The organism is Enterobacter sp. MGH120 (assembly GCF_001037725.1).
GTDB lineage: Bacteria > Pseudomonadota > Gammaproteobacteria > Enterobacterales > Enterobacteriaceae > Enterobacter > Enterobacter hormaechei_C.
In genome coordinates this window covers 649,059-706,729 of the sequence record NZ_KQ089940.1, presented here as the reverse complement: position 1 = coordinate 706,729, position 57,671 = coordinate 649,059, and the positions used below count along the sequence as shown (strand labels likewise).

Genomic DNA, 57,671 nt, shown 5'->3' with positions numbered 1-57,671 from the left:
GGCTCATGCCAGACGATTTTTGCCGCCAGCGTTACCCAGACAAAGTTAAGGCTCAGCATGGGGTACGCCACCCCGACGGGCAGATGCTGCAATACCACCAGCCAGGCAACCATCCCGCCACCCAGCATCAGCAGGGCCAGCCCAAGCCACAGGGCGACCTGCTGACCGCCGCCTGCCCGGGTCGCCTGTTTCTGGCACAGTTGACCTGCGCAGCTCAACAGGCTTGCCAGCACCAGCCAGATCCAGGCCATCACTGCGGCAGATATTGCAGGTAAGCCAGACGCCCCTGAATCGTCAGGTTGTCCGGTTTTGGCAGCCCGGCGCGGGCCAGGTCGTCGTTTTTCGACAGCAGGATCACCAGCGACACCGGTCCCTGCTGACGATGCGCTTCAAGCCAGTGCGCGATATCATCTTTGCTCACAAAACGCCCCTTAGCGTCCGGATAATCCAGGCCGTATTTCAGCTCACCGCTCTGCCCATACAAAATGATGTCATTACGCTGAAGCTCCCACGCCAGCCCGGAGGCTATACCAACGTTGTTCGCCAGGACGAATTTACTCATCTGTAATGGCTCGCGAACGGAATCCACCAGCGACTGCGGCTGTTTGGAATCCACTACCCGGTCCGGGATCGCAAAACCCACCAGCAGCGCCAGCCCGGCAGGGCAAAGCGCCGCCAGCCACCAGCGCTGCGGATTTTTAAGGGTAAACCAGCCCACCGAGGCCCAGACCAGAAACGCCACCACGGCACAGAAGACTTTGTACAATTCGACCGGTGTCCAGACCGGATGTTTAGCAAGCCCCCATGGCGATACCACCAGCGCCGCCAGCATGCCAAGCACGCCAAACGCGATATTGATCCCACCGTTAATACGTAACGCTTTTTCGGCGACGGTGCAGGCGTAGCGCGCCATCAGGATCGCCAGCGGCGCAAAGCACGGCAGGATATAGGTCGGCAGCTTGCCTTTGGCGATGCTGAAGAACAGCAGCGGCATCACTATCCAGCCCAGCAGATAAAGCCCCGCCCTCTCGTTTTCTCTGTCTCGCCATCCCAGGCGCAGCGAGCCCGGCAGCATCGCCAGCCACGGCAGACTTCCCGCGATGAGGAACGGCAGATAGTACCAGAACGGCGCTTTATGCTGGGCATCGCTCCGGGCAAAGCGCTGGATATGCTCCACCCAGAAGAAGTAACGCCAGAAATCGGGTTCACGCTGAGCGATTGCCAGCCCCCAGGGCAGGACGATAAGTACGCAGCTGAGGATCGCCAGCCAGCCGAAAACCAGCACCTCCTTCCAGCGTCGTTGCGCAATCACCCACGGCAGCACGCCAATCACCGGTACCGCCAGCGCCAGGAAGCCTTTGGTCATGACGCCCATGCCGCAGGCCAGCCCCAGCAGAATGTAGCCCCCCGCTTTTCCGGCTATCGTTTTCGCCTGCGAAGCCAGCCAGAAGCTGCACATAGCCGCCACCAGCCAGAGGGTGATAATGGGATCCAGCACGGCGTAGGTGCCGATGCCATAGACCAGGAACAGGGTTAAGAAGATCAGGCCGGAGAAGATCGCCACCCGCTTATCCTGCCAGAGACGCCAGGCCAGCCAGATCACCAGCAGCGCCGTCAGCCCGGTGCAGAATATCGCCCCCGCGCGAACGGCAAAATTGGTGTGTCCAAATAGCCATTGCCCGATGCTGTTCACCCAGTAACCGGCAATGGGTTTTTCAAAGTAACGCAGCCCGAGGAAATGCGGGACCACCCAATCGCCGGAGGCCAGCATTTCGCGGCTGATTTCCGCATAGCGCGTTTCATCAGGCTGCCATAACAGGCGAAGGTTGACCGGAAGGAGGTAGTAAACGACAAACAGGGCGAGAAGCGTCAGGCCATAGCGGGCTGTTTTCATAGTGCCGGGCTCACGGTTTGTTGATAGCCAAGCCAGCCTTCCCGGCCAGCCATTTCACGACGGACGATTTTTCCCAGGGGCAGCGTGCCAGGATCCTCCGGCAACAGCTGGCTTAACGGGCAGAACTGAATGCCCTCCTGCGCCGCCAGCGCAAGCAACGCGTCGAAATCCTGCTGATACGCAATGCCTTCCACTTCGGCATGGATGGTATAAACCGGCGTACCGGCATCGCGGTGCATCGCATCCAGAATGTAACGGTTAAACCTGTCGGCACTCACCTCGCGCCCGACCACTTCATCCCACGTCGGAAGGGTGACCGGAATCTGCACCGTGCCGGTTCGGTTTTCCCCCAGCAGCGGTAAAAACGGTCCGGTGCCCCGGCAATCGCTGTTGTAGCGAAAGGCAAAGCGCTCTTTGGCCTTCACCACGCGCTGGTCGGCCCGCCATCCCGCCACGGCGGAACAGCGCACAGGCTGGCCGGTAATGGCTTCCAGCTCCAGCACGCCGCGCTCAACCTCACGCGCCAGGCGGGGGATATCCCACACGCCCGCCCAGGCCTGCCAGGCATGGTGATCCCAGGCGTGCAGCCCCACTTCATGATGCTGCGCGGCCTTGCAGATGATCGCTTCATTTTCCGCGCCGATGCGCCTGCCGGGCCATGCGGTTCCGGCCAGCAGGATATCCCAGCCGTAGAGCGATGCCGCGCGCGAGCGCAGCATTTTGTACAGAAAGGCCGGTTTAACCAGGCGCCACAGATGACGCCCCATGTTGTCTGGCCCGACGCTGAAGAAAAGCGTCGCGCGCACGTCGTGCTTGCTTAGCAGTTCCAGCAGCCGCGGCACACCCTCACGCGTGCCGCGAAAGGTGTCGACGTCAATGCGTAAACCGACCTTTTTCATGATGCCTGTTCCGACAGCTCCACGGTGCGCAGGAAGAAGTCGAGCGTTTCATCAATGGTCTGCTCCATCTTCACCGTCGGCGTCCAGTTCAGGCAGCGCTTCGCATTGCGGATGCTCGGCTTGCGGTGCTCAACGTCCTGATAACCCTTGCCGTAGTAGCTGCTGCTCTCCACTTCGCGGAAACCGGCAAACGGCGGGAACTGGCTGCGCAGCGGGTGACGTTCAAAGCTTGCCAGCAGCATTTCCGCCAGCTCGCGGATGCTCGCTTCGTTGTCCGGGTTACCGATGTTGATGATCTCTCCGTTACAGCGGCCGTCTTTGTTTTCGATGATGCGGAACAGCGCTTCAATACCGTCGCTGATATCGGTGAAGCAACGTTTCTGTTTGCCACCTTCAATCAGCTTAATGGGCGAACCTTCCACCAGGTTGAGGATCAGCTGGGTGATAGCGCGGGAGCTGCCGATACGCGCGGCGTTCAGGTTGTCCAGGCGCGGCCCCATCCAGTTAAACGGGCGGAACAGGGTAAAGCGTAGCCCCTCTTTCTCACCGTATGCCCAGATCACGCGGTCCAGCAGCTGTTTGGAGACGGAGTAGATCCAGCGCTGCTTGTTAATCGGCCCGACCACCAGACTGGAGGTGTCTTCATCGAAGTTATTGTCGGTACACATGCCGTACACTTCCGACGTCGACGGGAAGATGATGCGCTTATCGTATTTCACGCAGTCGCGGATAATCTTCAGGTTCTCTTCGAAATCGAGTTCGAACACGCGCAGCGGGTTACGGGTGTATTCAATCGGGGTGGCAATCGCCACCAGCGGCAGCACCACGTCACATTTTTTGATGTGGTACTCGATCCATTCGGAATGGATGCTGATGTCCCCTTCAACGAAGTGGAAACGGGGATTAGTGAGGAATCGACCGATCGCATCGGATCCGATATCGAGACCGTAGATCTCGTAATTGTCGTCTTCCAGCAGCCGTTCGGTCAGATGGTTACCGATAAACCCGTTCACGCCGAGGATTAAGACGCGCGTGCGGCGTTTGATCGCCACCACCGGCGCGCTGGTGATCAGCGCCCCCGCCACCAGCCCAAGAGACTGCGCCAGCTGCGCCCCCTGCACGTACAGCCCGTTATCCGTTTGTCCGGTGACGATCTCCAGCGCCTGCTCGCCGCAGCTCACAATCAGCGGAGAGACGGAGATGACGGTGCCCGGTTTTGCCGCCGGAATGTCCTCACGCACGCGGGATTTCCAGACGATAAATTTACTGACCCCGGCGAAGCTGTACGCGCCCGGCCACGGGTCGGTCACGGCGCGCACCAGGTTATGCAGCTGACGCGCCGGTTTCGCCCAGTCCAGTCGCCCGTCCTCCGGCGTGCGGCGACCAAAACTGCTTGCCTTGCTTTCGTCCTGCGCGGTTTCGGTAAAAGTCCCCTGACGGATCGTCGGCAGCGCGTCGCGAAGCAGGCTTTGCGCGGCGATGCAGAGCTTGTGGTGCAGCTCCAGCGCCGTTTCATCAGCGCCAATGCCCACTTTCAGCTGTGCCACGATACCGCCCGCATCGGCACGGCGTACCATTTTGTGCAGCGTTACGCCGGTTTCCGTTTCACCGTTAACCAGCGCCCAGTTCAGCGGCGCACGGCCACGGTAGGCAGGCAGCAGCGAGCCGTGCAGGTTAAATGCGCCTTTTGTCGCCACGCTCAGGATGTCGTCGCAAAGCAGATTGCGGTAGTAGAAAGAGAAAATCACGTCCGGCGCGAGTTTCTGAATGCGATCCACCCACAGCGGATGGTTCACATCGTCCGGGGCGTAAACCGGAATACCGTGTTCAGCCGCAATACGCGCCACCGAGCCGAAGAAGTGGTTTTCCCCGGCAACATCCGGATGGGTGAAGATGGCGGTAATGTCGAAGCCTGCGTCCAGCAAGGCTTGCGTGCCCGTGCAACCCATATCGTGATAGGCAAAGACGACGGTTTTCATGGGTGGTTTTCCTCTTGAGATGCCAGGTGCTCCTGACGGACAACACGTTGAATAAAATAGCGCGGACGCGCGCGAACATCGTTGTAAATACGGCCAATGTACTCACCCAGCAGACCCATACCGATGAACTGGGCGCCAATGAACGTGAACAGCACGGCAAACAGCATAAAGACCCCTTCCGCCGCCCACTGGGGACCAAAGACCAGCCGCAGAACGACCAGCAGAACGGAAAGCGCAAACCCGGCCAGCGCGATAACGCTGCCGAACACGCTCAACAGGCGCAGCGGCGTGGTGGTCAGGCAGGTGATCAGGTCGTACATCAGGTTGATCAGACGCATGAAGCTGTATTTTGACTCCCCGTGCTCGCGCTCGGCGTGCAGCACCGGGATCTCCGTCGCTTTACGGGCAAAGGTGTTCGCCAGAATCGGAATGAAGGTGCTGCGCTCGTGGCAGTGCAGCATGGCGTCGACGATGTGGCGGCGATAGGCGCGCAGCATGCAGCCGTAGTCGCCCATCGCTTTACCGGTGGTGCGCTGGATCAGACGGTTGATGGTGCGAGACGCCAGCTTACGGAACAGGCTGTCCTGGCGGTTTTGCCGCACGGTGCCGACCACGTCGTAGCCTTCGTCGGCTTTGGCGACCAGACGCGGGATCTCTTCCGGCGGGTTTTGCAGATCAGCATCCAGGGTGATCACCAGATCGCCCGTAACGTGGCTGAACCCGGCCATAATTGCCGAGTGCTGGCCGTAGTTACGGTTGAGCAGTACGGCAACAATGTGGCTGCCCTCCGCTTGCGCGGCGTCGGTCAGCATCCGCGCGGAGTCGTCGCTGCTGCCGTCGTCCACCAGCAGAATTTCATAAGCTTTGCCGAGCGTCTCGCAGGCGGCAGTCGTGCGGCGGATCAGTTCCGGCAGGCTCTCCTGCTCGTTATAGACCGGGATCACCACGGAAACTTTTTGTACAGGCGGCGCACTGAACATATCAATGTCCTGCAAGCTGATGGAGCGCGGTAATGACGCGGGTTGTGTCGTCATGGGTCATGTCCGGGAAAAGAGGGAGAGAACAAATACGCGCGCTGTTCCATTCAGAGTTCGGAAGCGACACATCAGGGAAACGCTCGCGGTAGTATTTTTGCGTATGTGCCGCACGGAAATGCAGGCCCGTACCGATGCCCTGCTCCTTCAGCGCGGCCATCAGGGCATCACGCGAGAGGCCGCACCGGGCCTCATCCACGCGAATGATAAACAGGTGCCAGGCGTGCAGATGCGGCCAGGACGGAATGCGCAGCGGCTGGAAAGGGGTATCCGAGAGTTCAAGCCGATAGCGGTCGGCAATGTCGCGACGGCGCCTGTTGGCTTCGCCCAGCTTGCCGAGCTGCACCAGCGCCAGCGCGGCGTTGATATCCGCGAGGTTGTATTTAAAACCCGGGGTGATGACCTCGGCCTGCGGCGCGCGGCCATGGGTCTGGCGGTCATAGGCATCAACGCCCAGACCGTGGAACTTCAGGCTACGGATGTTTTGCGCCAGCTGCTCGTCATCCGTCACCACCAGCCCACCTTCGGCGCAGGTCATGTTTTTGATGGCGTGGAAGGAGAAAATTGCGGTGCCCCGCCAGCCCACATGACGGCTGTGGTAGTACGTTCCGGCGGCATGGGCCGCGTCTTCAATGACAGGAATACCGTGACGTTCACCGACGGCGCGGATGGCGTCAATATCGCACGGCGCACCCGCATAATGAACCGGCACAATGGCTTTGGTGCGAGGCGTAACGGCGGCGTCGACCGCTTCAGGCGTCACCATCAGCGTGTCTCTGTCGACGTCGATCATCACCGGTATGGCACCCAGCAGCACGATCATATTCAGCGTCGATACCCAGGTCAGGGAGGGCGTAATCACCTCATCGCCGGGACCAATCCCCATCGCCATCAGGGTGACGTGCATCCCCGCCGTGGCAGAGGAGACGGCAATCGCATGACGGTTTCCCGTCAGCGTACAGAACGCCTCTTCAAGCATCTGATTTTTCGGCCCGGTGGTGATCCAGCCGGAGGTTACTACCTCCTGGACCGCGGCGATTTCCTCCGCGCCCATTGAGGGCCGGGAAAAAGGCAAAAAATCACGCATTATTAATTTCCTTGAGTTATGCATGGCAACTTTTTGATATTAACCAAATGCCGATGCGTTTATTTCAACGAACCATAAACTCATCTCAAGGTAACGTTCATTTCTTAGGGAAAAATTAAGATGGTGATAAAAAGGAGGAATGAATTGATATAAATTTATTATTAAACAATAGGTTAAGTAATTATGAATTATTTATTATGTGATTCCGCTCACCGTATTAAAGTCAATTATCTAAACCAAACATCAACAAATAAAAAAATCCCCGACCATTTCCAATAAATATGAAATGAGTCGGGAACTTTTCTTTTTAGTTAATTGTCGCGCTTATTTTAAATTATCAGGAAAGTTTTTTGGCAACTCGCTGGCCGCGCACGCAATAACGCTGTCGTCATTCGCACCGCAGTCGCGCACGAAGGTGATGGTGGCAAATTCATCAATCACTTCGGTTGGATACGCTGGCCCGGCATCACGGTAGCTATTCATCAGTGGAATGTGATCGTTCTGGAAGCAGACGGTTTTTTCCGGATTATTCATGACCCAGCGCGGGAAGAAGATGGTGCCGTGGAACAGGCTGTCTCCCAGGTTCACGATCAGGCTCACGTCGGTACCGGTTGGCTCCGTCCAGGAAATTTTATAGATGCTCTCCCCAACACGGACAATGTAGGCCTGCTGATCTTTCACCCAACGGTTGCCCACCAGACCACTGTGAATACGGTAGTCCAGGGTGTTTTCGTTTTTAACGTAAATTTCGTAGTTCCAGCCATTATCGTAGGTATATACCAGATGTTTACCGACGAAGCCGCTTAAATCATGTTTATCGAAGGTGCTCATAAGATGTCTCCTTTGTTTTGATGAGACGATCGTACCCCTTCAAAAAATGAATGAATAACGCTATGTTTGAATCAAATTCATCCAAAATTTAGATTAATTATGCACAAGACGACGCTCGAACAATGGGCCTTGCTGGAGAGAGTCATCGAGGCGGGCAGCTTCGCTAAGGCGGCGGAAGAGACCCACCGCAGCCAGTCCTCGGTCAGCTATAACCTGTCGCTTTTGCAGGAACGGCTGGGCGTGGCGCTCCTGATGACAGAGGGACGGCGTGCCGTGCTGACACCGGCGGGTGAGCTGTTGCTGAATCAGGTTAAACCGCTGCTGAAAGCCTTCGCCTATGTTGAAACGCGCGCTGCGACCCTGCGCAGCGGGATGCGAACCCGTATCGACCTGATGGTAGACAGTATTTTTCCGCGCAGCCGGCTGTTCGCGATTTTGCGCCAGTTTCAGCAGCTGTACCCGCAAACGCAGGTGCGGCTTACCGAGGTGCTGGAAAACAGCCGCGCGGATGCGCTCAATGATGAAGCCGACGTGATGGTCTTAACCCGCCGCCAGGACATTACCGGCCTGGGGGAATGGCTGATGAATATCGATTTTGTTGCCGTCGCGCATCACGCTCACCCGCTGTTTGCGCTGGATACACCGCTTAACGACGAGATGCTACGACCGTGGCCGCGCATTCAGATCGCAGACAGCCAGCCCACCGCTCACTCTACCGGGGAGTCGTGGACCTTCTCCACCATCGATGCCGCGATCGAAGCGGTGATGTATCAGGTTGGATACGGCTGGTTACCGGAAGAACGCATTCAGACCCCGCTCCAGCAGGGCATCCTTAAAACGCTGCCGCTCAGCCACGGCGTACGTCGCGCCACGCCGCTGCACCTCATCGTCAAACGCTCCCTCAGCCCGCTGGACGAGCAGGTTGAGACGCTGTTGCGCCTTTTTAAACAGGAGCCGTCATCGTCAACTGCTACGCTTTAAGTTTTGAACCATAAGATGACAAGGAGCGAATGATGAAAATTGATTTAACGGGGAAAGTAGCGCTGGTGACCGCGTCCACCGGCGGTATTGGGTTTGCCATCGCCCGCGGGCTGGCGGAGAGCGGTGCGGAAGTGATCGTGAACGGGCGCAGCGTCGACTCGGTGAACAAAGGCATTCAGGCGCTACAGCAGGTGGTGCCTGGCGTACAGGTCCGTGCCGCCATCGCCGATCTGAGCTCGCAGGAGGGCGTTGACGAACTGCTCAGGGTCGCCTCGCACGTCGATATTCTGGTGAATAACGCCGGGATCTATGGCCAGCAGGATTTTTATTCCACCGACGACGAGACCTGGGAACGCTACTGGCAGACCAACGTGATGTCCGGCGTGCGCCTCTCTCGTGCCCTGCTGCCCGGCATGGTACAAAAGGGCTGGGGTCGGGTAGTGTTTATCTCGTCGGAATCGGCATGCAATATTCCTGCGGATATGATCCACTATGGCGTGACAAAAACCGCCCAGCTCTCGCTGGCGCGCGGTCTGGCGAAGTTCGTGGCAGGCAGTGGCGTGACGGTGAACAGCGTGCTGCCGGGCCCGACAATGTCGGACGGTTTTGCCGCGATGATGAAAGACGAGATCGAAAGAACCGGTAAATCGCTGGAACAGCTGGCGAAAGAGTTCGTGATGGCGAATCGCCCCAGCTCGGTGATCCAGCGCGCTGCCACGGTGGAAGAAGTGGCAAATATGGTGGTATATGTCTGTTCCATGCAGGCCTCCGCGACTTCCGGCGCGGCGCTGCGCGTTGACGGCGGCGTGGTGGATGACATTGTTTGACCCGTCAGGCCACAGGTTCAGGAAAAAATGCGACCTGATATAAGGACTGTGAAGGTAAAGCAGGTAAACTAGTGAACAGAATGTGTATTTCAGCTAAGACGTATTTATGACCAATATGATTGCCGACGAAGCCGTGGCGAAGTCCAGCGTGCTCTCTGTCTTTGACTTTGATGGTACGTTGACGCACCACGACAGTTTTATCCCGTTCCTGCGCTTTGCCTTTGGCAAGCGCTACTTTGCTGGCCGACTGGTGCGCATGGCCCTGCCTACGCTGCACTGTGTGCGCCGCAAGCTGACGCGAGATGAGCTGAAAGAGGTGTTGATCAAAACCTTCCTGACGGGGGTGGATGAGCACTGGTTACGTCAGCAGGCGGAAGCCTTCTGTGAAAAATACTGGAACAAGCTGATGCGCCCGGAAGGTGTGCTGGCCGTCGCCAACGAGGTCAATTCCGGTGCGGAAGTGACGATTTGCTCTGCTTCCCCGGCGCTGGTATTGCAGCCGTGGGCCGATAAGCTCGGCATTAAGCTGATTGGCACGCAGCTGGAAGTGAAAGACGGCAAGCTGACCGGGCGGATCACCGGCCACAACTGCCGTTGTGCCCAGAAGGTGGCGAGGCTGGAGAAGGTGTATGGGGATTTGAACGCGTATCACCTGCGCGCCTGGGGCGACACGCGTGGCGACCACGAGTTGCTGGCGGCGGCGCAGGATCCGCACTGGCGGCATTTTCATCATCCGAGCAAGCGCCGAAATTCACCAATTAAGGGTTAGGTGCGGCCCGGTGCCCTCACCCCGGCCCTCTCCCACAGGGAGAGGGAGAAAAGCGGTACATCAGGCCTCACGTTTTCCCGGGAACATCACGCTCGCAATAATCCCCAGCGCCAGTACCCCCAGCACCACAAACAGGCTTGCCGTGGCGCCGATGTTATAACCGTGATGCCAGAAGTGGTCGGTCGCATTCAGCCCCAGCTTGAACGCCACGAAGAACAGCAGTAACACTACCGCTTTCTCCAGATGCACCAGATACTGCTTCAGCGCTTCCAGCACGAAGTAGAGGGTACGCAGGCCGAGGATCGCGAACATCATGGCGCTGTAGATGATCAGCGGCTCACGGCTGACGGCAATGATTGCGGGTACGGAATCGAAGGCGAACATCACGTCGGACAGCTCCACCACCGCGACGCAGAGCAGCAGCGGCGTCGCGTAGCGCTTCGCCTTCTTCACGCGGCCTACCATCACATCCTTGTTTTCAGGTTTCTCCAGTTCGGCATCCACCTCTTTCTGGGTCAGGATAAACGCATGGCTGCTGATTTTTGGCCACACCGGGTAGAAGCGTTTCACCAGGCGGTACGCCAGATGGTTGGAGTAATCTTCTACTTCATCGCTCTCTTCATTGCGTTTCAGCATCATCACCGCCGTCCAGCCGACGACCAGCGCAAAAATGACCTCAACATACGGTCCCAGGCTCAGCAGGCTGGTGCCAATGGCAACAAAAATACCACGGAACACAATCGCCCCGAGCACGCCCCAGTAGAGCACGCGGTGACGATATCTATCCGGCACGCCGAACCAGGCGAAGATCGCCATCATCACAAACAGGTTGTCGACGGAGAGCACCTCTTCCAGCGCATAGCCGGTCAGGAACAGACTGGCCATCTCCGCGCCGTGGTGCACGTATAAGAATCCGGCGAAGGCCATCGCCATCATGACCCAGAAGATGGACCACATGACCGCGCTTTTCAGCGAGATCGGTTTATCGTGACGGTGCATGAAGAGGTCGATAAACATCGCCCCAACGGCCATCACCACGAAGACAACAACGGTTTCCGTCGGGAAACCGAGATGAGCAGCAGACATAGACAACCCTTTTAAGAAGACAAAACACCATGCACACAATAAAAAGCGTGGACCCGTTAAGGACGCAGCACGCTAAAAAAATAAATATTAACCGTTCTTTTCAGCAAGTGCCTGCGCGCATGCCCAGGCACTGGCCCACGCCCACTGGAAGTTATACCCGCCGAGCCAGCCGGTCACGTCCATCACTTCACCAATGAAATAAAGACCCGGCACGTTGCGGGCTTCCATCGTGCGGGATGAGAGTTCGTTTGTATCCACGCCGCCCAGCGTCACTTCCGCCGTGCGGTAACCTTCGGTGCCGTTTGGCTGTACGCGCCAGTTCGTCAGCGTCTCCACCAGCGTTTCCTGCTCGCGGCTGTTGAGCTGCTTGAGCGCGACATCCGGAATTTGCCCTAACACCTGCAAGCACTCCACGAGACGCTTCGGCAGCTGCATCGCCAGGGTATTTTTCAGGCTTTGATTCGGGTGCGCAGCGCGTTGCTCGTTAAGGAAGGCGTCCAGATCGCAGTCCGGCACCAGGTTTACGGAGACAAACTCCCCCGGCTGCCAGTAGCTGGAGATCTGCAATACCGCCGGGCCCGAGAGTCCGCGATGGGTAAAGAGCAGATTTTCGCGGAACACCGTGCCGTCTTCGGCCGTAATGACCGACGGCACAGACACGCCGGAGAGCGTCTGAAGCTGTTCCAGCAGCGGCTTATGCAGCGTGAACGGTACCAGCCCGGCGCGGGTGGGCAGTACCTTCAGGCCAAACTGCTCGGCAATTTTATAGCCGAACGGTGAAGCGCCCAGCCCCGGCATCGAGAGGCCGCCGCTGGCGATCACCAGGTTATCGGCGCTGACGGTTTCACCGTTGAGTTGCAGCGTGTAGCCCTGCTCGTCACGGGCGACGTCCAGCACTTCGGTGCGCAGGCGCATAACTACGCCGCCTTTTTCGCACTCGGCCACCAGCATATCGACAATTTGCTGCGCGGAGTCGTCGCAGAACAGCTGTCCCAGCGTCTTCTCATGCCACGCGATACCGTGTTTACCCACCAGCTCGATAAAATCCCACTGGGTGTAGCGCGCCAGCGCAGATTTGCAAAAATGACGGTTCTGGCTCAAATAGGCCGCAGGCTCGACATAAAGATTAGTAAAGTTGCATCGCCCGCCGCCAGACATCAGGATCTTGCGGCCAGGCTTTTTTCCGTTATCCAGCAGCAGCACGCGACGACCCGCTTGTCCGGCCATCGCCGCACAAAACATACCCGCCGCACCGGCGCCAATTACTACGGCATCAAACCTTTCCACGTCAAAATCCTCTTCGTTAACTGCCGCGGATTGTAAAGTTTCCTCAGTGGTCGCACCAGCGTAAAAAGATATTACAAAGCCATTTCATTGATATTTAAAGATTATCCTTTCAGGCACATTTCTCAAATCAGGTGGTATGTCAAAAAAAGTCTATATTTCACTTTGCCCGTTGCGCATTTGTCCTGGATAATGCGCCGCGTTCATGTCCTCAAAATGGCGTAACGTCCTATGCTACATTTGTTTGCCGGCCTGGATTTACATACCGGGCTTTTATTATTGCTTGCTCTGGTTTTTGTGCTGTTTTACGAAGCGATCAACGGCTTCCACGACACTGCAAACGCAGTAGCAACGGTTATCTACACTCGCGCAATGCGATCGCAGCTTGCGGTCGTGATGGCGGCGGTATTTAACTTTTTTGGTGTCCTCCTGGGCGGACTGAGCGTTGCGTATGCCATTGTGCATATGCTGCCAACGGATCTGCTGCTTAACGTGAGTTCCGGTCATGGCCTGGCCATGGTGTTCTCAATGCTGCTTGCTGCGATTATCTGGAACCTCGGTACCTGGTATTTCGGCCTGCCGGCATCCAGCTCTCACACCCTCATCGGCGCGATTATCGGTATCGGGTTAACCAATGCCCTGATGACCGGGACCTCCGTCGTTGATGCGCTGAATATCCCGAAAGTGCTGGGGATTTTCGCTTCGCTCATCGTCTCCCCTATCGTCGGTCTGGTGGTGGCAGGTGGCTTGATTTTCATCCTGCGTCGCTACTGGAGCAACACGAAAAAACGTGCGCGTATCCACCTGACGCCAGCAGAGCGTGAGAAGAAAGACGGCAAGAAAAAGCCGCCGTTCTGGACGCGTATCGCGCTGATCATTTCCGCTATTGGCGTCGCCTTCTCTCATGGCGCGAACGATGGTCAGAAAGGTATCGGTCTGGTGATGCTGGTTCTGATTGGCGTCGCACCGGCGGGCTTCGTGGTTAACATGAACGCCTCCGGTTACGAAATCACCCGTACCCGTGATGCGGTTAACAACGTTGAGACTTACTTCCAGCAGCATCCTGATTTGCTGAAGAAAGCGACCGGCGTGGACCAGCTGATTCCTTCTCCGGAGTCAGGCGCAACGACGGCACCGGGCGAGTTCCATTGCCATCCGGCAAACGCGATTAACGCGCTGGAACGTGCGAAAGGTATGCTGGCCGATATCGAAAGCTATGACAAACTGGCTGTTGAACAGCGTGGTCAACTGCGTCGCATCATGCTCTGTATCTCCGACGTGACGGATAAAGTCGCGAAGCTGCCAGAGGTTAATGCTGACGACCAACGTCTGCTGAAGAAACTGAAAGGCGATATGCTCAACACCATTGAGTACGCGCCAATCTGGATCATCATGGCGGTCGCGCTGGCGCTGGGTATCGGTACGATGATTGGCTGGCGTCGTGTGGCGACCACCATCGGTGAGAAGATCGGTAAGAAAGGCATGACCTATGCGCAGGGTATGTCCGCGCAGATGACGGCAGCGGTATCTATCGGTCTGGCGAGCTACACCGGTATGCCAGTCTCCACCACCCACGTACTCTCTTCGTCCGTGGCAGGTACCATGATTGTTGACGGCGGCGGTTTGCAGCGTAAAACCGTGACCAACATTCTGATGGCCTGGGTGTTCACCCTCCCGGCGTCCATCCTGCTGTCTGGCGGTCTGTACTGGATTTCGCTGAAGCTGATTTAATCGGCTGAAGGCGACAAAAAAGCGGGTCAGGAAACTGGCCCGCTTTTTTTATGCTCAGTGCCAAATCATCAGCGCAATCATACTCACCACAACCAGACCACACAGGGCGCTGGTCAAAATGAACTGACGACGCAGGCGCTCGCAGCGACGGATAAACTCTTCATCGTGGTGATCGCGGTAGCGTTGGTAGTAGATATACCCCACCAGACGCATCTGCTTGCTGGGCTGTCCGTGCGAGGTGAAGAACCCTCCACCGTCCACATACTGATAAAGCAACGGATCGCAACCACGAAGTACCACTAACAGCGCACGTAACGATGAGAAGTAGCGCGCCATATTCACTATGCAAACCACGCATAACGCCCAAAACAATGCGACGGTGCTAATCATACATCCTCCCCGGCGTCCGCCCACGAAGCAAGGCTTCTGAGCTACCGCACCCCAATGCCCTGACAGACAGTTCAGTGAAAGAATGACTAAAAGTCGATCCGGTTCGCGTTTTAATATCCGAACGGCTCATTAAATAGTGTAGGAGATCCGTTAATTTTTTTGCCACAAGGTTAATCGTTATCAACACCAAAGCTTGAAAAATATGTTTAACTGGGCCGTAATGAAAGCATCAGACGACGGCTTTCCCATTTAGTCATCGATAACTTAAGGAAGGAGTAACACTATGGCTTACAAACACATTCTCATCGCGGTAGACCTCTCCCCGGAGAGTAAAGTGCTGGTTGATAAAGCAGTATCCATGGCACGTCCCTACAACGCGAAAGTTTCGCTGATTCACGTTGATGTGAATTACTCCGACCTCTACACCGGTCTGATCGACGTGAATCTCGGCGATATGCAGAAACGCATCTCCGAAGAGACTCATCACGCGCTGAGCGAGCTTTCTACCAACGCGGGCTATCCAATCACTGAAACCTTAAGCGGTAGCGGCGATCTGGGCCAGGTGCTGGTTGATGCGATTAAGAAATACGATATGGACCTGGTGGTATGCGGTCATCACCAGGACTTCTGGAGCAAGCTGATGTCTTCCGCGCGCCAGCTGATTAACACCGTACACGTGGATATGCTGATTGTTCCACTGCGTGACGAAGAAGACGAGTAAGTGCAAAAAAGCCCGGTGGCGCTAACGCTTACCGGGCCTACAAGGTAAAAGCAAAACGGCAACACGGTTGCCGTTTTTAATGTTTGTTCCCTCTCCCTGTGGGAGAGGGTTAGGGTGAGGGCATCAGCCCGCACTATTCTGGCGTTCCCGAATAAATATCAAATCGGTGTCCTTTGGTGGTCACCGCGTTAGTGGTCGCAACGTCCGCCAGCGGCGGCGCATAGTCCGGCCGCTTCACCACCACCCGCTTCGTCGCCAGCTGACGAGCCGGCTCCAGCAGGCCATCGGCATCTAAATCTGGCCCCACCAGAGACTGAAACACCCGCATCTCTTTCTTCACCAGCGCGCTTTTCTGCTTATGCGGGAACATGGGGTCGAGATAGACCACCTGCGGGCGCGGGGTGATATCGGTCAGCGCCGTCAGGCTGGAGGCATGAATAAGTTGCAAACGTTCCTGTAACCACGGGCCGATTTCCGGGTCCGCGTAGCCCCGCGTCAGCCCGTCGTCGAGCAGCGCGGCGACAACTGGATTACGCTCCAGCATCCGCACCCGACAGCCGACAGACGCCAGCACAAAGGCATCGCGCCCCAGCCCCGCCGTGGCATCCACCACGTCCGGCAGATAGCTGCCTTTAATGCCGACCGCTTTGGCCACCGCTTCACCGCGACCGCCGCCAAACTTACGCCGGTGCGCCATCGCGCCGCCGACAAAATCGACAAAAATCCCGCCAAGCTTTGGCTCATCGAGCTTGCGCAGCTCCAGATGTTCCGGCGTCATCACCAGCGCCATCAGGTTGTCTTCATCATGTTCCAGCCCCCAGCGGGCCGCCAGAACAGATAAGGCGCCGTCCCCGGCGCCTGTTTCATCTACTAAGCAGATCTTCACGTAGCAATCAGCCTTTGATTCCGTAATGCTCCAGCATCGCATCCAGCTGCGGCTCGCGGCCACGGAAGCGTTTGAACAGCTCCATAGGCTCTTCTGAACCGCCGCGCGTCAGGATGTTATCAAGGAACGACTGACCGGTTTCGCGGTTGAAAATCCCCTCTTCTTCGAAGCGCGAGAAGGCATCTGCCGCCAGCACGTCGGCCCACAGGTAGCTGTAGTAGCCTGCGGCGTACCCGCCTGCGAAGATATGGCTGAACGCGTGCGGGAAGCGTCCCCAGGTCGGGCCTGGAATAACCGCGACCTGCTTTTTAATCTCAGCCAGGGTTTCGAGGATTTTCGCCCCCTGCTCCGGGCTGAACTCGGCGTGCAGGCGGAAGTCGAACAGGCCGAACTCCAGCTGACGCAGGATGAACATCGCCGCCTGGTAGTTTTTCGCCGCCAGCATTTTATCCAGCAGTTCTTTCGGCAGCGGTTCGCCCGTTTCGTAATGGCCGGAGATAAATGCCAGCGCGTCCGGCTCCCAGCACCAGTTTTCCATAAACTGGCTTGGCAGCTCGACCGCATCCCATGGCACACCGCTGATACCGGCGACGCCAGCGGTTTCGATGCGGGTCAGCATGTGGTGCAGGCCGTGACCGAACTCGTGGAACAGGGTGATCACTTCATCGTGGGTAAACAGCGCAGGTTTGCCGCTCACCGGGCGGTTGAAGTTACAGGTCAGGTAGGCGACCGGTTTTTGCAGGGAACCATCCGCTTTACGCATCTGGCCCACGCAGTCGTCCATCCACGCCCCGCCACGTTTGTTTTCACGCGCGTAAAGATCCAGATAGAAGCTGCCGCGCAGCTCGTTTTTCTCGTCATACAGCTCGAAGAAGCGCACGTCCGGATGCCAGACGTCGATGTCGGTACGCTCTTTCGCGGTAATGCCGTAGATGCGTTTCACCACCTCGAACAGGCCGTTAACGGCTTTGTTTTCCGGGAAGTACGGACGCAGCTGTTCGTCGCTGATGCTGTAGAGATGCTGTTTCTGTTTTTCGCTGTAGTACGCGATATCCCACGGCTGAAGCTCGTCCACGCCGAACTCCGCTTTCGCAAAGGCGCGCAGCTGAGCCAGTTCTTTTTCACCCTGAGGACGGGCGCGTTTCGCCAGATCGGTCAGGAAGTCGAGCACCTGCTGTGGGTTCTCGGCCATTTTGGTGGCAAGGGATTTATCGGCATAGCTGTCGAAGCCCAGCAGCTGTGCCAGCTCGTGGCGCAGGGCGAGGATCTCCGCCATCACCGGGCTGTTATCCCACTTACCGGCATTCGGCCCCTGATCGGAGGCGCGGGTGCTGTAGGCGCGGTACATCTCTTCGCGCAGGGCCTGGTTGTCGCAGTAGGTCATCACCGGCAGATAGCTTGGGATATCCAGCGTTAACAGGAAGCCTTCCTGCTCTTTCGCTTCGGCCTGGGCTTTTGCCGCCGCCAGCGCGCTTTCCGGCATACCCGCCAGTTCAGATTCATCGGTAATCAGCTTCGTCCAGCCCATGGTGGCGTCGAGGACGTTGTTGCTGTACTGGTTGCCCAGCTCGGACAGGCGCGCGGCGATTTCGCCGTAGCGAACCTGTTTTTCTTTTGGCAGGCCAATCCCGGACAGTTCGAAATCACGCAGGGCGTTATCGACCGATTTTTTCTGCGCCGTGTTCAGTTCGGCATAGTGGTCGCCGTCGCGCAGGTCGCGGTAGGCTTTGTAGAGCCCCTCATGCTGACCGATCCAGGTGCTGTACTCAGAGAGCAGCGGCAGGGTCTGTTCGTAGGCCTCACGCAGCTCCGGGCTGTTTTTCACCGAGTTCAGGTGACTCACCGGGGAGAAGATACGCCCCAGCACGTCGTCCACTTCGGCCAGCGGCTGACACAGATTTTCCCAGGTGTACGGCGCGCCCTGCGCGACCACGTTTTCTACCGCCGCACGGCAGTTGTTCAGCGACTGGGTAACGGCCGGAACCACATGCTCAGGGAGGATTTTAGAAAACGGTGGCAACGAAAAAGGCGTCAGTAATGGATTGGTCATAAACGCTGTCCTGTTGAAATAGATGAATGAAGCGCGCATCCGGCGCTGTGCATATTGTTCAGTAATGGGGTTAAGTGTAGAGGATTTCAATGCCGAAGGTTGTCGAAAAACGCCCGGTGGCGCTGCGCTTACCGGGCCTGCGGGTAATCTGTGCCGTTCTGCTGTAAACTGTGGCAAATCGTCAATTCAGCGGAATATCATTACCCATGCTCAGTTATCGCCACAGCTTCCACGCAGGCAACCACGCCGACGTCCTCAAACACACCGTTCAGAGCCTGATCATCGAATCGCTTAAAGAAAAGGATAAACCGTTCCTTTATCTGGACACCCACGCGGGCGCGGGCCGTTATCAGCTGAGCGGCGAGCATGCCGAGCGTACCGGTGAATATCTGGAAGGGATTGCGCGTATCTGGCAGCAGGACGATCTGCCTGCCGAGCTGGAGCCGTACATTGGCGTGGTGAATCACTTCAACCGCAACGGCCAGCTGCGTTACTACCCGGGTTCACCGCTGATTGCCCGCCAGCTGCTGCGCGAGCAGGACAGCCTTCAGCTGACAGAGCTGCACCCGAGCGACTTCCCGCTGCTGCGTTCTGAGTTTCAGAAAGATAACCGCGCCCGCGTGGACAAAGCCGATGGCTACCAGCAGCTGAAAGCCAAACTGCCGCCGGTTTCCCGTCGCGGCCTGGTGCTGATCGACCCGCCGTACGAAATCAAAACCGACTATCAGGCGGTGGTGACCGGCATTAACGAAGGTTACAAACGCTTTGCGACCGGCACCTATGCCCTGTGGTATCCGGTAGTGCTGCGCGCGCAAATTAAACGCATGATCAAAGACCTCGAAGCGACCGGCATTCGTAAAATCCTGCAAATTGAGCTGGCGGTGCGCCCTGACAGCGACCAGCGCGGCATGACCGCGTCCGGCATGATCGTCATTAACCCGCCGTGGAAGCTCGAAGCACAGATGAACAACGTGCTGCCGTGGCTGCACAAAACGCTGGTGCCAGCCGGTACGGGTCACGCCACCGTGAGCTGGATCGTACCGGAGTAATCGCAGCCATCGGTGGAAACTATTGATTTCAGGTATACAATCGCGGCAATTCACGATTAAGGACAACGCTATGACTAAGCATTATGACTACATCGCAATCGGCGGCGGCAGCGGCGGCATCGCCTCCATCAACCGTGCAGCCATGTACGGCCAGAAGTGTGCGCTGATTGAAGCCAAAGAACTCGGCGGCACCTGCGTGAACGTGGGTTGTGTACCGAAGAAAGTGATGTGGCATGCCGCGCAAATCCGTGAAGCTATCCATATGTATGGCCCGGACTACGGCTTTGACACCACCATCAACCACTTCGACTGGGATAAACTGATCGCCAGCCGTACCGCCTACATCGACCGTATTCACACCTCGTACGATAACGTACTGGGCAAGAATAACGTCGACGTGATCCGCGGCTTCGCCCGTTTCGTGGATGCGAAGACGATCGAAGTGAATGGCGAGACGATCACCGCCGATCACATCCTGATCGCCACCGGCGGCCGTCCGAGCCACCCGAACATTCCGGGCGCGGAATACGGTATCGACTCCGACGGTTTCTTCGAGCTGCCTGCTCTGCCAGAACGCGTGGCCATTGTGGGCGCAGGTTACATCGCGGTTGAGCTGGCCGGCGTGATTAACGGCCTGGGAGCGGAAGCGCACCTGTTCGTGCGTAAACACGCGCCGCTGCGCAGCTTTGACCCGCTGATCGTCGACACGCTGGTCGAGGTGATGAACGCCGAAGGCCCAACCCTGCACACCAACGCCGTGCCAAAAGCGGTGGTGAAAAATGCGGACGGTAGCCTGACTCTGGAGCTGGAAGATGGTCGCAGCCAGACCGTTGATTGCCTGATCTGGGCGATTGGTCGTGAACCGGCCACCGACAACTTCAATCTGGCCGCAACCGGGGTGAAAACCAATGAAAAAGGCTACATTGTCGTTGATAAATTCCAGAACACCAGCGTACCGGGCATTTATGCCGTCGGTGATAACACCGGCGCCGTAGAGCTGACGCCGGTTGCCGTGGCGGCGGGGCGTCGTCTTTCCGAGCGTCTGTTTAATAACAAGCCGGACGAACATCTGGACTACAGCAACATCCCGACCGTGGTCTTCAGCCACCCGCCAATCGGTACCGTCGGCTTAACCGAGCCGCAGGCGCGTGAGCAGTACGGCGATGACCAGGTGAAAGTGTATAAATCGGCGTTTACCGCGATGTATACCGCGGTCACCTCGCACCGTCAGCCATGCCGCATGAAGCTGGTCTGCGTGGGCCCGGAGGAGAAGATCGTCGGCATCCACGGCATTGGTTTCGGCATGGACGAGATCCTGCAAGGCTTCGCGGTGGCACTGAAGATGGGCGCAACGAAGAAAGACTTCGATAACACCGTGGCGATCCACCCGACTGCGGCGGAAGAGTTTGTGACTATGCGCTGATCCGTCTGATCCGCAACAAAACCGGCCAGCTGGCCGGTTTTTTTATGCCCTGGGCAGGTAAACCCAACGGCTGTACAAACGGTAACAAAATAACCCGGTACCCGCGGTGGAATTAACTAATCTTAGAAAGCGCTACGCGTTCGCCTGTTACTACGGAAAAAGATTAGAGATATGAAAATGCACGTAAAGATCACCGCAAAACTGATGGCCAAAATGCACCTTGTACTCGCGCTGGTATGGGCGATACTGACTATTCCTACCCTGCTGTGGTGGAAAAACAGCATTCTGTGGGTGTCGTTAATGAGCATTTACGCCATCGTGATTTCCCATCTGGCTGCGTACAGCGCCGCCCATGCGGAAAAAGCGGCCAGCAAAGCGATGGATAAAAGCGAAGGCGCCAGCCAGAAAGCCAATCAAACCGCCAACAGCCTTCAGGGCGATGCGCGTCAGGCACATTAATCCGTGCTTATATGCAGAATACCGAATGCTCTGAATTTTATTCCTGCTCTGTTTCCAAAGATTCTGATTTAATAATTTCATAATCAAAGGGATATCTGATTTTCAGCGTGTTTAAATCCATTTTGAAAGCGTGATCTACCGCACACTTCGCACCGCATTAACCGAAGCGAATGTCTACGCTTTAAAGATAGCCGGGAAAAACCCGTATTGGTTACGACAAAAACCGGAGGTCCTGAACACCATGTTCAACCAGAAACTACAGACTGCCGAGGATATCGAGTTCGAGATTGCAGAAGAGCTGCGCTACGAAACCGATCCCTGTGAGTTAAAACTGGATGAGATGATCGAGGCAGAGCCGGAACCGGAAATGATTGAAGGGCTGCCGGCGTCCGATGCCCTTACGCCCGCAGACCGCTACCTTGAACTGTTTGAACACGTCCAGTCGTCGCGGCTGTTTGCGGACAGCAAAACCTTTCCCGACTGCGCGCCGAAGATGGATCCGCTGGATATTTTGATCCGCTATCGCAAGGTGCGTCGTCACCGTGATTTTGACCTGGCGCGCTTTGTGGAGAATCACTTCTGGCTGCCGGAGGACTACAGCAAAGAGTACGTCTCTGACCCCGGCCTGTCCCTGAAAGAACATATTGATAATCTGTGGCCGGTGCTGACGCGTGAGCCGCAGGATCACATCCCGTGGTCGTCGCTGCTGGCGCTGCCGCAGGCCTATATTGTGCCCGGTGGGCGATTCAGTGAGACCTACTACTGGGACTCTTACTTCTCCATGCTGGGGCTTGCTGAAAGCGGTCGTAACGATCTGCTGAAATGTATGGCCGATAACTTCGCCTGGCTGATAGAGCGCTACGGCCATATCCCGAACGGCAACCGTACCTACTATCTCAGCCGCTCCCAGCCGCCCGTTTTTGCCCTGATGGTGGAGCTGTTTGAAGAGGACGGCGTGCGCGGGGCGAAGCGCTATCTTGAGCATCTTAAGATGGAGTACGCCTTCTGGATGGACGGGGCGGAATCGCTGCTGCTCAATCAGGCCTATCGCAGTGCGGTTCGCATGCCGGATGGCTCATTGCTCAACCGCTACTGGGACGATCGCGACACGCCGCGAGATGAATCGTGGATTGAGGACGTGGAAACCGCCCGTCATTCCGGTCGTCCGCCGAACGAGGTGTATCGCGACCTGCGCGCCGGGGCAGCCTCAGGATGGGATTACTCATCCCGCTGGCTGCGCGATCCTGCGCGGCTGGCCAGCATCCGCACGACACAATTTATCCCCATTGATTTGAACGCATTCCTGTTCAAACTGGAGAGCGCTATCGCCAATATCTCCGCGTCGAAAGGGGATAAAGAGACGGCTGATCTGTTCCGCCAGAAAGCCAGCGACCGGCGCGCGGCGGTGAACCGCTATCTGTGGGACGAAGAGAACGGCTGTTATCGTGATTACGACTGGCGGCGTGAAGCCCTGGCGCTGTTCTCTGCGGCCAGCATTGTGCCGCTGTATGTGGGCATGGCGACGCATGAGCAGGCTGAACGGCTGTCCGATGCCGTTAAAGCCCGTCTGCTCACGCCGGGCGGTATTCTCGCCACCGAATATGAAACCGGGGAGCAGTGGGATAAGCCGAACGGCTGGGCGCCGCTCCAGTGGATGGCGATCCAGGGGTTTAAGCAGTACGGCAACGACTCGCTGGGAGATGAGATCGCCTGGAGCTGGCTGCACACGGTGAACCATTACTACAAAACCCATCATAAGCTGATTGAGAAGTACCACATCGCCAGCAGCACGCCACGCGAAGGTGGCGGGGGTGAGTATCCGTTGCAGGATGGCTTCGGCTGGACGAATGGCGTGGTGCGGCGGTTGATTGGGCTGTATGGGGAGCCCTGAGCCTCACCCCTCACCCTGCCCCTCTCCCCTGAGTGGCAGGGTGAGGGGGAAAAATAATCAGCGGATCACCTCATAAATGGCAGTCTGGATGGACTGCCATTTTTTTGTGCTGGCATCGGGCTGCGTCTTCGCGCGGCGCGTTGCCATATCGGCGTCGTGCTGCTGGCGTTTCACCACCGCGGGGACGGTACAGAATGCTTTCAGGTACTGCTTACGCATAGGCGTCAGCGATTCGCCGTTCGCCATCGCATGGCTAAGCGTATTAATAAAGCGTCGGCAGGGCTTTTGCTCTGTCATTTGCAGGCGGTAGCGCAACATTACTTCCAGTACATCGTCGTAGCCTGCCGACAACGCCTCCTCCGTCCATGACATTTTCCAGTCCATCCCGCCCTGCAAAAACAGGAGCGCCACGCGGGTGTCATTGCGATTGATGGCCGAGCGGAAATTATTCTCATCCCAGGTAACACCCATGCGGGTTAACGTCTCGCGTGAGGAAGGCGTTTCGCGCATCTCCTGCACCTGCGCGGGAGATGCCGTACTGGCCACAGCCGGCTGCGGTTTACTGCTGGTCACCAGCCAGAATCCCCCCACGACAATCGCGATAACCATCACGCCAACCGCTCCCCACAGCACGCCGGAAATCAGCTGTTCGCGCTGCTCTGGCGTACGCGCGGCGCGCTGAGTCGGTTTTTCTATACTGTCGCGCACTTCAAAAAGATCGCCGCCTGTGGTGCGGTCCATTTTTTGCGCCTTTTCCCAGAACGCGTGCAGCTCGCTTTCGTCCACCGCCATCAGCGCCGCCGGGTTAACGCGTGTCCGCCCTTCCTCAAACGCGCGCTGAACGGAGCGGGTGATCTGCGTGTAATAGCAGTCGAGCAGCTGGATTTGCGCCCCGCTTAACGGCTGCTGCACGGTGATGCTGTTGCGGATTTGTCGAATATCTTCGAGGAAGGTTTGCAGGGTTTTGCGGGGCTCTACCAGCAGCGTCAGCATGTCCGGAGCGTTAAACAGCGGCGCGTAGTAGCGGCTAAATTCTTTTTTATCCACCAGCAGCTGGGCCAGTTCGCTGAACAACATGCCGCTCAGAACATCATTAATCTCACCGTTTTTCAGCCAGCGACGCACGCGTTCAGCGTTAAACAAGGTCTTAAGATGATTATTCAGCCGTACCGGAACGGGCCACGCCTGCTGTATCAGCCCTTTAATCATCAGCTCAATGGCACGCACCTGTTTCTGCGCCTGAAGCTGGCTCTCCTTCTCTGGCACCCTCCCGGTATCGTAGGTCAGGAGGGGCTGTTGCAGACGCAGATATTCAAGGGAGGTGACGAAGCGCATCGCCGCAATCAGTTGATTTTCGCTGACATCCTGCCCGCTTTCATACTGGGGAACACGCTGCTGAAGCAAGCGTAATTGCAGCGTAAAGGCCGTCATTTCCGCATCATTCAGATTCAGCTTCCTGGCTACGGCGCCCCACCCGCCCAGCCCCAGGCGGGCGCTATCCAGTTGCTCCAGAAACCAGCGTGGATCTTTTCCTTCAGAAACATGTACATTCAACAGAAGTAAAATTTCAACAGACGCCTGACGGATCGCTGCCAGACAGTGTTCAAACTGTTCGCGGGTATGATGCGATGAGCTAATCATCATTGTTTTCCTTGAGAGACAATGAGTACCGCTAAAGCGGCATTAAAAGTCGTTTTTCTTTTTATTTATATGAGGTTAAACATACCTGACTTTCTGTTGAAATAAAGTGACAACCTTATAATCATTTGCAATGCCTCCGGAGGATCGTCATGCCCGCCTTAACCACCGCGCGTCTCACCTGCTCGCCGCTGCAAGAGCAAGACTGGCCCTTTTTTCTGTCGCTACAGCAAAATCCTGAGGTGATGCGTTTTGTCGCCCCTGCGCGTAGCGAGGCGGACATTCGGGAAGCCTTTGAGTCTCGTCTGTTGCCGTGGACGCCGGGCAGCTCGCACTGGCTCTGCCTTGTGGTGCGTGAAACGGCCAGCCAGACGCCGCTGGGCGTAACCGGCTATGTGCACCGGGAAGCAGATTGTGCTGAAGTCGGTTTTCTCTTTGCGCCCTCTGCGCAGGGGAAAGGTTACGGCTTTGAATCTCTGCGGGCTGTGTGTGATTTCGCGCTGACTCAGGGTAATATCCGTCGGCTCACCGCCACCGTGACGGCGGGAAATATCGCCTCAAGGCGACTGCTGGAAAAAACAGGTTTTCAACTGGAAGGTGAGTTGCGTGAGAGTTATTTCCTTTCAGGGCAATGGCATAACGACTGGCTATTCGGTTTACTGAAAAAGGAATTCCCGTTCAGTTTAACCTGATTAACAGCCATTTGGCGGATATTTCCCCGGCGGCGTTTCCTCTATAGTCGTGCCACTAAGAGGAAACGCTTATGACGGGTTATGCAATGCAGATATCTTCTGCTGCAATCGCATTAATTAAAAAACAACAGGGTCTTTCCCTGGAGAAATACCGTGACGAAAAGGGTATATGGGTTATTGGTTATGGTCACGTGATTCGCCAGTGGGAAAAATTTAACAGTCTCATCACGCCGATTGAGGCGGAGAATTTGCTTTTTAATGATATTCAATTATGTGAGGCGCTGCTGCGGGAAATGAACAAACGCCCATTAACCCAACAGCAGCATGACGCCCTGATATTAACCCTCTTCAGTTTTGGGGAAGAGTCCCCTCTGCCTGAGAAGATACTTCAGGCCGTCGCCCGGGTGTAGTACATCGCGGCCTGCGTCCGGTTTTTGACATCAAGACGCCGGAAAAGCGTCTCAAGATGGGCTTTTACCGTTGCCGCACTGATATTGAGATTACGACCAATCTCTTTATTGGACTCTCCGGCCGCCAGTAACTTCAATACCTCACGCTGGCGCTCGCTTAACACTGCCAGTTCATCCTGAGAGGAGTGCTGCTTCAGCCACTCGCCGGGAAAACAGACCATTCCACGCGATACGGAATCCAGCACTGCGGAAAAGCGTTCGGGATTCGCATTGCGGGGAACTATCGCCACCACGTTGCGCTGAAACATTTGCTCAACCCAACGTCGCTCTTTTTTCGTTAACACCAACACCACGCGCGACGCTGGAAAACGATCCATAATCTCTTCCAGTAAAGCCACACCATTATCACGAATTAAATACCCATCTATCATGACGATAGCGGAGGGTGACGCGGATAATTGCGCCCATAATTCATCAGTCTGACGAGCCCCTGTCATCTCTATTTTCGGAATTAACTTCTGCAAACTGTACATCGCTCCATGAATAAATAATGACTGCCTGTCAAACATGATTACTCGCATCGTTTTACTCCTCTGAGAATAGCGAAGGGGGATTCTACAGAGGCATTTTTTAAGAAAAAACTCAATGAATGGAGAGGTTACAAATCACCCAGCTCTCTTTATATCTTCCAGCATTTAGACATACTTGTTTTAAGGATTTCCTTAAGAGGGTTCCCTCCCCCTTAAGACTGAACATTACAGGAACATACCGCCTGAAACTTCAATACGTTGCGCATTCATCCAGCCCAGTTTGTCACTGAGCAACGCCGCAATGGCGTCACCAATATCATCGGGCAGGCCCACGCGTCCCAGCGCTGTCTGCGAGGCCAGCAGCTGGTTAAGCTCCGCATTATCCCGCACGCGTCCGCCCCCAAAGTCGGTTTCAATCGCGCCGGGCGCGATGATATTGACGGAAATTCCGCGCGCACCAAGCTCTTTTGCCTGATAGCGGGTCAGCACTTCCATCGCCCCTTTCATTGCCGCGTAGGTGCCTGAACCGGGCTGAGTAAAACGGGCCAGTCCGCTGGAGACGTTCAGGATCCGCCCTCCGTCTTTTATGAGCGGCAGCAGCTGTTGCGTGAGGAAAAACGGCCCTTTGAAGTGAATGTTCAGCGCATCATCAAACTGCGCCTCGGTCGTCTCGGTATAGGGTGCGTATAACCCTGTACCTGCGTTGTTCACTAAATAGTCAAAGGTGTCACGTTGCCAGACGTGTTTGAGGGTATCCTTCACCTGCTGAGCAAAGCGCGAAAAGCTTACCGTATCGCCGACGTTAAGCTGCAATGCTGCCGCTTTTCCACCTGTTCCCTCGATTTCGCGCACAACTTCCTGCGCCTCCTGCTGGCTGTTGTTCCAGGTCAGGATGATCCCTGTCCCTTCCGCGGCCAGCTTCAAAACGGCATTTTTCCCCAGGCCGCGGCTACCGCCCGTCACTAAAGCAATACGTTCACTCATAATTCACCTCGTTTCGGCTGTGATGAAGATTGAGAAAGAGCTTATTAGATGGTAGAAAATCAATAAATAGTGCCGTCAGCGCTTCACTGTTTCATTCATAACAACAATGACCAACATCTATGGATAAAATACACGCAATGCAGCTTTTCCTTCGGGTCGCGGAACTGGAAAGTTTTTCCCGCGCGGCGGAGACGTTAAGCCTGCCGAAGGGGAGCGTATCGCGACAGATCCAGGCACTGGAAAACGCACTGGGCACGCAGCTGCTGCACCGCACTACCCGCCGCGTCAGCCTGACGCAGGACGGCATGGTTTATTACGAGCGCGCTAAAGATCTGCTGATGAATCTGGACGAACTGGACGGCATGTTCCTGCACGACCCTTCAACCATCAGCGGTCGGCTACGTGTGGATATGCCCGTTGCCATTGCGCGAAATGTAGTCATTCCGAAACTGCCTGCATTTTTACAACAGTTTCCCGGCATTGAGCTGGAGCTGAGTAGCAGCGATCGTCTGGTCGATGTCATCCGCGAAGGATTTGACTGTGTGGTTCGCGTGGGAAACTTAAAGGACTCCGGGCTTATCGCCCGCCCGCTTGGGAAACTCTCGGTGATTAACTGCGCCAGCCCGGATTATCTGACGCGATTCGGCTACCCTGAGACGCTGGACGATTTGGCTTCGCATGCCCTCATCCACTACTCCGCCACGCTGGGCACGCGTCCGCAGGGTTTTGAGTATTACAACGGCAGCGCGACCCAGTGGGTAAAAACGGGAGGCGTATTGACGGTTAACAGCACGGAAACCTACCAGGCCGCCTGTATCGCCGGGCTTGGCATTATTCAGGTTCCGCGCGTCGGGGTGCGTGATGCCCTGCGCACGAAAAAACTCGTTGAGATCCTGCCGCAATACCGGGCTGAACCGATGCCCGTCTCCCTCATTTATCCCCACCGCCGTAACCTCTCCCGCCGGGTGCATGTGTTTATGGAGTGGCTTACCGAACTCACAAAAGGTTACGTCGACTAGTCACAAGCTATAATTCAGTAACATCCAGCTCAACGAAAAGGAAAATGCGCGTGACGCCGGAAAATAACCCGCAACGACCGACTCAACATTTAGATTATGAACCCATCAAAAAGATGGATAACGAGCCTGAAGCGCCGAAAGAGCCTGGAACGGCCAGCAAAGCGCTGGGCACCGTGACCGGCATAGCCGAAAAAATTCAGCAGATACCCGCGATTGCTCACCTGATACGCGCCGCCGAGCGCTTTAACGACCGCATGGGAAATCAGTTTGGCGCGGCGATTACCTATTTCTCGTTCCTGTCGATGATCCCCATCCTGATGGTGTCATTTGCCGCCGCCGGTTTTGTGCTGGCGTCTCACCCGACGCTGTTGCAGGACATCTTCAATAAGATCCTGACCAACGTCAGCGACCAGACGCTCGCCGCGACGCTCAAAAGCACCATCAATACCGCCGTGCAGCAGCGTACCACCGTGGGTATCGTCGGGTTGCTGATTGCGCTCTATTCCGGGGTGAACTGGATGGGCAACCTGCGTGAGGCTATTCGCGCCCAGTCGCGTGACGTCTGGGAGCGTAGACCGCAGGATCAGGAGAAGATATGGGTGAAGTATCTGCGCGACTTTATTTCGCTGATTGGGCTGCTGGTGGCGCTGGTCATTACGCTCTCCATCACCTCGGTCGCCGGTTCCGCGCAGCAGATGATTATCTCCGCGCTGTACCTGGATTACATTGAATGGCTGAAACCTGCCTGGCGCGGCATTGGGCTGGCCATTTCTATCTTTGCTAACTACCTTCTGTTCTTCTGGATCTTCTGGCGTTTGCCCCGCCATCGTCCGCGCAAGAAGGCGCTGATGCGCGGGACATTGATTGCCGCCATTGGTTTTGAGGTGATCAAGATTGTGATGACCTATACGCTGCCGTCACTGGTGAAGTCTCCCTCCGGCGCGGCCTTTGGTTCGGTGCTGGGGCTGATGGCTTTCTTCTATTTCTTCGCTCGCCTGACGCTGTTCTGCGCCGCGTGGATCGCCACGGCAGAGTATAAAGATGACCCGCGCATGCCGGGTAAAACCCACCGCTGATATCATGTCGGGCTGATATTTCAGCCCGATTCGCCATTTCAGCATATAAATCCAGGCCGTAACTTTTATTTAACGCAAAACCAGTTTTAATGACTGATATTTAAAAAGTGTGAAGCATTTCATAGAAGTGTTTTCGCTGGTCTGAAAATTATCCGCTTTTTGTTGCTTTTATGACCACACCACGCCTTTGTTACAGATTGAAATGTCGCTTTTGCTATGCCTAATATGGCCCTTCGTTCGTCCAAAAATAAGAAAATATTATGCAAGCAACAGCCACCACACTTAACGAAGGGGCGGAACACGTTCCGGTCAACTCGCGCAATAAAGTCGTCGTCGCATCGCTGATTGGCACCGCCATTGAGTTCTTCGACTTTTATATTTACGCCACCGCTGCGGTCATTGTCTTTCCGCATATTTTCTTCCCTCAGGGCGACCCGACGGCAGCCACGCTACAGTCTTTAGCCACCTTTGCTATCGCCTTCGTTGCGCGTCCGATTGGTTCAGCTGTCTTTGGGCATTTTGGCGATCGCGTCGGCCGTAAAGTGACGCTGGTTGCCTCGCTGCTGACGATGGGGATCTCCACCGTCGCCATCGGCCTGCTGCCGACCTATGAAACTATTGGCATTCTGGCGCCTGTGCTGCTGGCGCTGGCGCGCTTTGGGCAGGGTCTGGGGCTGGGCGGGGAATGGGGCGGCGCGGCACTGCTGGCGACCGAAAACGCCCCGGCGCGCAAACGTGCCCTGTATGGCTCTTTCCCGCAGCTGGGCGCACCGATTGGGTTCTTCTTTGCTAACGGCACCTTCCTGCTCCTCTCCTGGCTGCTGACTGACGAACAGTTCATGAACTGGGGCTGGCGTATTCCATTCGTCTTCTCTGCCGTGCTGGTGCTGATTGGCCTGTACGTTCGCGTGTCGCTGCACGAGACGCCGGTCTTCGCTAAAGTCGCCGCGGCGAAAAAGCAGGTTAAAGTTCCGCTGGGGACGCTGCTGACCAAACACCTCCGCGTGACCGTGCTGGGCACGTTCATCATGCTGGCGACCTACACGCTGTTCTACATCATGACCGTTTACTCCATGACCTTCAGTACCGCCGCCGCGCCGGTCGGCCTGGGCCTGCCGCGTAACGAAGTGCTGTGGATGCTGATGATGGCGGTCATCGGATTTGGTGTGATGGTGCCCATCGCGGGCCTGCTGGCGGATAAATTTGGCCGTCGTTCAAGCATGATCGTCATCACCTCGCTGATTATTCTGTTCGCGCTGTTTGTCTTCCCGCCGCTGCTGGGTTCAGGTAGCCCTGCGCTGGTGATGGCGTATCTGCTGATTGGCCTGAGCCTGATGGGGCTGACTTTTGGCCCAATGGGCGCGCTGCTGCCGGAGCTGTTCCCGACTGAAGTGCGTTACACCGGCGCGTCGTTCTCCTATAACGTTTCGTCGATTCTGGGCGCCTCGGTGGCTCCGTATATCGCCACATGGCTTCAGGCGAACTATGGCCTGTTCTATGTGGGTGTCTATCTGGCGGCAATGGCAGCGCTGACGCTGATTGCGCTGCTGCTGACGCACGAGACGAAGCATCAGGCGCTGTAAGTGAATGCCGGGTGGCGGCTACGCCTTACCCGGCCTACAATTTAGCCCTCTCCCGCAAGGGAGAGGGAGAAACGGGATTACTTCTTCATCTGCGACAAAATCGTCCGACACTGATTCGCTTCGCCTTCTGACGGCGAAATCAACGCCAGCAGCGCCGCCGCAGGGGTGACCAGCGTAGCGAGCGCGGCGGCGACCGCACCACGCGCAATCAACGGCCCGGCCTTCACGCCCGCCTGCGGATCTTTGAAGGTCCCGCGAACGTACAGCGGCGAGCGCAGGGTGATGATACGAATGCCTTTACTTTCCGGATCGATGGTTAAATCCAGCTGCTCGGACGCCATGCTGGCGGTACCGGTGACGTTGATAACCGCGTTTTCCGTGTCGAAAGCGAAGATCTGCGGACGCGCCACACCGTTGACCAGATCCAGATTTGCCGCCGCGCAGTTAACGCGTACTTCGTCGTCACCGAAGATTTGCCCGATGATAAAGTTCCCGACGTTCAGCCCCAGGATCTCCATCAGGTTACGGCTCACCAGCCCGTCGTTCATCAGCAGCTTCAGGTTGCCGTTTCCGCTACCCAGCAGCGCCGCTACCGAGTTACCCGTGCCGCGAATATCCGCGTCGCCGTTCATCTCACCGAGGGTTTTCTGCATCAGCTCCACGTCCGGCATCAGCTCTTTCAGCTTCAGCCGACGCGCCTGGATCTCCGCCCTTCCCTGCATCGGCTTTTTATCCCCCTCCAGGTGGATATTCGATGAGATGGTTCCCCCAGCCATGCCAAACTTCAGCGGTTGCAGGCGCAGGTCGGCGTTTTTCAGGATGATATGGGTCGAGAGGTTGCTCAGCGGCAGCGTGCTGCCATGCTCAATTTTACGTCCTTTGAAGCGCACATCCGCATCCATCACGTCCCATTTGTCGGTTTCGAAGCGGTCATAGGGCAGCACTTTACCCGCAGGCTGAACGTCCTTTTTAACCTCTTTAGACTTCGTGCCTTTGCCCGAATCTACGCCAATCAGCGGACCAAGATCGGCCAGACGCAGCTGGCGGGATTCAACGTCCCCCTCCAGTTTCGGGCGCGGTTTACCGGTGGTGTAGGTCAGCGTGCCGTGGATATCGCTGTCGCCGATGCGGCCGTTGAATCCCCGGTAGTCAAAGACGGACGATTTTTCGGTGTTGATTTTGGCAACCAGGCGCCCGTCCGTTTCAAACGGCGGGGTATCCGGCAGCAGTACGCCGGTCAAATCGTACAGTTCACCCAGCGAATCCCCGGCAAACTTAAGCTGGAGGTCGACGCCGCCCATGTTCATCGGGTCGTTAACCGTGCCCACGAACGCCACGCGGGTGTTGCCCGAGCGGAAATCCGCCTGCACCGGGAACGGCGTGCCCTCACTCCTGAGCGCCAGCATGCCGCCGATTTTGCCTTTACCGGTCAGCGGCTGGCCGTTGTAGCGCCCTTTCGCCGTCAGGCCGAAGACGTAATCGCCCGCTTTGCTGTCATCGCCTTTGGCTTTACTGCCCGTCACTTCGCTAAACGGCAGAGGCTTACCCAGCGGATCGACGAGGATCTCCACGTCAGCCTTACTCACCTTATCGTCAATGGCGATCCTCCCCCGATCGAACAGAATATTGTCGAGGCGGAAAGACCACGAAGAGGGCTGCGCATTCTGATCTTTATCGCCGCTGCTGGCGAGATCGAACGTCCAGTTGTTGTTTTTCTCTGACAGGCGAATTAGCCGCGCGTCGGGCTGCTGAAGTTTGATCCACGGCAGATACACCGTTTTGGTTAACAGGGCTAACGGCGCCAGCGTGGCTTCCACGCGCGGCAGGTGGATCATGGTCACTTCGGGGATGTCCGGCGGGTTGCCGAGAATGATGTCGTCGGCGTGAACGTGCGGCCATGGCACCCAGCTTCGCCAGCCGGTTTCCTCTTTCTGGCGCTCCCACACGACACCCAAATCGCCACGTATTGCGAAGGGGCGGTTTAGCTCGGTTGAGACTTTCTGGTTGATGGTCGGTTTGAGCCGGTTCCAGTCAAACGTGGCGATAATGATGATTAAGACCACGATCAGCAACAAGAAAATCCCTGCTGTCCAGGAAATCACCCTGGTTGTTTTTGTCATTGTTGTCCCCTTTCCTGATGAACTTGCCTCTAAAACTATAGTTCAGACAAAGGGAAGCGGGCAGATCAGAGGATGGTTATCACCTTTTCCAGAGTATCCATGGGGACAGGACGAGAGAGGAAATAACCCTGTGCCGCCGCTGCCGGGGAATTTTGCACGTCGCGCCACTCCTCCAGCGTCTCTACGCCTTCCACAATGACGCCCTGGCAATAGCGGTTCATCAGTTGCAGGAGCATCGTAAACAGGTTCCGTCCCTCCGGCGTCTGGCGCAGCATGATAAACAGATCGCGGGCCACTTTGATGTAGTCATAACGCACTTCGCTCAGGGCGGAGAAGTTGGCCATACCGGTACCGAAATCATCCAGCCACAGCGGGCCAAACTCACACATCGAGGCAAACGAGGAGTCCTGCGGCAGCTGAACATGTTCCACCAGCTCGAAGCGCATCCACGGCAAGGTGGCAATCAGCGCCTGCAATGTCGCGTTCTGACGTAACGCCATCAGGGTTGGGCCATCCACGTTCACCGACGCCAGAATACCGTGCTGCTCGAAGAACGCCTGCTTCGTCGCCAGCATTCTCAGCTGCTCTTCCAGCACGTCGATACGCTGACGCACGGCAACCTCCGCAAAATAGCGGTCCGGTGCAATACGCTGTGAAGGATTCGATGGATGAGTGACGACCGTTAACACCTCAATCGCCATTAACCGACCGTCGGTACGGTAGATGGGCTGATAGGTGTACGCTCGCTCACATTGCAGCCAGTAGCGATGCTCCTGCAAGTTCTCAATACTTGCCTCAGGCGTAGTGCTCAGCCGCTGGATAACCTGCTCTGACTTCATTTCGGATGTCCTGTTGTATGGGATAGCCTTTCTGGACTCGTCACTGAGTTATCGGCCCGCCAGGTGAGAACTTTATGTTCAATTCACCGGGAAAATGAAATTAAGATGACAGAAATATGCCGGAATACGCGCTGGCTCAAAAAAAATAATGGAACGTCGTTTTAATATAGTTGACCATAAAAAACACACAGCGCACACTACCCTTAATTACTTTGTTCAGGTTCACGACTATGTCTAAAAAAATTGCCGTGATTGGCGAATGCATGATTGAGCTGTCCCAGAAAGGCGCGGAAGTCAGCCGCGGTTTTGGTGGCGATACATTGAACACCTCCGTTTACATTGCCCGTCAGGTCGCCCCCGACGCGCTGAGCGTGAGCTACGTTACCGCGCTGGGAACGGACAGCTTCAGCCAGCAGATGCTGGAAGCCTGGCAGGGTGAAAACGTTGGGACCTCGCTGATCCAGCGAATGGAAAACCGCCTGCCGGGTTTGTACTACATCGAAACCGACAGCACCGGCGAGCGCACCTTCTATTACTGGCGTAATGAAGCGGCCGCCAAATTCTGGCTGGAAAGCGAGGCCGCCGCTGCCATTTGCGAAGAACTGGCCACCTTCGATTATCTCTACCTGAGCGGGATCAGCCTGGCGATCCTGAGCCAGGAGAGCCGTGAAAAACTGCTGTCACTGCTGCGCGAATGCCGTGCCAATGGCGGTAAGGTGATTTTCGATAACAACTACCGTCCGCGTTTGTGGGCCAGCCGTGAAGAGACGCAGCAGGTCTACCAGCAGATGCTCGAATGCACCGATATCGCCTTCCTGACGCTGGATGATGAAGATGCTCTGTGGGGCGAAAAACCGGTTGATGAGGTCATTGCCCGGACGCAGGCTGCCGGGGTCAGCGAAGTGGTGATCAAGCGCGGGGCGGAGTCTTGCCTGGTGGCGGTTGCAGGTGAAGCCGTGACAGAGGTGCCGGCGGTGAAGCTGGCGAAAGAGAAAGTAATCGATACCACGGCGGCGGGAGATTCTTTCAGCGCGGGGTATCTGGCGGTACGTCTGACGGGGGGAACGCCGGAAGCGGCGGCGCAGCGCGGTCACTTGACGGCCAGCACGGTGATTCAGTATCGCGGAGCGATTATTCCGCGCGAGGCGATGCCTGCTTAAGGACTGTGCGGGCTGATGCCCGCACCCTAACCCTCTCCCTCAGGGCTGAGGGAACGCAGAGCTTACTGGCCCTGCGGAATATCGCTCGCATCCTGGTGTAAATCATCGGCTGCCGTTTGCGCTGGCTGCGGCGGCGTCGCCATGATGGCGCTCCAGGTGGCCTTCAACTCTTTCATGTCATATTCCGGCTCACCTTTCGGCTGCAACAGAATCAACGCCATATCCTGCGACAGCTGCTGACGCAGATCCTGATTCAGCATCTCCACGGTCAGACCGTTCAGGAAGTCCTGACGCAGTTTCTGATACTGCTCCGGCGCGATATCCACCACCTGATTCTGCAAGGAGCGAATGCGCTGGCTGATTAAGATATCGGTATCGGCGCGGGCATAGGTGGCGAACAGTTTCTGCAATTCGAGGGATTTCTGCGCCACCAGCGCGTTAAACTCCTCTTCAGACAGGCCCTCTTTCCGCACTTTAGCCAGCTCTTTCGCCACCACGCCGAGATTGGCATTCAGCTTATCGCCCGGCGATTCCACGTTAATGGCGCACTGGGCGCGCTGGAACAGCACTCGGCAGTCAAAGCCCAGGCCAATATCTTTCACGTTGTTCTTGCTGAGCGTCTGCTGAACGTGCCAGAACAGCGCTTCACGCGCGAGATCCGCACGCCAGTAACGCAACAGCGCAGAAGACTCGCGGATCGGCTGCCAGGCCGTATCCCACATCATTGAAAGACGATCCTGACGCACGGTATCCGTCATGATGCTGACCGTCTCAGGACGCAGCGGGGACAAGGTAGGAACAGGGGCGGGCGTTTCACGCTTCCCTTTCAGATCGCCAAATGCTTTGTTGATCTGTTCTATCACCGCACGGCTGTCCACGTTGCCCACCACAATCAGGGTCATGGCATCCGGGGTGTACCACTGCTGGTAGAAAGATTTCACCTGCGCGGCATCAACCGGCTGTTTCAGCGGCTCTGCCGGGTCGTGGCCAAGCAGCGTTGACCCTTTCAGGCGGTAGCGCCACCAGCCTTCTTTGGTATCCGTCGGCCAGGTCGCCACCATGTCGCTGTTGCTCAACGCATAGTTAACGGTCTCAGGCGTAATCGCCAGTTTGCCGGTGGCATCGGAAAGGTAGGTCAGCGCTTCTTTAAGCAGATCGTTACGGTTGTTGGGCAGGCTCAGGTTAAACATGGTGTAGTCATAGGAGACCACAGCCGGGGGCAGCGGGCGTTTCGGATCGATGGCCTGTTGCCATAAAGAACGCACCTGAACCGCCTGCAAACTGCCGCTCTGGGTGAGCGCCAGTCGAGGAATAAAGTGGCTTAAGCCGGTCTGCTGGGTGCTTTCAGTGAGGGAGCCGGTATTCACAGAAAGACGGATTTCAATGCGATCGCTCGGACGTTGCGGAGTGGATAATACCTGCCACTGGAAACCATTCGCCAGTGTTCCCTGTTGCCAGGCCGGGTCTGGCTGGAGCGCATCTGCCTGCACATAACTGGCTGCTGCCATCATCAGCAAACCGCCGGTTAAGAGTCGAATTTTTGTGCCCTGCATGTGAACCCCTGATCAACATTCCTGGTTAAAGAGAGTGTCTCGCGACGTGAGCACTCAAAGATGACGATGAAAACCTTCCGATTAGACAGCGTGTTCGGCTAAACGTCACGGGCGGAAGTGAAATATACCCAAAAAAAATCTTGTCGAATTATGACAGGTATGAACGGTTATTATGCGCAGGTGCCCGCATCCCCACAAGGGAATACGGGCATTTATGAGGGATTAAGAGGATAAACCGGGGGTTTTGTCCTCAGAAGTGCGGTTATTCAGCGTATCGTTAAGCTTCTTGTGATCCAGCTCTTTCACCCACTTCGCCACCACAATCGTCGCCACGCCATTGCCGACCAGGTTGGTTAACGCACGGGCTTCAGACATAAAGCGGTCAATACCGAGGATCAGGGCCAGGCCCGCCACCGGCAGATGGCCCACCGCCGAAATGGTGGCCGCCAGCACGATAAATCCGCTGCCCGTTACGCCCGCCGCCCCTTTTGAAGAGAGCAGAAGCACCACCAGCAGCGTAATCTGATGGAAGATATCCATGTGGCTGTTAGTGGCCTGGGCAATAAAGACCGCCGCCATCGTCAGGTATATCGAGGTGCCGTCCAGGTTAAAGGAGTAGCCCGTAGGAATAACCAGCCCCACCACTGACTTACGGCAGCCCAGCTTTTCCATTTTATCGAGCATACGCGGCAGCGCGGACTCCGAAGAGGATGTGCCGAGGACAATCAGCAGCTCTTCACGAATATAACGGATAAATTTGAAGATGCTGAAGCCGGTCGCACGGGCGATGGAGCCGAGCACCACCACCACAAACAGAATACAGGTGATGTAGAAACAGACGATCAGCTGGCCAAGCTGTACCAGCGTGCCGACGCCATATTTCCCGATGGTGAAGGCCATCGCGCCAAAGGCGCCAATCGGGGCCAGACGCATGATCATGTTGATGATGCCGAAGATCACCTGCGAGAAGCTTTCAATGACGTTAAAAATCAGCTGGCCTTTGCTGCCAAGACGGTGCAGGGCAAAGCCAAAAAGCACGGCAAACAGCAGCACCTGGAGGATGTTTCCGCTGGCGAACGCGCCAATCACGCTGCTCGGGATCACGTCCAGCAGGAAGGCAACAATCCCCTGATCTTTCGCCTGTTCAGCGTAAACCGCCACCGCTTTCGCATCCAGCGTGGCCGGGTCGACGTTCATGCCCGCGCCTGGCTGTACCACGTTGACAATTATCAGGCCGATAATCAGCGCGATGGTACTGACAATCTCGAAGTACAGCAGGGCAACCGCCCCCGTACGCCCGACCGCCTTCATGCTTTCCATGCCAGCGATACCGGTCACCACGGTACAGAAAATGACCGGCGCGATGATCATTTTGATGAGCTTAACGAACGCGTCGCCAAGCGGTTTCATCTGCGCGCCCAGCTCCGGGTAGTAGTGACCGAGCAGAATACCGATGGCGATGGCTGTCAGGACCTGGAAGTAAAGACTTTTGAAGAGTGAGGTTTTCATAGGGTGTCCCTGGAAAGAAAAACTACAGGCTTTGTAAGGTTATGGTTAACCTGCGGCTTTAAAATAACACCCACATAACAGGACAGAAATAAACGGGGTTCAAATTTGAAACACAAATGTTAAGAACTTTGAGCTGGCTCGCACAAGCCAGCAACAAAATTACACTTTTGCGTTATTGCCAGCGTCGGCGAGATAGCGTTGCTCAAAGATATCCGTCGGTACGGCGCGGTCAAACAGGAAGCCCTGTCCGCTCTCCACGCCCGCCGCAGCCAGCCACTCACGCTGGGCGTCGGTTTCAATACCCTCGGCAATTACGTGCAGATTCAGGCTGTGCGCCATCTGAATAATGGCCTGTACCAGGCTGCAATCCCCCGGCAGCCCATCCACAAAGGTTTTGTCGATTTTCAGGACGTCCACCGGCAACGTTTTCATGTGCTGGAGCTGACGCAGGCCAGAATACCCCATACCAAAATCGTCCAGCGCAATGCGGATCCCGGCATTACGCAGCGGTTTCAGAATGGCGACAGCATCGTCAGGATTGTCGATACAACGGCTCTCGGTGACTTCCAGGATCAACGTGTGGGGCTGAATGCGGTAGCGGTGGATCAACTCGAGCATCTCCGGCACCATGGTCGGGTGCATCAGCTGTAGCGCAGAGAGATTCACCGACAGCGGCAGCGTGATGCCCCGTTGTTGCCAGGCCGCAAGCTGGCGGCAGGACTCTTCCAGCACCCAGTAGCCGACGGTGACCATCAGGCCGCAGGACTCGATACGTTCGATCATCCCCTCAGGCAGCTCCCACGTGCCGTCCGGCTGTTGCATACGCAGCAACGCTTCGGCGCTGGTCACTTCCCCCGTGCGCAAATTGACCTGCGGCTGTAGCCAGAGCGCAAACTGGCGATTGTCCATCGCCGTCAGAATGTCGCTCTCTTCCGTCAGGCGCTGCTGGGCTTTTTCCATCTGCTCCGGATCAAAGAACTGGATCTGGTTTTTGCCTTTCCGGCGCGCGGTGAACGCGGCCGAGAAGGCCCGACGATAAAGCTGCTCGGCGGTCAGCCCCCCGTAGTACATCGCAATACCGATGCTGGCGCTCGGGCGAAGCTGGATACCCTGAATGGGCAGCCGCTCATTAATGACAGTGAGTACTTGCTGACCTAGCGTAATGGCGTGCCACGGCTCTTTAACACCGTGCGCGATCACCACCAGGTCATAACCGCTGACCTGGGTGAGCACCATGCGCGGCGCCAGAACGGATTTCACCTTTTCCACCAGCGTCAGCAACAGCATCTCGCGCTGGCTCTCTTTCAGCACGCCCGCCGTGTCCTGCAAGGTTTCGCAGGCAATCACCATCAGCGCGGTGGTCTGCTGGCGGGCGACGGTCTGCTCCAGCAAGGCCATTAAAAACGCTTTGTTTGGCAGATCGGATACCGGAAAACGGGTGGCATTGCTACTGAGCTCTTCCTGCTGACGCAGGACACGCTGCTGGTTGATATTGTAACTCCGGACCAGCATGCCAATTTCATCGTCGTGATGCAGGCGCGGCAACGGAAGCTGATGCCCCATGTGCTCCTGTGGAGAGAGGTCGTTCAGCTCCCGGGCTATGCGGCGCAACGGATGCACAATTAACCGGTTGATACACCACGTCAGCGCCACGCTCAGCATTAGTGTCAAAAGTAAGTAAGTAGTCACCAACGTAGCAACCCAGCTCATAACAAATTTATACATGCGGTACGAGTCGGCCTGTAGCACCAGGTAGGCCAGCGGCTGCGGGTTAGCCGGTCTTTCCAGAGAATAGAGAGGCAGGGAAATTTGCACCGGCAGTTCAAACAGGCGCATCACCATCATCGGGACGGGACGCTCCGGGATAAAGCTCATCCGCAGCGCCTGGAACTGGTTCGGCAGCACGACATCCGCGCGGCTCACGATACCGGCGGGCTGAATGCGCTTCAGGATGGATTCCGCCTCGGGGATATCCCCTTTCAGGATCGAGGCTGACAGGGGTTCCCGCACCGAGCGGGCAATACTTTCCAGTTGCGAAGCCGTGTTATAGCGATTCTGCTGTACGGAGTGAAACAGCAAAATGACGCAGAAGATGAAGACAAACAGCATTGTGACGGCAGACACCATCGCCATCTGTTTGATCGTTAAGGAACGGCTGACACGCAAAATGACTCTCCACAAAACTCGAAGCGCAGGGCGCACCAGGGTGTAAACCTGGTGCGCCCGAGTATACCCGATAGCTGCACTTTTAAGAGAGACTTACAATTAGATTAAGAAAAAATCCGATCACCAGTCTGCATAAGGCACCAGCGGTTCCGGTGGTAAGTCCATATCACCTTGCCAGCCCGCGGCAGAATACCGAACGTAGAGCAGCGCATGGCTCGGGGTATAGTCTTTTGCTTCCTGAATATCGACGCCCAGTCCGACAAACCAGTTGGACGTCACGCGGCGTTCAACAATCGCCCTTGCGGTATAACCCGTCCCTGACGAGCTACTTCCGGTTTCCATTACACCTTTATCGGTATAACGGCCTGGCTCATTGTCCGGGATCAGCCCCTGTAACGGATAACGCATCACATCTTTTGTTTTTGAATGAGACCAGGAGACGGAGCCGCCCAGCTCCCATGACCAGTTCTCTGTGCGTTTACGCCAGTTCACCGGTAAGGCGAACGACACATACTCCTGGGGACTGTAGTAACCGCCCTGGCCCAGCGAATAGCCACTTAAATCCTTATCGTAATGCCAGAGCATGTTGGACACGCCCACCGTCAGGCGTTCGTTGTTCTGATTGATGAGCTTGTAGTAATAGCCGGTCATCCAGCGGACGCGCCAGTTATCTTCGACATTCTTCCCGGTGAGGCTGTCGGCACTCAGGCTTGACCAGATCCCGTTAGCTTCGCCTTTGTCGTAGCTCATGCTCACGCCGCCACCGGTGGCACGCACGCCGCCCCAGGTGGTGTCGGTATTGGGATCTTTTTGCCCGGCGAAGGCCAGCACCGAGCTGGAAATCGGACGGCGATGGGCGTTCAGGGTGTAGCCAATCGGCCCTAAATCGTTGCTGTAGCTCAGGCTACCCACCACATCGACCACGTCGAAGCCCATCGGCGTTGTACCGATATCCCACGACCAGGTTTTGTTCTGCCAGCCGACGGCCACGCTGGCGCCGTTGGCCGACTGGTTTGTGCTACCGCGACATGGCGTTTCGGCGCAGGTACCCCATGTCGGATCGTAGGTTCCGTTATCGGTGGCAAAGGAACCGGCGTTCATATTGACCAGATCGCTACGGAAGAACATACGTCCATCCGACAGCGGCGCATCAACCTGGAGCATGGTGGTGTGCGCTTTCAGGTCGGAATAGCCCCCCGTGCCGCTGGACCCCCAGTAGTCGTGTTGCAGCGTGACGTTCAGATCCTGCTGACGATAAAGATCGCCTGCATCGCTGCGCACGCCGCGCTTCAGCCAGTCATCTTTCTCATCGTTACGCGTGAGCCGCGTAAAGCTGTCGTTATCGGTCGGACGGGTCGTTGTGATGCCCGATGAGACCATCGCATCTTTCCAGGTGTCCAGCGCCTGCTGAGGCTGACCATTTTGTGCCTGGAAACGGGCGGCATCGCGCATCACCAGCGCACTTTCCATCGAAGGCGGCTGCGATTTGGCCTGCGGAAGAATGGCGTTGAAGGTCTTTTCTGCCGCGGCATGATCACCCAGGCCAGCCTGCGCCATGGCAAGCCGGCGCTGCATATTGATGGAGAGCGGTTCGCCGTTCTGTGCCGCGGGCAGTTTCGCCAGCGCCGCGCGCGCCGCGTCCTTGTTGTCCTGGGCAAGATAGACCTCGGTCAGGCCGAGGATCGCGTCTTCGTTCTGCGGTTCGCGTTGCAGGACGGTGTTGTAGGCGGTTTTCGCGGCCTCATGATCGCCACGCTGTTCAGCCCAGTCCGCCAGCGTCAGGTCGATACGGGTGGACGGAGGCTGCTGGCGAAGCAACGTTTCCGCCTCCTGCTCTTTTCCACTGTCGCGCAGGCGGTTGGCGGTTTCCAGCACCTGGTTACTTTGCAGGCGGTCCGCCAGCGCCTGAATGTTGCCGTTCCACTTGTCGCGCGGCAGCGTGTTCAGATGCGCCAGCGCCGCCCGGTCCTGATCGTTACCGGACAGGTACAGCCCGCTGGCGTAAACCTGATCCGGATCGCCCGGTTTCTGGCTTGCCAGCTGACGCATCAGGTTATCCGCCTGGCTGCGCTGACCCGCGCTATACAGATCGCGTGACAGTCGGTAGGTGATCCACACGTCGCCCGGGGAAAGCGCAAGGCGTCGGCGCTGAAGTTCTGCGGCCTGCGCATATTTCCCCTCGCTTTCCAGCTGTTCGGCCTGGGCTGACAACTGCTCGTTCGTCAGGCTACGTTCAATATCATCAATGCTGCGGCGCTGGCTGGCAGAGAGCGACTGAATAAACTGCGTCGCCTTCTCCGGAGACTGCGCGCGATAAATATTGGCGAGACCGCGTACCGCGTTGCTGTTGCCGCTGTCCATCCGCAACGCCTGGCGGTAATAACGCTCGGCCGCGTCGTTATCTTTGCGCGCCGCCGCCGCATCACCGAGGCCCAGAACCGCGTAGCTGTCGGTATTGTCGATATTGCGCGCCTGCTGGTAATAGCGTTCGGCCTGGGCCGTATTGTTGGCTTTCAGGGCGTTATCCCCCTGCTGGATCAGCAGCCAGTATCGGTTGACCTTCAGCAGGCTGTCCCATTTGCCCCGGTTATCGCTCTGCGGATCGAGGGCGATCGCCTTTTCAAACTGAGCAACCGCACGCGCGCGATCGCCTTTCTGAGAATAGGCCTGCCCCAGCGCGCCTACGGCTTCACTGTCGGCGTGGTTGGCGCTGACTGCTTTTTGCAACTCCGTTACCGCTTTACTGCCCTGCCCGGCATCCACTGCGGCTAACCCTTCGGCTTTGGCGCGGAACGCCGGATCGGCAAGCTGTTTTTGCTGCGCTTCAAGCTGGGCGCGCGCCGCCGTCACGTTATCGCCATCGCTGAACACGCTCAGGTATTGTTGCAGCGCGGTAACGCTGGCGCTGCTGGCCGGCTGATCTTTGATCTGCTGGTACCACATGTCCGACGCCTGACTGCGGCCATTGTTCGATTTGGCCATCTCCTGTAACACCGCAAACCCTTCATCACGCCGTCCGCTCTGGAACAAAAGCTGTGCCAGCGAGGACTGTAGCGGGACGTTACCCGGACTGCTGGCGTTTATTTTCTTAAGCTGATTAATGGCCAGGTTGCGGCGGGCTGGCTCTTTCGCCACCACGTTCCAGTACTCCGTCGCGATGTCGCCACTGGGCGGCTTACCGTCAAACAGTTTGTCATACGCGGCAATGGCTTCCTGGGTGTGCCCGGTGGTGGCAAGCAGGCGAGCCTGCTGGAGGGCCTGGCGACCATCCGGCGTGGAGAGCAGCATGGTAGTACGGGAGGACTGATAGGCACTGGAATCGGGCGCCATTCCTTTCAGGCGATCCAGCTCTTTTTGCGCGCCCGCCGTATCGCCCTGTCGTAACAGGTAGCGGAAGCGCGCGGCAATCACGTCCGGGTTGTTGGGGTCGATCAGCTCAAGGCGATAGAGCGACTGGCGCACTAAATCCTCACGCTGGGTGGATTCCCCCAGACGGACCTGTTCCAGCAGCTGTCTCTGCTGCGGGGAGTTGGCGGCCTGGGCCAGGGGCATTAGCGCCAGGCCAAGCGATAAGGTGAGTAGATTCAGTGTGAACGTGCGCATTCCTGGCCCCAGTCCGGTAGTAATTCACCTTGCACGGTGAAACGAAAACGATGCTGATCCCACCCTTGTCCAAAGAGGGTCAGAACGTAGCTGTAATAAGCATTGTTATCGGGAAAACGATCGGCGACGTGCTGGCGTTGCACCGCTTGCGCGTCCCGGTTTTGTAAAAACGGAAGGAGGGAGGCAGAAAACCCTACCGGCCCATCTCCGGTGCGTTTCCCGGTCGCGACGTCCACTTTCTCCGGCGGCAAGCCTTGTTTGATTGTGGTGGTCGCCATGGGCTTGAAACGCGCCAGTAGTCGGGCTTTCTGCGGATCGTTATCGTTCATCATCCCTACCCACAGATAGACGCGAATCGCATCGTAGCTGCCGATCAGGGATGCATCCTGCGACAGCTGCCAGCCGCCCTTTTTCTGGTATTTCACCCAGTTCGGGGAAAATCCTTTAGGCGCGGTCTCCAGCAGCAGACGCAGGTTGGTTTCACGGAGCGTCGTCCACGGCGCGCCAAAACGGGTGAAATAGCTCGCAAGCTGCGGCGGCAGGTAGCTGGGGTTGAAGCGCCAGACACTCTCTTCGGCAAAACCGACTTTACCCGGCAGCAGCATAGAACCCAGCCCCGGCACCTTCACCACTTCCTCACTGGCAATGCGCGTCAACAGCGCCTTACCCGTGCGCGTGTAATCGGGATTTTTCCACAGCCGCCCGGCCTCCAGCAGCGACCAGGCAATCCAGATATCGGCATCAGACGCGGAGTTAGGGTCGATAACCGCCCAGGTTTCGTCGTCCTTTTTCCCCCACAGCCAGGCCGGGAGATGTTGGGTTAAATCTCCCTCGGCAAGGTTATCGCGCGTCCATGCCAGCAGCAGATCGAACGCCTTGCGATCGTTTGCCGCGAGGGCAAAGAACAGTCCGTAGCTTTGCCCTTCGGAGGTGGTGATTTTGCGCGCGTCACTGGGATCAATGACGCGCCCACTTTCGCTCATATAATCCTGCTTGAACGTCTCCCAGGCAGGCCAGCGACAGGCGGCGTGAAGATTCGCCGCCGCCAGCATCAACGCTGCGACTACACACCCGCGAAAGATTTTCATCACCGCTTACTCATGGTCCGGGTTAAGACGACGACGGCTGATGATTCGCAGCAGACGCCACAGTACCCACGCCAGCAGTACAACGCTGAGCGCAGCCAGCACGGCCAGCAGCACCGGGTGGTTAGACAGGGCGTACCACAGGCGTTCGAACCACGGCAGATGACCGACGTAGTAGACATCCCCCACGCGCAGGCTGTTTACCCCCGACTCACGGATCACCGAGACGGAACCGAACATTGCCGCCCGTTTACCGCTGTCGTTCATGGCCGTGTTGAGTAGCTCATACCCGCGCGTGCTGTCCGCCAGCAGGGCGATAACGCTGCGCTGGTCGTTGTACGGCGACTGGAAGCCGACAATCGCGGCCATCGGACCCGTTGAGCTTACGGTCGTCCTGATATTGGCCTGACGATCGCCGCTGTCCGGCATGATGCTCGGGAACTCGGTCTGACGCAGCGGCGTGTTAACCCACGACTGAGCCGCCTGCACCAGCAGATCGACGCGCTTCTCGTCTTTCAGCTTGTCCGGAATGTTGCCGATGACCATGATATCGGCATCTTTGTTCTGGATCTGGCTCCCGTCATCCGTCACCGTCACGTTGATAGCCGGCAAGCCGGTTTGCGCCCCGACGGTGCCCATGGTGTCCAGCAGCGTGGTAACCTGGCCTTCGTTGGCCGCTTTTGGCATCACGACAATCGATTCAGAGAGGTCTGCCATGCGGCTGAACGGGAAGCTGGCGTTAGCAAAGGCACGCAGATCCGGCATCGCAATAAAGTGGTAATACTTCGAGAAGTCGATCGTGGAATCATCGCCAATCACCACGTGGTTTTGCACCGGCTGGAAGGTAATACAGTTTTCCACCGATCCACCCGGCATGGGGTTCATATACTGGAAGTTAAACCGCAGCTGGTTCACCGCACCGAGCTTCAGCGCCGGGATCGACACATCGGTTTTGCCATCCAGCAGCCCCTGTAATACAGGCAGACGAAGCATCAACCGGTTTGTCTCCTGGCTGCTGGTCAGGCTGAACGATTGCAGGAACTGGTTGTTGAGGCTGATATCCATGCGCGAGCTGTCTTTGGTCGCCGGCGCGGTGTAACGGTAGTTCAGATTGATATCAATGCCGTTGGTGCGCAGCAGATAGAGATCCGGCGGCAGGTTCAGCGACAGGCTGACAGGAGAAGGTTCAAGCCCGGTTGACTGCAATTGCTCTTCATAGGTTTTCAGTTCGCCAAAGGTGATGGCCCGGTCGGTACGTACCCAGTTCGGCGCATCATAAGGCTTACGTGCCAGCAGCGGTTTCACCTCATCCACCACAACGCTGTTACCGCGGAACAGGATATTCCCCTGCGCAATGCCTTTCGCCGCCTGCACCAGATCTTTGTCATCACGGCCGAAGATCACCAACAGCTTCACGTACGGATTGTCCGGATGGCTGATCATCTCGATGGTGGGCGCTTTCACCTCCGGATGGTCACGCAGGAAAGCCGGACGTTTGGCGTTGGTGGCAAACACGATCGCGTTTTTGTCCGGCATTTTGTCGTACATGACCGGGAAACTTTGTCCACGCCAGCCGGAACGGGAACCAAACCAGGATGCCACGATAGAGGCCGCCAGCTGTTCGGTCACATCGGGAGAGCAGGCAAAGACCATCGGCAGGTTCAGCGGACGGTTATCACGCGGGTCGAAGAACGGCACCGGGAAGGCGGAGAGATCGTTTTTCAACGCCAGCGGCTGATAGGTCATCTGAAGCGAAGAGTTACGCCCGACATCCAGCCACAGGGTGCTGCTGGCCGGGTTTTCACAGACATCGCGGTAGTGGCCGACAAACTCCAGACGCACGCGGTTAAAATCGGTGATAAACAGCGGATTAATCGGCACCTGAGCCAGGGTTTTCTTACCCAGTTGCTCTTTGGTGACGGGCAGGACGTCCATCAGCTCGTCATTCAGATAGACCTTAAGCTGGGACTGCACCGGCAGCAGCGACGGCGATGGGGTGTATTCCAGGTTGAGCATCGCTTTCGACACGACTTCATCGCTGCGCATACCGAATTCGATACCGCCATTTGGGTTGATGCCGCGCAGAACCATGCTGCCCGGAGGAGGCGCGATCTGGGCAAACGTCAGCTTAACGTCACGCGACGGCGTATTTTCGGCAACCACCGGCGCACTGGCTCCCGGCACGCCAGGCATGACCTGCCCAACCACCGGGTTGTCGGCGGGCAGCGTATTCCCCGTCGTCGGCTGATTCGGGACGACGTTTTCCGTCTGCCCCGGCGCGGCCGTCACAACCGGATCGGTCGCTTGCGCGACGACAGGCACCGTTGGCGCGGGCGTGGCCGCTGCGTTATCAGGCGCTGCGTTAGCCACTGTTGCAGGGAGCGCACTCATCCCCATTGCCACTGCACATAACCAGGAAAGTTTTGTTTTCATCGCGTTATCATCATTGTTGAGCCATAACCGGGTCCGCCTGCTTCGCTTCATCTCGCTCAGGTCGACGCGGAATGAACGACACGACCCAGGAAACCAGTGAAGTAAGTGACCGGAAAATTAATTTCACCGACGACGGGGCAAATTCTGCAAGGTGACGATAGCCACGGAACCCCAGCTTAAGAATATCCAGCAGGCTTTCCAGAGGCTTATCCTCAGGGAAGCTGTCCTGCCAGAGAGCCCACGTATCCGCGCGGGCAAACGTACACTGCACAAAATCAATGTGTTGCTTTTTGGTCAGCGGCATCAGTTGCAGACCCACTTCATTTCCTCTCACACGCACCACCTGCGTCGGGAAGACATACTCCTGCTGGCCGCGCTTAAGCAGTAGGTTGACCTTCTGCCCCTCCAGCACCTTCGCCTGACCGTTGATCTTGATACCCAGACCGCCATCCGAAAAGTCATGTACGGTACAGGAGAAGAGATGTCCATCGTCGCGAGCAATGGCCGCTGGCATGCTGATTTCGACGCGATGCGCGCGGCGAACCTGTTTGCTCTCCACCGATACCGCCACCGCGCCGCCGAGGATAATCAGGTTATAAAACACCCACGCCATACTCACGAAGACCGTCAGAATTTCGTTTTCCGGGCCGTAGAAGTAGCGCCAGATCCCAACAATCACGCCCACAATATTCAGCAGCACCAGGAAGATATAGGGCCGGGAGATCACCCAGTCGACATACTCCTCTTCCACCAGCCCGCCCTTCGCGGTGACGTTGAATTTCCCTTTATGCGGGTTAATCAGCGCCACCATGGTGGGCGGCGCGATGTACCAGGCCAGCACCGTTTCGTAAATTTCACTCCAGAAGGAGTGGCGATATTTCCCCTGAATCTTCGAGTTCGTCAGGCTGGCGTGGATCATGTGCGGCAGAACGAACAGGGCAATCATCAGCGCAGGCGCATAGATGATGTAAGCGTGAAGGAGCAGGAACGCCAGCGGCGCAGTGAGGAAGATAAGCCGTGGAATACCGGACAGGAAGTGGAACATGGCGTTAACGTAGCACAGCCGTTGCGCCAGCTTCAGCCCTTTACCCATCAGCGGGTTATCGAGCCTGAAAATTTGCACCATGCCGCGGGCCCAGCGAATACGCTGGCCGATGTGCGCCGACAGGGATTCCGTGGCCAGCCCCGCCGCCTGAGGAATACGCATGTAGGCGGAGGTATAGCCAAGACGGTGCAGACGCAGCGAGGTGTGCGCATCTTCCGTGACCGTCTCGACGGCGATCCCGCCAATTTCATCCAGCGGTTTCCGGCGGATCACCGCACAGGAGCCGCAGAAGAACGTTGCGTCCCACATGTCGTTCCCGTCCTGCACGAGTCCATAGAACAGCGTGCCCTCGTTCGGGGTTTTACGAAAACGGCCGAGGTTACGTTCAAACGGGTCCGGCGAGAAGAAGTGGTGCGGCGTCTGCATCATCGCCAGCTCTTTCTCCTTCAGGAACCAGCCCATGGTCATTTGCAGGAACGAGCGCGTTGGCACGTGGTCGCAGTCGAAAATAGAGACGAACTCCCCTTTGGCATATTTCAGCGCATTGTTGATGTTACCGGCTTTCGCGTGTTCATGCGTGGTACGGGCGATGTACTCTACCCCCACTTCGTCCGCGAACTGGCGGAACTCGGCACGGCCACCGTCATCGAGGATCCAGATTTTGATTTTATCCTTCGGCCAGTCGATACCCAGCGCGGCGTAAATGGTGTTTTTTACCACCGACAGATCTTCGTTGTAGGTCGGCACGAAAAGGTCAACCGTAGGCCACTGGGTCGTGTCTTTTGGCAGCGGCACCGGCTGTCGATTCAGCGGCCAGATAACCTGGAAGTAACCCAGCACCAGCACGATCCAGGCGTAAGTCTCAGCAAACAGCAGGACTAAGCCGCACACCAGGCTGACCGGATCGTCCCAGTTCAGCGTTGAGGTATATCGCCACCAGATGTAGCGGCAGGAAACGGTCAGCGATAGCACAATCAGCATCAGGGCAGAAAAACGCCCTGGTATGCGCCGCACCAGCAGCGCCACGCCCCACAGCAGGATCAGGAAGGTGAACTGCGCCAGCGGGTTGAAGGGCTGGGTAATACAGACCAGCGCAAGAATCAGCGAGAACACCACAACCACGCCGAGAATAAAACGCCGCAAGCCCGGGTGTAGGTGCCCGAGCTCTTTGTGGTTATCTAAATGACCCATTTTGTCGCCCACCCGGTCAGGTAGCCGGTCAAGCCACTGGTGGTAGTGTTCACGCAGGTTCTGCACACGATCGAAGCTGCGCCAGCGGGACGTTTTTTTCTCCGCGCCCGTTGAGGTCGTTAGTAGCCAGATGGACTGAATAGCGTAGCGCGCGGGATCCAGCGGACGCGGCTTGTCAGGGTTGATATGCGGATAGAGTTCACCGTGGCGCGCACGAATGCGTTGCCAGCGGGGATGTTCGAGGGGGATGAACATCCACGCCAGAATCATCCACAAACAGCCCAGCGCAGCGCTCAGCGACGAGGCGCCGTGATGACGGTAATGGCGGTAGCGTTCACTTAAGCGCGAACTGACCGGCGGAATGAGCAGCCAGTTAGTCAGGCCGCTCATACTGAACTCCCGGCAGGCTCCGGCCGTTTAGCAAAGTGCAGCAGACACCAGTTGGCCAGCGTCAGGATCTCTTCCGCCGCCAGTGAATCGCTACGGTACTCCCCGAGAGGTTGTTTGGACGCGAGGCACTCCGCCATCGCTTCGTCACGATGGATCACCATCGGCAACAGGCGGCGCTGACTCTGGAGCCAGACCTGGTAGAGATCGTCCTGGATCTGGCTGCCAATGCGCAGATCGTTGATCAGAATATGGGCATTGGCAGGCATCGGCTGCTGATGCAGACGGATATGACAATTCGCATCTACGTTCGCGATGGAGAGCACATGGTCGCACTGCGCCAGCAGCTGGCGGGTCAGCGACGCGGCACCGTGCGGCAGGTCCAGCAGGATCCACTGATAGTGCCCGCTCTCTTTCAGGCTCTGCAATGCGGTGATGAAGCGAGAGAACAGGCGCTGGTACGCGGCTTCATTCCCGCGCTCGGTTTCGGTCAATTGACCAAAGGGAAGCAAATCGAGCTGGGAGGTATAACGCAAACCCGCATCCCGCCAGTCTTTATCGTCCAGAAGCGCGCGTCCCCAGCCGTTTGCATGCGTAAAGTCGACATTGAATGACATGCGCAGCAAATTATCGGAACAGGCATCAATGACCAGTACCGATTCACCTAATACCTGCAATGACCACGCCAGCGCCGCGGTAACGGAAGTTGTACCCACCCCACCACGGACGCCCTGTAATCCTAGTACAGCCATCAATGGCTTCCTTATTGTTGTTGGGCAAACTCAGCTAATAACGGCCAACGTTTAATAGCCGCCGCCAACTGTTCACGCTGGGAAATATCGGTGTAATCTATTTCAGGCAAAGAAAAAGCCTGCGTGAGTGCCAAAAAATCGTTCTGGAATGTGTAACCCAGACTTGAGTCGACTGGGGTTGCGGGTTCGTTATTTTGCATTCTTTTTTCATCCCTTTGAGTAAAATCATAAGATTCAGATGCAGCGAGGCGTCCTGCCCATTAAATTTCATTTACATGCTAAATCTGATGTTCTTTAATTTCAATGTTAGGTTTATTTCTACGCTTTCGCTAGTAAACTGAGAGACATAGAAATTCGACGAAAAGAGGGACACCGTGGACTCCATATTTTCTATTGGCATCCAGTCATTATGGGACGAATTGCGCCACATGCCAGTCGGAGGAGTCTGGTGGGTTAATACGGATCGTAATGAAGATGCCATCAGTCTGGTAAACCAGACGATAGCGGCGCAGGGGAAGGATTCCCGCGTGGCCGTCATTACGATGGGCGAAGAGCCGAAGTCAATCATCAGGCTCGACAGTGACCGTGGACCCCAGACAGTACGATTATTTTCCATGCCTGCGGAGGCTGACAGTCTATACTTTTTACCCCGCGATATTCAGTGTTCTATTGTTCCTGAACACTATTTACTGATTCTAAAATGCTCTAATAACGGCCTGCAAAATATCCCGTCTGAAAAACTGCTGAAATGGCTGGGAAGAATCAACAGATGGGCAAAAAATCAAAATTGCACCTTATTGGTTGTTAACCCAGGCAGTAATAATGACAAGCTTTTTTCACTTTTAATGAGTGAATACCGTTCCCTCTATGGCCTGGCCAGTATTCGTGTCCAGACCGACCGCCATCTTTACGACGTGGCTTTCTGGTGCAATGAAAAAGGGGTGAGCTCCCGACAACAACTTACCCTCAAACATGTCGGGGATGAGTGGCATCTTGCTCAACAAGAAGAAACAGTAGTTCAGCCACGCAGTGATGAAAAACGCGTTCTGAGCCATATTGCGGTACTGGAAGGTGCGCCTGCACTGTCTGAGCACTGGTCACTGTTCGATACCAATGAAGCCTTATTTGATGAGGCGCGCACCACGCAGGCGGCGACCATTATCTTCTCGTTGATCCAGAATAACCAAATCGAAACGCTGGCAAGGCACATACACACATTACGTCGCCAGCGCGGCAGTGCGTTAAAAATTGTGGTGCGTGAAAATAATACCAGCCTGCGCGCCACCGATGAGCGCTTATTACTGGGCTGCGGCGCGAATATGGTCATTCCGTGGAATGCTCCCCTGTCGCGCTGTCTGACGCTGATCGAAAGCATCCAGGGCCAGCAGTTTAATCGACATGTTCCGGAAGATATCAGCACCCTGCTTTCAATGACGCAGCCGATGAAACTGCGCGGCTACCAGAAATGGGACACCTTCTGCGATGCGGTGGGCAACATGATGAGCAATACGCTGTTACCGGCAGACGGAAAAGGGGTGATGGTTGCCCTGCGCCCCGTGCCGGGTATTCGCGTTGAGCAGGCGCTCACTCTGTGCCGCCCTAACCGTATCGGGGACATCATGACCATTGGCGATAACCGCCTGGTGCTGTTCCTCTCCTTCTGCCGGGTGAACGATCTGGATACTGCGCTTAACCATATCTTCCCGCTTCCTACCGCGGATATCTTCTCGAACCGTATGGTCTGGTTTGAAGATAACCTGATCGCGGCTGAGCTTGTCCAGATGCGTGCCCTGCCACCCGAAAAGTGGGCCAAACCGTTGCCTGTCACCAGCGGTGCCAAACCGGTACTCAATGCGAAACATGACGGGCATGTCTGGCGTCGGGTACCTGAGCCGCTACGCTTACTGGATGAGAACAAGGAGAGCGCGCCATTATGAATATCAGCGATATCATCCAACTGGTTGTTCTGTGCGCGCTGATTTTTTTGCCGCTTGGCTACTATGCACGCCATTCCCTGCGCCGTATTCGCGATACGGTCAGATTACTGTTCGTCAAACCTCGCTATATTAAACCCGCCGGAACACTGACTCGCGCTCCGAACGTCAAGGCAAACCGAAAACATGACTAATTCTACCTATACCTCTTCGGCGCCCTCGCCACTCTGGCAATACTGGCGCGGCCTGTCCGGCTGGAATTTCTACTTTCTGGTGAAGTTTGGTCTGCTGTGGGCAGGCTATCTTAATTTCCACCCTCTGCTTAACCTGGTGTTTATGGCATTCCTGCTGATGCCAATCCCGAACCTCAGGCTGCACCGTATACGTCACTGGGTCGCTATCCCCATCGGTTTCGCCCTGTTCTGGCATGATACCTGGCTGCCCGGCCCTGAAAGCATCATGAGCCAGGGCTCCCAGGTCGCAGGTTTCAGTGCGGACTATATGCTCGATCTGGTTGAGCGCTTTATTAACTGGCAGATGATTGGCGCGGTATTTGTCCTGCTGGTCGCCTGGCTGTTCCTGTCTCAGTGGATCCGGATGACGGTGTTTGTCGTCGCGATTATGATCTGGCTTAACGTCCTGACGCTGACGGGCCCGAGCTTCTCGCTGTGGCCAGCCGGTCAGCCGACGACAACCGTGACCACCACGGGCGGTTCCGCCGCCGCGACCGTTGCGACAGCAGGGGATACGCCTGTGGTTGGGGATATTCCTGCGCAGACTGCACCGCCGACATCCACTAACCTGAACGCGTGGCTCTCCAGTTTTTACGCTGCGGAAGATAAGCGTCAGACGAAATTCCCGGACGCGCTGCCTGCCGATGCTCAGCCGTTTGAGCTGCTGGTCATTAACATCTGTTCTCTGTCCTGGGCTGACGTTGACGCGGCTGGTTTGATGTCGCACCCGCTGTGGTCGCATTTCGATATTCAGTTTAAGGACTTCAACTCGGCCACGTCGTACAGCGGCCCGGCGGCTATCCGCCTGCTGCGCGCCAGCTGCGGACAGCCTTCGCATAAGAACCTCTACCAGCCGGCAGCTAACCAGTGTTATCTGTTTGATAACCTCGCAAAACTGGGCTTTACCCAGCACCTGATGATGGGCCATAACGGTCAGTTCGGTAACTTCCTGAAAGAAGTGCGTGAACAGGGTGGCATGCAGGCCCCGCTGATGGACCAGAAAGGGCTGCCGGTAACGTTGCTGGGCTTTGATGGCTCGCCGGTGTATGACGATACCGCCGTGCTTCAGCGCTGGTTAGATACCGTCGGCAAAGAGGAAGGGACACGTAGTGCGACGTTCTATAACACGCTGCCGCTGCACGACGGGAACCATTATCCCGGCGTGAGTAAAACGGCCGATTATAAGGCCCGTGCTCAGAAGTTCTTTGACGAGCTGAACGCGTTCTTCAACGAGCTGGAAAAATCAGGTCGCAAAGTGATGGTGGTGGTAGTACCAGAACACGGAGGGGCGCTGAAAGGCGACAGGATGCAGGTGTCTGGTCTGCGCGATATCCCAAGCCCGTCCATCACTAACGTTCCGGCCGGGATTAAGTTCTTTGGCATGAAGGCGCCGCATCAGGGAGCGCCCATTGAAATCACCCAGCCAAGCAGCTATCTGGCTATCTCGGAACTGGTTGCTCGCGCTGTAGACGGTAAGCTGTTTGTGGAAGATAGCGTGAATTGGGATCAACTCACCAGCGGGCTGCCGCAGACGGCGGAGGTATCGGAAAACGCCAATGCGGTGGTGATCCAGTATCAGAATAAGCCTTATGTCCGACTGAATGCCGGGGATTGGGTGCCGTATCCGCAGTGATGACCTGCTACACCCTCTCCCCTGTGGGGAGAGGGTTACTCCGCACTTCGTAACGAAATTTCACCGCCCACCCAGGGCTTAATCACGCCATCCTGTTCAAGAAGCAACGCGCCCTGCGCGTCAATGCCGCGTGATGTGCCGTAAATTTCTTTATCTCCAATCAGCAGCTTCACCGGTCGGTTAATAAAGTTATCCAGCTTTTCCCAGCGGGACAGGAATGGCGCTAACCCCTCTTGTTCAAAGAGCGTCAGCGAACTACGCAACTCATTGATCATGCGGACGGCAAGCGTATTGCGATCGATGGTGATCCCCGCTTCCTGCAAGTTGGTCCAGGCCTGGTTCACGACATCGTTCTGCACGTTTCGCATCACCATGTTCAGTCCCGCCCCAATGACGATCTGTGCGGCATCGCCTGTTTTTCCCGTCAGTTCAACCAGGATCCCCGCCAGCTTTCGATCGTTGAGATACAGATCGTTGGGCCATTTTACCCGCACCTGATCGGCACCCAGATCGTGCAGCACCTCTGCCATCACAATGCCGATCACCAGGCTCAGCCCGATGGCCGCAGCTGGCCCCTGTTCAAGCCGCCAATACATGGAAAGGTAGAGGTTGGCGCCAAATGGTGAGAACCACTTACGCCCCCGGCGGCCACGTCCTGCCTGTTGGTACTCGGCAACGCAGGCATCACCGGATTTCAGCTCGCTCAGGCGATCCAGCAGATACTGGTTCGTCGAATCAATGACCGGCAATACCGCGACGTTACCGTGCCCAATCTGGCTGCGGATGACCTCTTCATTCAGTAACTGGATCGGTTCCGGCAGGCTGTAGCCTTTTCCCGGCACCGTAAACACATCCACGCCCCAGTCGCGGAGCGTTTGAATATGCTTATTGATCGCAGCACGGCTCATGCCCAGCTGTTCGCCCAGCTGCTCGCCAGAATGAAACTCGCCATCGGCAAGGATACCGATGAGAGTTAACGGAATAGTATTGTCCTTCACGCAATGGTCTCCACGGCATTCACTTCGCCCGTTCGGCCAATAAAGCGAACTTCAGGCTCCAGCCAGACGTCGAATTTTTCGCCCACGCGCTGGCGCACATGATGCGCCAGGTTGACGACATCTTCACTTGTCGCGTTGGACTGGTTGATCAGTACCAGCGCCTGCTGACGATGAACAGCAGCGCCACCAAGAGTCGTACCTTTTAATTCACACTGATCGATAAGCCAGCCTGCGGCCAGCTTCACGCTACCATCCGCCTGAGGATAATGCGGGGCCGTTGGCCAGCCGGCGAGAAACGCTTTTGCATTTTCGCTGCTGATCACCGGGTTTTTGAAGAAACTACCCGCATTTCCGTTTACTTTCGGGTCCGGGAGCTTGGTCATTCGCATGTGGCAAACGGAATCAAATACCTCACGCGGTGTGACGGTAGCCGGGTCGAGACGGGTCAGATCGCCGTAAGTCAGAGCGGGTTTCCAGGCTTTCGCCAGGCGCAGGCCAACGGCCACAATGACGAAACGATCCTGATAGTCGTGCTTGAAAATGCTGTCGCGATAGCCAAAGCGGCACTGCTCTGCGGTCAGGCGCTTCGCCGTTCCGGTCGCGAGTTCGATACAGTCGACATATTCGCAGACGTGTTTCAGTTCGATGCCGTAGGCACCGATGTTTTGAATAGGAGATGATCCTGCACAGCCCGGGATCAGAGCCAGGTTTTCCAGCCCTGGCATCCCTTTTTCGAGGGTATATTGCACCAGATGGTGCCAGTTCTCGCCAGCACCCACGTGTAAATGCCAGCTGTCAGCGCTCTCTTTACGCTCAATCCCCATGATGCGATTGACGATTACCGTCCCCGCAAAATCATCGAGAAACAGGACATTACTTCCTTCGCCCAGAATAAGTACGGGTTCACCGTTTTCTGTTGCGTTTTGCCATGCATTCAGCAACTGCTGAGCACTGTCGGCACGTACAATTTGATTAGCATTCCGTTGAATACCAAAGGTATTCCAGGGCTTAAGGGAGTGATTCATAGACGCTATCCTGATGCAAAAACCGGGATAGTTTACCGTATATATGGGGGGATAGGTGATTTGTTTATGGAAAGGAAGCAGGTGCACAAACGCAAAAAGGCCATCCTTGCGGATGGCCTCTTCACTTGTTTGATGCCTGGCAGTTCCCTACTCTCACATGGGGAGACCCCACACTACCATCGGCGCTACGGCGTTTCACTTCTGAGTTCGGCATGGGGTCAGGTGGGACCACCGCGCTAAAGCCGCCAGGCAAATTCTGTTAATCTGTATCAAAGCTGAAATTTGATTGTCTGTCTCTTCGCCAAAACACCTTCGGCGTTGTAAGGTTAAGCCTCACGGTTCATTAGTATCGGTTAGCTCAACGCATCGCTGCGCTTACACACCCGACCTATCAACGTCATCGTCTTTAACGTTCCTTCAGGAGACTTAAAGTCTCAGGGAGAACTCATCTCGGGGCAAGTTTCGTGCTTAGATGCTTTCAGCACTTATCTCTTCCGCATTTAGCTACCGGGCAGTGCCATTGGCATGACAACCCGAACACCAGTGATGCGTCCACTCCGGTCCTCTCGTACTAGGAGCAGCCCCCCTCAATTCTCCAGCGCCCACGGCAGATAGGGACCGAACTGTCTCACGACGTTCTAAACCCAGCTCGCGTACCACTTTAAATGGCGAACAGCCATACCCTTGGGACCTACTTCAGCCCCAGGATGTGATGAGCCGACATCGAGGTGCCAAACACCGCCGTCGATATGAACTCTTGGGCGGTATCAGCCTGTTATCCCCGGAGTACCTTTTATCCGTT

46 protein-coding genes and 1 rRNA gene (1 of these 47 only partly in view) are annotated in these 57,671 nt (G+C 56.5%); 18 read left to right on the top strand and 29 right to left on the bottom strand.

Features of this window, described 5'->3' with window-relative positions; genetic code table 11:
- The 7 genes from arnE to SK54_RS03180 all read right to left on the bottom strand — a co-directional run.
- Nucleotides 1-251, bottom strand: the 5' portion of a protein-coding gene (gene arnE, locus SK54_RS03210) for a 4-amino-4-deoxy-L-arabinose-phosphoundecaprenol flippase subunit ArnE (RefSeq protein ID WP_015571497.1). The gene continues 73 nt to the left of window position 1, outside the view; the window shows 251 of its 324 coding nt (coding positions 1-251); its start codon is at nucleotides 249-251; its stop codon lies beyond the left edge, outside the window.
- Complete coding sequence (gene arnT / locus SK54_RS03205; RefSeq protein WP_015571498.1) at nucleotides 251-1,894, bottom strand: lipid IV(A) 4-amino-4-deoxy-L-arabinosyltransferase; 1,644 nt, start codon at nucleotides 1,892-1,894, stop codon at nucleotides 251-253. Before arnT ends, arnE begins: the two co-directional genes overlap by 1 nt.
- Nucleotides 1,891-2,793 (bottom strand): 4-deoxy-4-formamido-L-arabinose-phosphoundecaprenol deformylase, encoded by a 903-nt coding sequence (gene arnD / locus SK54_RS03200; protein WP_048246727.1) that lies wholly within the window; start codon nucleotides 2,791-2,793, stop codon nucleotides 1,891-1,893. Before arnD ends, arnT begins: the two co-directional genes overlap by 4 nt.
- Entirely contained in the window at nucleotides 2,790-4,772 is a 1,983-nt protein-coding gene (gene arnA, locus SK54_RS03195) for a bifunctional UDP-4-amino-4-deoxy-L-arabinose formyltransferase/UDP-glucuronic acid oxidase ArnA (protein WP_015571500.1), read from the bottom strand. The genes arnD and arnA overlap by 4 nt, the downstream gene beginning before the upstream one ends.
- Nucleotides 4,769-5,752 (bottom strand): undecaprenyl-phosphate 4-deoxy-4-formamido-L-arabinose transferase, encoded by a 984-nt coding sequence (gene arnC / locus SK54_RS03190; protein WP_017693824.1) that lies wholly within the window; start codon nucleotides 5,750-5,752, stop codon nucleotides 4,769-4,771. The genes arnA and arnC overlap by 4 nt, the downstream gene beginning before the upstream one ends.
- Nucleotide 5,753: 1 nt before the next feature.
- Entirely contained in the window at nucleotides 5,754-6,893 is a 1,140-nt protein-coding gene (arnB, locus tag SK54_RS03185) for a UDP-4-amino-4-deoxy-L-arabinose aminotransferase (protein WP_023304576.1), read from the bottom strand.
- Between the two features lie 324 nt (nucleotides 6,894-7,217).
- Complete coding sequence (locus SK54_RS03180; protein WP_017384099.1) at nucleotides 7,218-7,724, bottom strand: phenolic acid decarboxylase; 507 nt, start codon at nucleotides 7,722-7,724, stop codon at nucleotides 7,218-7,220.
- 99 nt (nucleotides 7,725-7,823) lie between these two features.
- Here SK54_RS03180 and SK54_RS03175 point away from each other — a divergent pair, with 99 nt between their 5' ends.
- From SK54_RS03175 to SK54_RS03165, 3 genes are all read left to right on the top strand, one after another.
- Nucleotides 7,824-8,705, top strand: a complete 882-nt coding sequence (locus SK54_RS03175) for a LysR family transcriptional regulator (RefSeq protein WP_023304577.1) — start codon at nucleotides 7,824-7,826, stop codon at nucleotides 8,703-8,705.
- Nucleotides 8,706-8,737: 32 nt separating this feature from the next.
- Nucleotides 8,738-9,532 (top strand): SDR family NAD(P)-dependent oxidoreductase, encoded by a 795-nt coding sequence (locus tag SK54_RS03170; protein WP_017384097.1) that lies wholly within the window; start codon nucleotides 8,738-8,740, stop codon nucleotides 9,530-9,532.
- A 106-nt stretch (nucleotides 9,533-9,638) separates the two neighbouring features.
- The gene (locus SK54_RS03165) at nucleotides 9,639-10,301 is read left to right on the top strand and encodes an HAD family hydrolase (RefSeq protein ID WP_003861228.1); all 663 of its coding nucleotides are present in this window, start codon (nucleotides 9,639-9,641) and stop codon (nucleotides 10,299-10,301) included.
- A gap of 60 nt (nucleotides 10,302-10,361) precedes the next feature.
- Here the strand turns inward: SK54_RS03165 and SK54_RS03160 are convergent, their stop codons facing one another.
- Both SK54_RS03160 and SK54_RS03155 read right to left on the bottom strand, forming a co-directional pair.
- Complete coding sequence (locus SK54_RS03160; protein WP_015571505.1) at nucleotides 10,362-11,387, bottom strand: TerC/Alx family metal homeostasis membrane protein; 1,026 nt, start codon at nucleotides 11,385-11,387, stop codon at nucleotides 10,362-10,364.
- A gap of 87 nt (nucleotides 11,388-11,474) precedes the next feature.
- Nucleotides 11,475-12,674: a BaiN/RdsA family NAD(P)/FAD-dependent oxidoreductase gene (locus SK54_RS03155; RefSeq protein WP_003861226.1), complete on the bottom strand. Its 1,200-nt coding sequence runs from the start codon at nucleotides 12,672-12,674 to the stop codon at nucleotides 11,475-11,477.
- 228 nt (nucleotides 12,675-12,902) lie between these two features.
- On the opposite strand from SK54_RS03155, the gene pitA reads away from it, so the two are divergent.
- Nucleotides 12,903-14,402: an inorganic phosphate transporter PitA gene (pitA, locus tag SK54_RS03150; protein WP_048246725.1), complete on the top strand. Its 1,500-nt coding sequence runs from the start codon at nucleotides 12,903-12,905 to the stop codon at nucleotides 14,400-14,402.
- A gap of 54 nt (nucleotides 14,403-14,456) precedes the next feature.
- Here the strand turns inward: pitA and uspB are convergent, their stop codons facing one another.
- A complete protein-coding gene (uspB, locus tag SK54_RS03145; RefSeq protein WP_003861224.1) occupies nucleotides 14,457-14,792 on the bottom strand; it encodes a universal stress protein UspB in 336 nt (111 codons plus the stop codon).
- A 283-nt stretch (nucleotides 14,793-15,075) separates the two neighbouring features.
- On the opposite strand from uspB, the gene uspA reads away from it, so the two are divergent.
- Nucleotides 15,076-15,513: a universal stress protein UspA gene (gene uspA / locus SK54_RS03140; protein WP_003861223.1), complete on the top strand. Its 438-nt coding sequence runs from the start codon at nucleotides 15,076-15,078 to the stop codon at nucleotides 15,511-15,513.
- 133 nt (nucleotides 15,514-15,646) lie between these two features.
- On the opposite strand, the gene rsmJ is transcribed toward uspA, so the two are convergent.
- Both rsmJ and prlC read right to left on the bottom strand, forming a co-directional pair.
- Nucleotides 15,647-16,399 (bottom strand): 16S rRNA (guanine(1516)-N(2))-methyltransferase RsmJ, encoded by a 753-nt coding sequence (gene rsmJ / locus SK54_RS03135; RefSeq protein WP_017693818.1) that lies wholly within the window; start codon nucleotides 16,397-16,399, stop codon nucleotides 15,647-15,649.
- A gap of 7 nt (nucleotides 16,400-16,406) precedes the next feature.
- Nucleotides 16,407-18,449, bottom strand: a complete 2,043-nt coding sequence (gene prlC, locus SK54_RS03130; protein ID WP_048246723.1) for an oligopeptidase A — start codon at nucleotides 18,447-18,449, stop codon at nucleotides 16,407-16,409.
- A gap of 206 nt (nucleotides 18,450-18,655) precedes the next feature.
- Here prlC and SK54_RS03125 point away from each other — a divergent pair, with 206 nt between their 5' ends.
- The 4 genes from SK54_RS03125 (at nucleotide 18,656) to SK54_RS03110 (ending at nucleotide 23,271) form a co-directional block, all read left to right on the top strand.
- On the top strand, nucleotides 18,656-19,498 hold the full coding sequence (locus tag SK54_RS03125; RefSeq protein WP_006808562.1) for a 23S rRNA (adenine(2030)-N(6))-methyltransferase RlmJ: 843 nt from the start codon (nucleotides 18,656-18,658) through the stop codon (nucleotides 19,496-19,498).
- A gap of 70 nt (nucleotides 19,499-19,568) precedes the next feature.
- Entirely contained in the window at nucleotides 19,569-20,921 is a 1,353-nt protein-coding gene (gene gorA, locus SK54_RS03120; protein WP_017384179.1) for a glutathione-disulfide reductase, read from the top strand.
- Between the two features lie 171 nt (nucleotides 20,922-21,092).
- Complete coding sequence (locus tag SK54_RS03115; RefSeq protein ID WP_015571509.1) at nucleotides 21,093-21,380, top strand: hypothetical protein; 288 nt, start codon at nucleotides 21,093-21,095, stop codon at nucleotides 21,378-21,380.
- Nucleotides 21,381-21,621: 241 nt separating this feature from the next.
- Nucleotides 21,622-23,271 carry an alpha,alpha-trehalase gene (locus SK54_RS03110; RefSeq protein ID WP_015571511.1) on the top strand — a complete coding sequence of 550 codons (1,650 nt, stop codon included), beginning with the start codon at nucleotides 21,622-21,624 and terminating at the stop codon, nucleotides 23,269-23,271.
- Between the two features lie 57 nt (nucleotides 23,272-23,328).
- Here SK54_RS03110 and SK54_RS03105 read toward each other — a convergent pair whose 3' ends face one another.
- Nucleotides 23,329-24,915 carry an STY4199 family HEPN domain-containing protein gene (locus SK54_RS03105; RefSeq protein WP_048246722.1) on the bottom strand — a complete coding sequence of 529 codons (1,587 nt, stop codon included), beginning with the start codon at nucleotides 24,913-24,915 and terminating at the stop codon, nucleotides 23,329-23,331.
- Nucleotides 24,916-25,061: 146 nt separating this feature from the next.
- Here SK54_RS03105 and SK54_RS03100 point away from each other — a divergent pair, with 146 nt between their 5' ends.
- Complete coding sequence (locus SK54_RS03100) at nucleotides 25,062-25,601, top strand: GNAT family N-acetyltransferase (RefSeq protein WP_017384181.1); 540 nt, start codon at nucleotides 25,062-25,064, stop codon at nucleotides 25,599-25,601.
- Between the two features lie 71 nt (nucleotides 25,602-25,672).
- Nucleotides 25,673-26,011 carry a lysozyme gene (locus tag SK54_RS03095; RefSeq protein ID WP_015571514.1) on the top strand — a complete coding sequence of 113 codons (339 nt, stop codon included), beginning with the start codon at nucleotides 25,673-25,675 and terminating at the stop codon, nucleotides 26,009-26,011.
- Here SK54_RS03095 and SK54_RS03090 read toward each other — a convergent pair.
- Both SK54_RS03090 and SK54_RS03085 read right to left on the bottom strand, forming a co-directional pair.
- Entirely contained in the window at nucleotides 25,990-26,592 is a 603-nt protein-coding gene (locus SK54_RS03090) for a response regulator transcription factor (RefSeq protein ID WP_032104620.1), read from the bottom strand. The genes SK54_RS03095 and SK54_RS03090 overlap by 22 nt on opposite strands.
- A gap of 174 nt (nucleotides 26,593-26,766) precedes the next feature.
- Entirely contained in the window at nucleotides 26,767-27,525 is a 759-nt protein-coding gene (locus tag SK54_RS03085; protein WP_032104619.1) for an SDR family NAD(P)-dependent oxidoreductase, read from the bottom strand.
- A 119-nt stretch (nucleotides 27,526-27,644) separates the two neighbouring features.
- Here SK54_RS03085 and SK54_RS03080 point away from each other — a divergent pair, with 119 nt between their 5' ends.
- From SK54_RS03080 to SK54_RS03070, 3 genes are all read left to right on the top strand, one after another.
- Entirely contained in the window at nucleotides 27,645-28,544 is a 900-nt protein-coding gene (locus tag SK54_RS03080; RefSeq protein WP_017384184.1) for a LysR family transcriptional regulator, read from the top strand.
- Nucleotides 28,545-28,594: 50 nt separating this feature from the next.
- Nucleotides 28,595-29,620: an inner membrane protein YhjD gene (yhjD, locus tag SK54_RS03075; protein ID WP_023295574.1), complete on the top strand. Its 1,026-nt coding sequence runs from the start codon at nucleotides 28,595-28,597 to the stop codon at nucleotides 29,618-29,620.
- Nucleotides 29,621-29,880: 260 nt separating this feature from the next.
- Nucleotides 29,881-31,203, top strand: a complete 1,323-nt coding sequence (locus tag SK54_RS03070) for an MFS transporter (protein ID WP_015571519.1) — start codon at nucleotides 29,881-29,883, stop codon at nucleotides 31,201-31,203.
- Nucleotides 31,204-31,280: 77 nt separating this feature from the next.
- Here the strand turns inward: SK54_RS03070 and SK54_RS03065 are convergent, their stop codons facing one another.
- On the bottom strand, nucleotides 31,281-33,323 hold the full coding sequence (locus SK54_RS03065; RefSeq protein ID WP_015571520.1) for an AsmA family protein: 2,043 nt from the start codon (nucleotides 33,321-33,323) through the stop codon (nucleotides 31,281-31,283).
- A 65-nt stretch (nucleotides 33,324-33,388) separates the two neighbouring features.
- Complete coding sequence (gene pdeH, locus SK54_RS03060) at nucleotides 33,389-34,162, bottom strand: cyclic-guanylate-specific phosphodiesterase (protein WP_017693811.1); 774 nt, start codon at nucleotides 34,160-34,162, stop codon at nucleotides 33,389-33,391.
- A 230-nt stretch (nucleotides 34,163-34,392) separates the two neighbouring features.
- On the opposite strand from pdeH, the gene SK54_RS03055 reads away from it, so the two are divergent.
- On the top strand, nucleotides 34,393-35,322 hold the full coding sequence (locus SK54_RS03055; RefSeq protein WP_017384186.1) for a 2-dehydro-3-deoxygluconokinase: 930 nt from the start codon (nucleotides 34,393-34,395) through the stop codon (nucleotides 35,320-35,322).
- A 62-nt stretch (nucleotides 35,323-35,384) separates the two neighbouring features.
- Here SK54_RS03055 and SK54_RS03050 read toward each other — a convergent pair whose 3' ends face one another.
- The 9 genes from SK54_RS03050 to bcsR all read right to left on the bottom strand — a co-directional run bounded on the left by SK54_RS03050 (nucleotide 35,385) and on the right by bcsR (nucleotide 51,246).
- On the bottom strand, nucleotides 35,385-36,875 hold the full coding sequence (locus tag SK54_RS03050) for a M16 family metallopeptidase (RefSeq protein ID WP_023295577.1): 1,491 nt from the start codon (nucleotides 36,873-36,875) through the stop codon (nucleotides 35,385-35,387).
- Nucleotides 36,876-37,097: 222 nt separating this feature from the next.
- Nucleotides 37,098-38,384 (bottom strand): C4-dicarboxylate transporter DctC, encoded by a 1,287-nt coding sequence (gene dctA / locus SK54_RS03045; protein WP_015571524.1) that lies wholly within the window; start codon nucleotides 38,382-38,384, stop codon nucleotides 37,098-37,100.
- A 159-nt stretch (nucleotides 38,385-38,543) separates the two neighbouring features.
- Nucleotides 38,544-40,550 (bottom strand): biofilm formation regulator HmsP, encoded by a 2,007-nt coding sequence (gene hmsP / locus SK54_RS03040; protein ID WP_048246719.1) that lies wholly within the window; start codon nucleotides 40,548-40,550, stop codon nucleotides 38,544-38,546.
- A gap of 120 nt (nucleotides 40,551-40,670) precedes the next feature.
- Complete coding sequence (gene bcsC, locus SK54_RS03035) at nucleotides 40,671-44,153, bottom strand: cellulose synthase complex outer membrane protein BcsC (protein WP_048246717.1); 3,483 nt, start codon at nucleotides 44,151-44,153, stop codon at nucleotides 40,671-40,673.
- A complete protein-coding gene (gene bcsZ / locus SK54_RS03030) occupies nucleotides 44,135-45,241 on the bottom strand; it encodes a cellulose synthase complex periplasmic endoglucanase BcsZ (RefSeq protein WP_017384189.1) in 1,107 nt (368 codons plus the stop codon). Before bcsZ ends, bcsC begins: the two co-directional genes overlap by 19 nt.
- 6 nt (nucleotides 45,242-45,247) lie before the next feature.
- On the bottom strand, nucleotides 45,248-47,671 hold the full coding sequence (gene bcsB / locus SK54_RS03025; protein WP_075550045.1) for a cellulose biosynthesis cyclic di-GMP-binding regulatory protein BcsB: 2,424 nt from the start codon (nucleotides 47,669-47,671) through the stop codon (nucleotides 45,248-45,250).
- Between the two features lie 10 nt (nucleotides 47,672-47,681).
- A complete protein-coding gene (gene bcsA / locus SK54_RS03020) occupies nucleotides 47,682-50,297 on the bottom strand; it encodes a UDP-forming cellulose synthase catalytic subunit (RefSeq protein ID WP_048246713.1) in 2,616 nt (871 codons plus the stop codon).
- A complete protein-coding gene (gene bcsQ / locus SK54_RS03015; RefSeq protein ID WP_003861177.1) occupies nucleotides 50,294-51,046 on the bottom strand; it encodes a cellulose biosynthesis protein BcsQ in 753 nt (250 codons plus the stop codon). The genes bcsA and bcsQ overlap by 4 nt, the downstream gene beginning before the upstream one ends.
- Before the next feature lie 11 nt (nucleotides 51,047-51,057).
- A complete protein-coding gene (gene bcsR / locus SK54_RS03010) occupies nucleotides 51,058-51,246 on the bottom strand; it encodes a cellulose biosynthesis protein BcsR (RefSeq protein WP_003861175.1) in 189 nt (62 codons plus the stop codon).
- Nucleotides 51,247-51,420: 174 nt separating this feature from the next.
- On the opposite strand from bcsR, the gene bcsE reads away from it, so the two are divergent.
- The 3 genes from bcsE to bcsG are packed head-to-tail and all read left to right on the top strand — an operon-like array spanning nucleotide 51,421 to nucleotide 54,846.
- The gene (gene bcsE, locus SK54_RS03005; RefSeq protein WP_048246711.1) at nucleotides 51,421-52,983 is read left to right on the top strand and encodes a cellulose biosynthesis c-di-GMP-binding protein BcsE; all 1,563 of its coding nucleotides are present in this window, start codon (nucleotides 51,421-51,423) and stop codon (nucleotides 52,981-52,983) included.
- On the top strand, nucleotides 52,980-53,174 hold the full coding sequence (bcsF, locus tag SK54_RS03000) for a cellulose biosynthesis protein BcsF (protein WP_006808586.1): 195 nt from the start codon (nucleotides 52,980-52,982) through the stop codon (nucleotides 53,172-53,174). The genes bcsE and bcsF overlap by 4 nt, the downstream gene beginning before the upstream one ends.
- Nucleotides 53,167-54,846: a cellulose biosynthesis protein BcsG gene (gene bcsG / locus SK54_RS02995; protein WP_048246709.1), complete on the top strand. Its 1,680-nt coding sequence runs from the start codon at nucleotides 53,167-53,169 to the stop codon at nucleotides 54,844-54,846. The genes bcsF and bcsG overlap by 8 nt, the downstream gene beginning before the upstream one ends.
- Before the next feature lie 35 nt (nucleotides 54,847-54,881).
- On the opposite strand, the gene birA is transcribed toward bcsG, so the two are convergent.
- The 3 genes from birA to rrf all read right to left on the bottom strand — a co-directional run bounded on the left by birA (nucleotide 54,882) and on the right by rrf (nucleotide 57,119).
- Complete coding sequence (gene birA / locus SK54_RS02990; RefSeq protein WP_017384195.1) at nucleotides 54,882-55,844, bottom strand: bifunctional biotin--[acetyl-CoA-carboxylase] ligase/biotin operon repressor BirA; 963 nt, start codon at nucleotides 55,842-55,844, stop codon at nucleotides 54,882-54,884.
- Entirely contained in the window at nucleotides 55,841-56,869 is a 1,029-nt protein-coding gene (gene murB, locus SK54_RS02985) for a UDP-N-acetylmuramate dehydrogenase (protein ID WP_017384196.1), read from the bottom strand. Before murB ends, birA begins: the two co-directional genes overlap by 4 nt.
- Before the next feature lie 134 nt (nucleotides 56,870-57,003).
- Nucleotides 57,004-57,119 (bottom strand): 5S ribosomal RNA (rrf, locus tag SK54_RS02980).
- Nucleotides 57,120-57,671: the final 552 nt, after the last annotated feature.

Coding starts and splice junctions, on each gene's coding strand:
- bcsQ (WP_003861177.1), bottom strand. CDS start 51,046: ATGGCTGTACTAGGATTACAGGGCGTCCGTGGTGGGGTGGGTACAACT.
- arnA (WP_015571500.1), bottom strand. CDS start 4,772: ATGAAAACCGTCGTCTTTGCCTATCACGATATGGGTTGCACGGGCACG.
- SK54_RS03175 (WP_023304577.1), top strand. CDS start 7,824: ATGCACAAGACGACGCTCGAACAATGGGCCTTGCTGGAGAGAGTCATC.
- SK54_RS03065 (WP_015571520.1), bottom strand. CDS start 33,323: ATGACAAAAACAACCAGGGTGATTTCCTGGACAGCAGGGATTTTCTTG.
- arnB (WP_023304576.1), bottom strand. CDS start 6,893: ATGCGTGATTTTTTGCCTTTTTCCCGGCCCTCAATGGGCGCGGAGGAA.
- bcsC (WP_048246717.1), bottom strand. CDS start 44,153: ATGCGCACGTTCACACTGAATCTACTCACCTTATCGCTTGGCCTGGCG.
- gorA (WP_017384179.1), top strand. CDS start 19,569: ATGACTAAGCATTATGACTACATCGCAATCGGCGGCGGCAGCGGCGGC.
- SK54_RS03170 (WP_017384097.1), top strand. CDS start 8,738: ATGAAAATTGATTTAACGGGGAAAGTAGCGCTGGTGACCGCGTCCACC.
- SK54_RS03180 (WP_017384099.1), bottom strand. CDS start 7,724: ATGAGCACCTTCGATAAACATGATTTAAGCGGCTTCGTCGGTAAACAT.
- SK54_RS03100 (WP_017384181.1), top strand. CDS start 25,062: ATGCCCGCCTTAACCACCGCGCGTCTCACCTGCTCGCCGCTGCAAGAG.
- dctA (WP_015571524.1), bottom strand. CDS start 38,384: ATGAAAACCTCACTCTTCAAAAGTCTTTACTTCCAGGTCCTGACAGCC.
- bcsF (WP_006808586.1), top strand. CDS start 52,980: ATGAATATCAGCGATATCATCCAACTGGTTGTTCTGTGCGCGCTGATT.
- murB (WP_017384196.1), bottom strand. CDS start 56,869: ATGAATCACTCCCTTAAGCCCTGGAATACCTTTGGTATTCAACGGAAT.
- arnT (WP_015571498.1), bottom strand. CDS start 1,894: ATGAAAACAGCCCGCTATGGCCTGACGCTTCTCGCCCTGTTTGTCGTT.
- prlC (WP_048246723.1), bottom strand. CDS start 18,449: ATGACCAATCCATTACTGACGCCTTTTTCGTTGCCACCGTTTTCTAAA.
- SK54_RS03160 (WP_015571505.1), bottom strand. CDS start 11,387: ATGTCTGCTGCTCATCTCGGTTTCCCGACGGAAACCGTTGTTGTCTTC.
- arnD (WP_048246727.1), bottom strand. CDS start 2,793: ATGAAAAAGGTCGGTTTACGCATTGACGTCGACACCTTTCGCGGCACG.
- bcsG (WP_048246709.1), top strand. CDS start 53,167: ATGACTAATTCTACCTATACCTCTTCGGCGCCCTCGCCACTCTGGCAA.
- SK54_RS03105 (WP_048246722.1), bottom strand. CDS start 24,915: ATGATGATTAGCTCATCGCATCATACCCGCGAACAGTTTGAACACTGT.
- pdeH (WP_017693811.1), bottom strand. CDS start 34,162: ATGAAGTCAGAGCAGGTTATCCAGCGGCTGAGCACTACGCCTGAGGCA.
- SK54_RS03125 (WP_006808562.1), top strand. CDS start 18,656: ATGCTCAGTTATCGCCACAGCTTCCACGCAGGCAACCACGCCGACGTC.
- SK54_RS03110 (WP_015571511.1), top strand. CDS start 21,622: ATGTTCAACCAGAAACTACAGACTGCCGAGGATATCGAGTTCGAGATT.
- bcsA (WP_048246713.1), bottom strand. CDS start 50,297: ATGAGCGGCCTGACTAACTGGCTGCTCATTCCGCCGGTCAGTTCGCGC.
- SK54_RS03055 (WP_017384186.1), top strand. CDS start 34,393: ATGTCTAAAAAAATTGCCGTGATTGGCGAATGCATGATTGAGCTGTCC.
- SK54_RS03115 (WP_015571509.1), top strand. CDS start 21,093: ATGAAAATGCACGTAAAGATCACCGCAAAACTGATGGCCAAAATGCAC.
- SK54_RS03085 (WP_032104619.1), bottom strand. CDS start 27,525: ATGAGTGAACGTATTGCTTTAGTGACGGGCGGTAGCCGCGGCCTGGGG.
- SK54_RS03050 (WP_023295577.1), bottom strand. CDS start 36,875: ATGCAGGGCACAAAAATTCGACTCTTAACCGGCGGTTTGCTGATGATG.
- SK54_RS03070 (WP_015571519.1), top strand. CDS start 29,881: ATGCAAGCAACAGCCACCACACTTAACGAAGGGGCGGAACACGTTCCG.
- bcsR (WP_003861175.1), bottom strand. CDS start 51,246: ATGCAAAATAACGAACCCGCAACCCCAGTCGACTCAAGTCTGGGTTAC.
- SK54_RS03090 (WP_032104620.1), bottom strand. CDS start 26,592: ATGCGAGTAATCATGTTTGACAGGCAGTCATTATTTATTCATGGAGCG.
- uspA (WP_003861223.1), top strand. CDS start 15,076: ATGGCTTACAAACACATTCTCATCGCGGTAGACCTCTCCCCGGAGAGT.
- SK54_RS03165 (WP_003861228.1), top strand. CDS start 9,639: ATGACCAATATGATTGCCGACGAAGCCGTGGCGAAGTCCAGCGTGCTC.
- SK54_RS03095 (WP_015571514.1), top strand. CDS start 25,673: ATGACGGGTTATGCAATGCAGATATCTTCTGCTGCAATCGCATTAATT.
- pitA (WP_048246725.1), top strand. CDS start 12,903: ATGCTACATTTGTTTGCCGGCCTGGATTTACATACCGGGCTTTTATTA.
- bcsB (WP_075550045.1), bottom strand. CDS start 47,671: ATGAAAACAAAACTTTCCTGGTTATGTGCAGTGGCAATGGGGATGAGT.
- SK54_RS03080 (WP_017384184.1), top strand. CDS start 27,645: ATGGATAAAATACACGCAATGCAGCTTTTCCTTCGGGTCGCGGAACTG.
- arnC (WP_017693824.1), bottom strand. CDS start 5,752: ATGTTCAGTGCGCCGCCTGTACAAAAAGTTTCCGTGGTGATCCCGGTC.
- uspB (WP_003861224.1), bottom strand. CDS start 14,792: ATGATTAGCACCGTCGCATTGTTTTGGGCGTTATGCGTGGTTTGCATA.
- bcsZ (WP_017384189.1), bottom strand. CDS start 45,241: ATGAAAATCTTTCGCGGGTGTGTAGTCGCAGCGTTGATGCTGGCGGCG.